This is a genomic window from Marivita cryptomonadis, assembly GCF_002115725.1.
Taxonomy (GTDB): domain Bacteria; phylum Pseudomonadota; class Alphaproteobacteria; order Rhodobacterales; family Rhodobacteraceae; genus Marivita; species Marivita cryptomonadis.
In genome coordinates, this window is sequence record NZ_JFKD01000002.1 from 57,672 (window position 1) to 113,766 (window position 56,095).

General features: G+C 59.0%; 55 protein-coding genes (1 of these 55 running past the window's edge). 30 read left to right on the forward strand and 25 right to left on the reverse strand.

Features of this window, described 5'->3' with window-relative positions; all coding sequences use genetic code 11:
* Both MCRY_RS02075 and mnmC2 read right to left on the reverse strand, forming a co-directional pair.
* On the reverse strand, nt 1-721 hold the 5' portion of the coding sequence (locus MCRY_RS02075) for a DMT family transporter (RefSeq protein ID WP_085627823.1). Its footprint begins 146 nt before the window's first position; the window shows 721 of its 867 coding nt (coding positions 1-721); it begins with the start codon at nt 719-721; the stop codon falls past the left edge of the window.
* 1 nt (nt 722) lies between these two features.
* Nucleotides 723-1,397 (reverse strand): tRNA (5-methylaminomethyl-2-thiouridine)(34)-methyltransferase MnmC2, encoded by a 675-nt coding sequence (mnmC2, locus tag MCRY_RS02080; protein ID WP_085627824.1) that lies wholly within the window; start codon nt 1,395-1,397, stop codon nt 723-725.
* Between the two features lie 47 nt (nt 1,398-1,444).
* Between mnmC2 and MCRY_RS02085 the strand changes: the two genes are divergently transcribed.
* On the forward strand, nt 1,445-2,485 hold the full coding sequence (locus MCRY_RS02085; protein WP_085627825.1) for an NAD(P)/FAD-dependent oxidoreductase: 1,041 nt from the start codon (nt 1,445-1,447) through the stop codon (nt 2,483-2,485).
* Here MCRY_RS02085 and pdxR read toward each other — a convergent pair.
* Together pdxR and MCRY_RS02095 are read right to left on the reverse strand one after the other, a co-directional pair.
* Complete coding sequence (pdxR, locus tag MCRY_RS02090; RefSeq protein ID WP_085627826.1) at nt 2,478-3,947, reverse strand: MocR-like pyridoxine biosynthesis transcription factor PdxR; 1,470 nt, start codon at nt 3,945-3,947, stop codon at nt 2,478-2,480. The genes MCRY_RS02085 and pdxR overlap by 8 nt on opposite strands.
* Before the next feature lie 162 nt (nt 3,948-4,109).
* Nucleotides 4,110-5,585 carry an ABC transporter substrate-binding protein gene (locus MCRY_RS02095; protein WP_085627827.1) on the reverse strand — a complete coding sequence of 492 codons (1,476 nt, stop codon included), beginning with the start codon at nt 5,583-5,585 and terminating at the stop codon, nt 4,110-4,112.
* Nucleotides 5,586-5,720: 135 nt separating this feature from the next.
* Here MCRY_RS02095 and panB point away from each other — a divergent pair, with 135 nt between their 5' ends.
* Together panB and panC are read left to right on the forward strand one after the other, a co-directional pair.
* Entirely contained in the window at nt 5,721-6,554 is an 834-nt protein-coding gene (gene panB, locus MCRY_RS02100; RefSeq protein WP_085627828.1) for a 3-methyl-2-oxobutanoate hydroxymethyltransferase, read from the forward strand.
* Complete coding sequence (gene panC / locus MCRY_RS02105) at nt 6,551-7,393, forward strand: pantoate--beta-alanine ligase (RefSeq protein ID WP_085627829.1); 843 nt, start codon at nt 6,551-6,553, stop codon at nt 7,391-7,393. Before panB ends, panC begins: the two co-directional genes overlap by 4 nt.
* A 99-nt stretch (nt 7,394-7,492) precedes the next feature.
* On the opposite strand, the gene MCRY_RS02110 is transcribed toward panC, so the two are convergent.
* Together MCRY_RS02110 and MCRY_RS02115 are read right to left on the reverse strand one after the other, a co-directional pair.
* A complete protein-coding gene (locus MCRY_RS02110) occupies nt 7,493-8,767 on the reverse strand; it encodes an acetylornithine deacetylase/succinyl-diaminopimelate desuccinylase family protein (RefSeq protein ID WP_085627830.1) in 1,275 nt (424 codons plus the stop codon).
* A gap of 54 nt (nt 8,768-8,821) precedes the next feature.
* Nucleotides 8,822-9,799: a DUF2125 domain-containing protein gene (locus MCRY_RS02115; protein WP_085627831.1), complete on the reverse strand. Its 978-nt coding sequence runs from the start codon at nt 9,797-9,799 to the stop codon at nt 8,822-8,824.
* 67 nt (nt 9,800-9,866) lie between these two features.
* On the opposite strand from MCRY_RS02115, the gene MCRY_RS02120 reads away from it, so the two are divergent.
* The 3 genes from MCRY_RS02120 (at nt 9,867) to MCRY_RS02130 (ending at nt 13,928) form a co-directional block, all read left to right on the forward strand.
* The gene (locus MCRY_RS02120) at nt 9,867-10,397 is read left to right on the forward strand and encodes a gamma-glutamylcyclotransferase (RefSeq protein ID WP_085627832.1); all 531 of its coding nucleotides are present in this window, start codon (nt 9,867-9,869) and stop codon (nt 10,395-10,397) included.
* Nucleotides 10,398-10,469: 72 nt separating this feature from the next.
* Complete coding sequence (locus tag MCRY_RS02125; RefSeq protein WP_085627833.1) at nt 10,470-11,660, forward strand: biopolymer transporter ExbB; 1,191 nt, start codon at nt 10,470-10,472, stop codon at nt 11,658-11,660.
* A gap of 3 nt (nt 11,661-11,663) precedes the next feature.
* Nucleotides 11,664-13,928: a peptidoglycan -binding protein gene (locus MCRY_RS02130; protein WP_085627834.1), complete on the forward strand. Its 2,265-nt coding sequence runs from the start codon at nt 11,664-11,666 to the stop codon at nt 13,926-13,928.
* A 3-nt stretch (nt 13,929-13,931) separates the two neighbouring features.
* Here MCRY_RS02130 and MCRY_RS02135 read toward each other — a convergent pair whose 3' ends face one another.
* The 3 genes from MCRY_RS02135 to gloB all read right to left on the reverse strand — a co-directional run bounded on the left by MCRY_RS02135 (nt 13,932) and on the right by gloB (nt 18,130).
* Complete coding sequence (locus MCRY_RS02135) at nt 13,932-14,813, reverse strand: M23 family metallopeptidase (protein ID WP_085627835.1); 882 nt, start codon at nt 14,811-14,813, stop codon at nt 13,932-13,934.
* Between the two features lie 68 nt (nt 14,814-14,881).
* Nucleotides 14,882-17,206, reverse strand: coding sequence for an ATP-dependent Clp protease ATP-binding subunit ClpA (gene clpA, locus MCRY_RS02140; RefSeq protein WP_085627836.1), 2,325 nt, complete (start codon nt 17,204-17,206; stop codon nt 14,882-14,884).
* Between the two features lie 156 nt (nt 17,207-17,362).
* Entirely contained in the window at nt 17,363-18,130 is a 768-nt protein-coding gene (gloB, locus tag MCRY_RS02145) for a hydroxyacylglutathione hydrolase (RefSeq protein ID WP_085627837.1), read from the reverse strand.
* Between the two features lie 63 nt (nt 18,131-18,193).
* On the opposite strand from gloB, the gene MCRY_RS02150 reads away from it, so the two are divergent.
* The 7 genes from MCRY_RS02150 (at nt 18,194) to MCRY_RS02180 (ending at nt 24,714) form a co-directional block, all read left to right on the forward strand.
* Complete coding sequence (locus tag MCRY_RS02150) at nt 18,194-18,982, forward strand: methyltransferase domain-containing protein (RefSeq protein ID WP_085627838.1); 789 nt, start codon at nt 18,194-18,196, stop codon at nt 18,980-18,982.
* Between the two features lie 335 nt (nt 18,983-19,317).
* Nucleotides 19,318-19,884, forward strand: coding sequence for a F0F1 ATP synthase subunit delta (locus MCRY_RS02155; protein WP_085627839.1), 567 nt, complete (start codon nt 19,318-19,320; stop codon nt 19,882-19,884).
* The gene (gene atpA / locus MCRY_RS02160; protein ID WP_085627840.1) at nt 19,885-21,423 is read left to right on the forward strand and encodes a F0F1 ATP synthase subunit alpha; all 1,539 of its coding nucleotides are present in this window, start codon (nt 19,885-19,887) and stop codon (nt 21,421-21,423) included.
* Nucleotides 21,424-21,435: 12 nt separating this feature from the next.
* A complete protein-coding gene (locus MCRY_RS02165; RefSeq protein WP_085627841.1) occupies nt 21,436-22,317 on the forward strand; it encodes a F0F1 ATP synthase subunit gamma in 882 nt (293 codons plus the stop codon).
* A gap of 16 nt (nt 22,318-22,333) precedes the next feature.
* Complete coding sequence (gene atpD / locus MCRY_RS02170; RefSeq protein ID WP_085627842.1) at nt 22,334-23,758, forward strand: F0F1 ATP synthase subunit beta; 1,425 nt, start codon at nt 22,334-22,336, stop codon at nt 23,756-23,758.
* 63 nt (nt 23,759-23,821) lie between these two features.
* The gene (locus MCRY_RS02175) at nt 23,822-24,256 is read left to right on the forward strand and encodes a F0F1 ATP synthase subunit epsilon (protein WP_085627843.1); all 435 of its coding nucleotides are present in this window, start codon (nt 23,822-23,824) and stop codon (nt 24,254-24,256) included.
* A 107-nt stretch (nt 24,257-24,363) separates the two neighbouring features.
* A complete protein-coding gene (locus tag MCRY_RS02180) occupies nt 24,364-24,714 on the forward strand; it encodes an H-type lectin domain-containing protein (protein ID WP_085627844.1) in 351 nt (116 codons plus the stop codon).
* A 55-nt stretch (nt 24,715-24,769) separates the two neighbouring features.
* On the opposite strand, the gene MCRY_RS02185 is transcribed toward MCRY_RS02180, so the two are convergent.
* The gene (locus MCRY_RS02185) at nt 24,770-25,780 is read right to left on the reverse strand and encodes a ribose-phosphate pyrophosphokinase (protein WP_085627845.1); all 1,011 of its coding nucleotides are present in this window, start codon (nt 25,778-25,780) and stop codon (nt 24,770-24,772) included.
* A 107-nt stretch (nt 25,781-25,887) separates the two neighbouring features.
* On the opposite strand from MCRY_RS02185, the gene MCRY_RS02190 reads away from it, so the two are divergent.
* The 11 genes from MCRY_RS02190 (at nt 25,888) to MCRY_RS02240 (ending at nt 34,612) form a co-directional block, all read left to right on the forward strand.
* Nucleotides 25,888-26,487, forward strand: coding sequence for a 2-hydroxychromene-2-carboxylate isomerase (locus MCRY_RS02190; protein WP_085627846.1), 600 nt, complete (start codon nt 25,888-25,890; stop codon nt 26,485-26,487).
* A complete protein-coding gene (locus tag MCRY_RS02195) occupies nt 26,487-27,290 on the forward strand; it encodes an alpha/beta fold hydrolase (RefSeq protein WP_085627847.1) in 804 nt (267 codons plus the stop codon). The genes MCRY_RS02190 and MCRY_RS02195 overlap by 1 nt, the downstream gene beginning before the upstream one ends.
* 70 nt (nt 27,291-27,360) lie before the next feature.
* Complete coding sequence (locus MCRY_RS02200) at nt 27,361-28,284, forward strand: thioredoxin family protein (RefSeq protein WP_085627848.1); 924 nt, start codon at nt 27,361-27,363, stop codon at nt 28,282-28,284.
* A 27-nt stretch (nt 28,285-28,311) separates the two neighbouring features.
* Nucleotides 28,312-28,956 carry an LON peptidase substrate-binding domain-containing protein gene (locus MCRY_RS02205; RefSeq protein WP_085627849.1) on the forward strand — a complete coding sequence of 215 codons (645 nt, stop codon included), beginning with the start codon at nt 28,312-28,314 and terminating at the stop codon, nt 28,954-28,956.
* Nucleotides 28,953-29,135 (forward strand): Trm112 family protein, encoded by a 183-nt coding sequence (locus MCRY_RS02210; protein WP_085627850.1) that lies wholly within the window; start codon nt 28,953-28,955, stop codon nt 29,133-29,135. The genes MCRY_RS02205 and MCRY_RS02210 overlap by 4 nt, the downstream gene beginning before the upstream one ends.
* 73 nt (nt 29,136-29,208) lie before the next feature.
* Nucleotides 29,209-30,117 (forward strand): tRNA pseudouridine(55) synthase TruB, encoded by a 909-nt coding sequence (gene truB, locus MCRY_RS02215; RefSeq protein WP_085627851.1) that lies wholly within the window; start codon nt 29,209-29,211, stop codon nt 30,115-30,117.
* Nucleotides 30,114-30,677, forward strand: coding sequence for a DUF1643 domain-containing protein (locus MCRY_RS02220; protein WP_138487767.1), 564 nt, complete (start codon nt 30,114-30,116; stop codon nt 30,675-30,677). Before truB ends, MCRY_RS02220 begins: the two co-directional genes overlap by 4 nt.
* Nucleotides 30,678-30,762: 85 nt before the next feature.
* On the forward strand, nt 30,763-31,167 hold the full coding sequence (locus tag MCRY_RS02225) for a hypothetical protein (protein ID WP_085627852.1): 405 nt from the start codon (nt 30,763-30,765) through the stop codon (nt 31,165-31,167).
* Between the two features lie 127 nt (nt 31,168-31,294).
* On the forward strand, nt 31,295-31,564 hold the full coding sequence (gene rpsO / locus MCRY_RS02230) for a 30S ribosomal protein S15 (protein ID WP_085627853.1): 270 nt from the start codon (nt 31,295-31,297) through the stop codon (nt 31,562-31,564).
* A 284-nt stretch (nt 31,565-31,848) separates the two neighbouring features.
* Complete coding sequence (gene pnp, locus MCRY_RS02235) at nt 31,849-33,990, forward strand: polyribonucleotide nucleotidyltransferase (RefSeq protein WP_085627854.1); 2,142 nt, start codon at nt 31,849-31,851, stop codon at nt 33,988-33,990.
* A 103-nt stretch (nt 33,991-34,093) separates the two neighbouring features.
* Nucleotides 34,094-34,612 (forward strand): CIA30 family protein, encoded by a 519-nt coding sequence (locus tag MCRY_RS02240; RefSeq protein ID WP_085627855.1) that lies wholly within the window; start codon nt 34,094-34,096, stop codon nt 34,610-34,612.
* Between the two features lie 145 nt (nt 34,613-34,757).
* Here MCRY_RS02240 and MCRY_RS02245 read toward each other — a convergent pair whose 3' ends face one another.
* The gene (locus MCRY_RS02245) at nt 34,758-35,444 is read right to left on the reverse strand and encodes a response regulator transcription factor (RefSeq protein WP_085627856.1); all 687 of its coding nucleotides are present in this window, start codon (nt 35,442-35,444) and stop codon (nt 34,758-34,760) included.
* Nucleotides 35,445-35,603: 159 nt separating this feature from the next.
* Between MCRY_RS02245 and ribA the strand changes: the two genes are divergently transcribed.
* Genes ribA through MCRY_RS02265 form a run of 4 tightly spaced genes read left to right on the forward strand, consistent with a single transcriptional unit; the run spans nt 35,604 to nt 38,590 of the window.
* The gene (gene ribA / locus MCRY_RS02250; protein WP_085627857.1) at nt 35,604-36,692 is read left to right on the forward strand and encodes a GTP cyclohydrolase II; all 1,089 of its coding nucleotides are present in this window, start codon (nt 35,604-35,606) and stop codon (nt 36,690-36,692) included.
* On the forward strand, nt 36,689-37,195 hold the full coding sequence (locus tag MCRY_RS02255) for a L,D-transpeptidase family protein (protein ID WP_085627858.1): 507 nt from the start codon (nt 36,689-36,691) through the stop codon (nt 37,193-37,195). The genes ribA and MCRY_RS02255 overlap by 4 nt, the downstream gene beginning before the upstream one ends.
* 25 nt (nt 37,196-37,220) lie before the next feature.
* Entirely contained in the window at nt 37,221-37,802 is a 582-nt protein-coding gene (locus tag MCRY_RS02260; RefSeq protein ID WP_085627859.1) for a uracil-DNA glycosylase family protein, read from the forward strand.
* Entirely contained in the window at nt 37,799-38,590 is a 792-nt protein-coding gene (locus tag MCRY_RS02265) for an SseB family protein (protein ID WP_085627860.1), read from the forward strand. Before MCRY_RS02260 ends, MCRY_RS02265 begins: the two co-directional genes overlap by 4 nt.
* 36 nt (nt 38,591-38,626) lie before the next feature.
* Here the strand turns inward: MCRY_RS02265 and MCRY_RS02270 are convergent, their stop codons facing one another.
* The 13 genes from MCRY_RS02270 to MCRY_RS02330 form a co-directional block, all read right to left on the reverse strand.
* The gene (locus tag MCRY_RS02270) at nt 38,627-39,634 is read right to left on the reverse strand and encodes a P1 family peptidase (RefSeq protein ID WP_085627861.1); all 1,008 of its coding nucleotides are present in this window, start codon (nt 39,632-39,634) and stop codon (nt 38,627-38,629) included.
* Between the two features lie 85 nt (nt 39,635-39,719).
* Entirely contained in the window at nt 39,720-40,460 is a 741-nt protein-coding gene (locus tag MCRY_RS02275; protein WP_085627862.1) for an SDR family oxidoreductase, read from the reverse strand.
* 13 nt (nt 40,461-40,473) lie between these two features.
* The gene (locus MCRY_RS02280; RefSeq protein ID WP_085627863.1) at nt 40,474-41,919 is read right to left on the reverse strand and encodes an aldehyde dehydrogenase family protein; all 1,446 of its coding nucleotides are present in this window, start codon (nt 41,917-41,919) and stop codon (nt 40,474-40,476) included.
* Complete coding sequence (locus MCRY_RS02285; protein WP_085627864.1) at nt 41,897-43,513, reverse strand: ABC transporter ATP-binding protein; 1,617 nt, start codon at nt 43,511-43,513, stop codon at nt 41,897-41,899. Before MCRY_RS02285 ends, MCRY_RS02280 begins: the two co-directional genes overlap by 23 nt.
* Nucleotides 43,510-44,325, reverse strand: a complete 816-nt coding sequence (locus tag MCRY_RS02290) for an ABC transporter permease (RefSeq protein WP_085627865.1) — start codon at nt 44,323-44,325, stop codon at nt 43,510-43,512. The genes MCRY_RS02285 and MCRY_RS02290 overlap by 4 nt, the downstream gene beginning before the upstream one ends.
* Nucleotides 44,322-45,269, reverse strand: a complete 948-nt coding sequence (locus MCRY_RS02295) for an ABC transporter permease (protein WP_085627866.1) — start codon at nt 45,267-45,269, stop codon at nt 44,322-44,324. Before MCRY_RS02295 ends, MCRY_RS02290 begins: the two co-directional genes overlap by 4 nt.
* A gap of 77 nt (nt 45,270-45,346) precedes the next feature.
* On the reverse strand, nt 45,347-45,946 hold the full coding sequence (locus MCRY_RS02300; protein ID WP_085627867.1) for a hypothetical protein: 600 nt from the start codon (nt 45,944-45,946) through the stop codon (nt 45,347-45,349).
* Nucleotides 45,947-46,122: 176 nt separating this feature from the next.
* Nucleotides 46,123-47,874: a bifunctional helix-turn-helix transcriptional regulator/alpha/beta hydrolase gene (locus tag MCRY_RS02305; RefSeq protein WP_139834082.1), complete on the reverse strand. Its 1,752-nt coding sequence runs from the start codon at nt 47,872-47,874 to the stop codon at nt 46,123-46,125.
* 99 nt (nt 47,875-47,973) lie between these two features.
* Nucleotides 47,974-48,264 carry a 4a-hydroxytetrahydrobiopterin dehydratase gene (locus MCRY_RS02310; RefSeq protein ID WP_085627869.1) on the reverse strand — a complete coding sequence of 97 codons (291 nt, stop codon included), beginning with the start codon at nt 48,262-48,264 and terminating at the stop codon, nt 47,974-47,976.
* Nucleotides 48,261-49,460, reverse strand: coding sequence for a GNAT family N-acetyltransferase (locus MCRY_RS02315; protein ID WP_085627870.1), 1,200 nt, complete (start codon nt 49,458-49,460; stop codon nt 48,261-48,263). Before MCRY_RS02315 ends, MCRY_RS02310 begins: the two co-directional genes overlap by 4 nt.
* 48 nt (nt 49,461-49,508) lie before the next feature.
* Complete coding sequence (locus MCRY_RS02320) at nt 49,509-50,264, reverse strand: glycerophosphodiester phosphodiesterase family protein (protein ID WP_085627871.1); 756 nt, start codon at nt 50,262-50,264, stop codon at nt 49,509-49,511.
* Nucleotides 50,261-50,722, reverse strand: a complete 462-nt coding sequence (locus tag MCRY_RS02325) for a RidA family protein (protein WP_085627872.1) — start codon at nt 50,720-50,722, stop codon at nt 50,261-50,263. The genes MCRY_RS02320 and MCRY_RS02325 overlap by 4 nt, the downstream gene beginning before the upstream one ends.
* Before the next feature lie 93 nt (nt 50,723-50,815).
* A complete protein-coding gene (locus tag MCRY_RS02330; RefSeq protein WP_085627873.1) occupies nt 50,816-52,978 on the reverse strand; it encodes a transglycosylase domain-containing protein in 2,163 nt (720 codons plus the stop codon).
* A gap of 250 nt (nt 52,979-53,228) precedes the next feature.
* Between MCRY_RS02330 and MCRY_RS02335 the strand changes: the two genes are divergently transcribed.
* Both MCRY_RS02335 and MCRY_RS02340 read left to right on the forward strand, forming a co-directional pair.
* A complete protein-coding gene (locus MCRY_RS02335; RefSeq protein WP_085628146.1) occupies nt 53,229-53,567 on the forward strand; it encodes a P-II family nitrogen regulator in 339 nt (112 codons plus the stop codon).
* A 36-nt stretch (nt 53,568-53,603) separates the two neighbouring features.
* A complete protein-coding gene (locus tag MCRY_RS02340; protein WP_085627874.1) occupies nt 53,604-54,914 on the forward strand; it encodes an ammonium transporter in 1,311 nt (436 codons plus the stop codon).
* A 132-nt stretch (nt 54,915-55,046) separates the two neighbouring features.
* Here MCRY_RS02340 and mbfA read toward each other — a convergent pair whose 3' ends face one another.
* Entirely contained in the window at nt 55,047-56,021 is a 975-nt protein-coding gene (mbfA, locus tag MCRY_RS02345) for an iron exporter MbfA (protein ID WP_085628147.1), read from the reverse strand.
* Between the last annotated feature and the right edge of the window lie 74 nt (nt 56,022-56,095).

Here is a 56,095-nt window from a genome sequence, read left to right on the forward strand (position 1 = left end):
GTTGGACGGCGCTGGCTTCGGCCACGTCGTAGCATTTGATCAGCAGGTAATGCCCGGTTGCGCCGGTCACGCAGAGCAGCGCCATCATCGCCCAGTCCGTCGAAGTCATCGGTTCCCAGAACCAGATGCCGATCAACGTCATGAACACCGCGCCCACGGTGCCCGTCCAGAAAAAGCTGGTGGCGGCGCTGTCTTTGCGAGCGGCGTAGCGGGTGAGAAGGCCGTACAGGGCAAACATCAGCGCGGAAACCGCCGGGATGATAGCGAGTGGAGAGAACACACCGAAGCCGGGTTGCAGAATGATCAGGATACCGATGAACCCGACTCCAATCGCCGCCCAACGCCGCCAGCCCACCTGTTCGCCAAGGATCGGGCCGGACAGGGCCGCGATGAGAAGCGGGTAGCAGGCGAAGATCGCATGGCTTTCCACAAGGCCCAGATAGGTGAAGCCAAGCACCATGACGCAGATCTCGGCCGCAAGCAGCAATCCGCGAAACCCTTGGAGGAGCGGTTGCGTCGTGGCTGCCGCAGCCCGAAGGCCTCCTGCCCTGCGACTGGCGACGAACATGACGAAGGCGGCGAAAAACCAGTAACGGATCATCACCACCATCAGCACGTTGTATTCGCTGGCCAGATGTTGGGATAATCCGTCCTGCATGGCGAAGACAAATGTGGTCGCCACCATGAGCCAGATGCCCAAGCGGTTGTTGGTCTCGGTCATGTCAGTAGGCTTTCCGTGCGATGGTCATGTGCCGCTTGCGGCCAAAGCCGGGAACACGGGTGGTGGTCAGGCCTGCCGCACCCAACGCGCGGCGGACATGGCCAGCAGCGGTGTAGGTTGCGGCGGTGCCATTGGCAGCAGTTTTTTGGGACACCAGAGACAGGAGTTCTGGTTCCCACAGTTCCGGGTTTTTGGCAGGGGCAAAGCCGTCGAGAAACCAGGCATCGGCTGGGGTTGGCATGTTGTTCAGGGTCTTGCGCGCGTCGCCTTCGACAAGAGTGAACTGCAGGTCAGGCAAGGTAAACCTGCGTGCGCCGTTTGCCCAATAAGGGGCAAGTTCGTTGGCGATCGGGGCAAGGTCGGGGAAAGCCTGTTGCGCGCGGATCATGTCGTCTGGTTGCATGGGGAATGCCTCGAAACTGGTGAAATGAAGCGTACCTTTCTGCTCGCTGGACCGCCAGAGATCGAGCGTGGCCAAGAGGTTCAGGCCTGTGCCGAATCCCAGTTCAGCGATGTGAAACCCGTCCCTGAACCGCGTGGGCAGGTCATTGCCCGTCAGAAACACGTAGCGCGTCTCCTCCAGTCCGTTGTCGAGCGAAAAATAGGGATCATCGAACCGGCGAGAGACAGGAACATCCCCATCGCGCCAGTCGAGCGGTTCCGTCTGGAGTTTCATGATGACATACCTTAGCGACAGCTGGAGCTTGGCGAGGAGAGACCGGAATGGCAATGCCCGAAATCACGGTGCGCGGGGCAGGGATCTTTGGCCTAAGCATCGCGTGGGTTCTGACGCAGCGCGGCGCGCGCGTTCAGGTGGTCGACCCTTGTGGCGCCGGAGCAGGATCAAGCGGGGGCTTGGTCGGGGCTTTGGCGCCGCATGTGCCGGAAAACTGGAACGACAAGAAGGCGTTTCAGTTGGAAAGCTTGCTTATGGCCGAGGCGTTCTGGGCTGACGTGCTGTCGGTCGGTGGCGTTGATCCAGGGTATGGACGCACGGGGCGATTGCAGCCCATTGCCGATGATCAAGCCTTGGCGTTGGCTCGGGCACGCTGTGATGGCGCGCGCGACTTGTGGCAGGGGCGGGCTGTCTGGGAAGTGATTTCAGTCGAAGATGCCGGGGTGTTTGCGCCGCTCTCGCCCTGGGGGTTCGTGATCCGGGACACGCTTACGGGCAGAATGCATCCAAGACAGGCGTGCGCGGCTTTGGTTGCTGCGTTGCGGGCGCGCGGTGTCGTGGTTGCGTCGGATGCGCCGGATCGGGGCGCTGTGATTTGGGCAACTGGTTGGCGGGGCTTGCTGGGGCTGTCGGAAGAGATCGGCAAATCGGTAGGGGCAGGGATCAAAGGGCAATCCGCTGCCTTAGGATACGATGCGGGGCCTGTGCCGCAGGTCTTTGTCGATGGTTTGCATATCATTCCGCACGCGAATGGGACGGTGGCCATTGGATCGACCAGCGAGCGGGAGTTCGACAGTCCGGATGGTTTGGATGCGCAATGCGACGATCTGATCGCCCGTGCTGTTGCTGCGATGCCGATACTTGCAGATGCGCCGGTGGTGGATCGCTGGGCTGGGGTGCGCCCGCGTGCCCGATCACGTGCGCCGATGCTGGGCGCATGGCCAGGGCGCGAGGGTCACTTTATCGCCAATGGCGGTTTCAAGATCGGCTTTGGTATGGCGCCAAAAGTGGCGGACGTGATGGCGGATCTGGTGCTTGATGGGCGCGACAGCATTCCAGACGGGTTCCGTGTCGAGGCCTCTATGTGACGGGCGTCGCCTCTATGGCCTTGGCAATCTCGGCGACGCCGGGGTCAATACGGGCCTGCGCGATCGAACTGTAGGCAAGGCGGTAGTAATTGCGCGGTGGGGATTCTCCGGCAAAAAAGGCGGTGCCGGGTTCGATCAGAACACCAACCTTGCTCAGACGCTTGGCAAGGTCTTCGCAATCGACATGTTCTGGTGCCTGCATCCAAAAGCTTGAACCGCCGTATGTCCCTTTGCCCGCGATTGTCAGCCCGTATTTGCCGATTGCGTGTTCCATTATCACGCGCCGGTCGTTCAACGCTTTGCCGGTGCGGCGGATCAGGCTGTCATAATGTCCGAGGCTCAGGAAATAGGCGGTGGTGCGCTGTGTCAGGCCGGGAGGATGGCGCAGGATTGCGGCGCGAAGCGCGCGCACCTCGCGGATGAACGGGGCAGAGCCGACAAGATAGCCAAGACGGAGACCGGGAAAGAGCGACTTTGAAAAGCTGCCGACATAGATCACCCGCCCGTCTTCATCGAGGCTTTTCAAAGCGGGCATCGGTGATTTGAGATAGGCCATCTCGAATTCGTAGTCATCCTCGACGATCAACGCATCCAATGCACGTGCACGGTTCAGCAGGGCCTGCCGCCGGGCAAGTGGCATCGTGTATGAAGTTGGGCATTGATGGCTTGGCGTTGTGAAGATCACATCGGTGTTTTCTGGGATCTGGTCAGGTGGCAATCCGTCCTCATCCACATCCAACGCACTCAGGTGGCAGCGCGAGTGAGTCAGCACGCCTCGCAAAGCTGGGTAACAGGGGTTTTCGATCACGGCATGTCGCCGTTGATTGAGCAAGACCTGTGACGTCATCCATAGCGCATTTTGCGCGCCCATCGTGATCAGCACCTCGTCCGGTTTCGCCGCAATCCCCCGTCTGGGAAGGGTGTGGCGCAAGATGAACTCGACCAATTGCGGGTCGTCCTGATCGTAATAATCACGCGTCAGTGCGGCAAAGTCTTTGGCCCCGAGCGCCTGTAACGCACAAAGCCGCCAGTTCGCGTGGTCGAATAATTGCGGATCGGTTTGGCCGTACAGAAACGGATAGCGGTACTGCGCCCAATCTTGTGGTTTAACCAAAGCCACTGCGCCGGTGAATTTTTGACCCAGCGCGCGGGACCAGTCGACGGTGTCTTCCCGTTTCGGCGTATTTTCGAATTGCGGCGGCTCGGGCGCATCGTCAGAGACATAATACCCGGATCGGCCACGCGAGGTCAGGTAGTCGTTGGCCAAAAGCTCTGTGTACGCCAAAGTGACGGTGATCCGACTGACACCGAGATGATGCGCGAGTTTGCGGCTGGACGGCAGCTTTTCGCCCCGGCGAAACCGGCCTGACAGAATGCCCTCGGCCACCGTCTGTTGGATGCGGGCTTGCAGCGTGCCTTTGGTGTCGGGCTTGAGGAAAAAGTTTTCGACCGGGATTGCCATCCGTCGAGCGTAGATTGGACTTATGCGCTTGGCAATCTGGTCTTACGTTGTCAGCCCGTCATGTCGCAGCTTTCGACGCGTCTTGAAATCAGGGTGGTCATTCTTGTTGAACCAGCATGGATGAGAACGTGATCTCATCCATGCTGTTGGTGGAAAGGTGATTTACTCTGACCAGCTCACGCCGGTCAGGTCAGTCGCCTGAGTTGGTGCGTTCTGCCAAAGTCCCTTGATGCGGGCATCCGCGACTGTTGGGAAGGCTAACTGGAACAGGTAGCCGTTGACAAAGTCATCCGCGATAATCGTCTGGGCCTGAGTCAGCAATTCGGACCGTGCGGCCGGATCGCTGGTTGCACCCAAGGTGGTCATGAGTTCTTGGAACGCGGGGTTGTCGTACTGGAAATAGTAATCCGGACGCGCATAAATGCCGATGTCGAAGGGTTCTGTATGGCTGACGATGGTGAGGCCGAAATCCTTTCCCCGGAACACCTCTTCCAGCCACTGCGCCCATTCCAGATTGGTGATCTCGGTCTCGATCCCCACGGCACGCAATTGAGAAGCGATGATCTCACCGCCGCGCCGGGCGTAAGAGGGCGGCGGCAGTTTCAGCGTTGTGGTGAAACCGTCGGCATACCCGGCCTCTGCCAGAAGGGCTTTGGACTTTTCGGGGTCGTAGTTCGATTGTGCTGTCAGATCGACGTAATCGGGATTGTGCGGCGCGAAATGGGTGCCGATGGGTGTGCCAAGGCCGAACATCGCGCCGTCGATGATCGCCTGACGGTCGATGGCATGGGCGATGGCCTCGCGCACACGCACGTCATCCAGCGGCGGGAGCTTGTTGTTCGTGCTCAGGATCGTTTCGCCTTCGGTCGAACCGACCAGAACCTGAAAACGGGGATCAGCTTCGAATTGAGGCAGGTTCTCAGGAGCCGGGAAACCTGCAAAAGCGTCGATGTCCTGCGCCATCATGGCGGCAAAGGCAGCGGTGGGATCAGAGATGAACTTGAATGTCGCCGCTTCGAGTGCGGGCGCGTCGCCCCAGTAGTCAGGATTGCGGCTAATTTCGATCCGATCACCTTGGACCCAATTGTCGAATTTGAACGGTCCGGTGCCAACGGGGGTCTGCTTGATGTTCTCGATGCTCTCGGGGGCCACGATCACCGCATCGCCCCATGCCATGTTGAACAGGAAGTTACCGTCCGGCGCCGAGAGTTTCACTTCAACCGTGGTCGGATCAATCACGGTGACTTCAGAAATTCCGGCAAACAGTGACTTCTGTGCATTGGCGCTGTCTTCGGCACGGGCACGATCTAGGGTGAATTTCACATCCTCGGCGTCCATCGTGGTGCCGTCATGAAAGGTCACACTGTCGCGAAGGGCGAAGGTGTAGATCGTTCCGTCTTCACTGATCTCCCAGCTTTCAGCGAGACCCGCCACAACCGATCCATCCGACATGAAGCGCGTGAGCCCTTCGAAGACGTTGGAATAAAGGACCGAGTCAATCGCCCCGGCGGCAGCGCTTGTTGGGTCAAGATGTGGCGGTTCGAGTTGCAGCGCTATCGTGAGATCGGTCTGCTGCGCCATCGCAGGCGCAGTCAGAAGCGCCGCGAGGGCAACGCCCCGAAGGAAGTGGTGTGTCATGGTGTCCCTCCTGTTGTTGTGATCACTGTCAGCGCGAATCGTCCTGCAATCAAGCACATGCTGCAATTTGCGCAGTGCGTGGATTGGGCGGCCCTGCTAGATGCGCGCTCAGATGCGACCCAGAGGAGACGCCGGATGAGCGCCACCGCCCGAAAGACCGCCCCTTTGCCAGACGACATTCGCGCGCGAAAGGGTGGTACCCCCATCGTCAGTCTGACGGCCTACACGACGCCGATGGCCGAGTTGATGGATGCACATTGTGACTTTGTGCTCGTAGGCGACAGCGTCGGGATGGTTCTGCACGGTCTGCCTTCGACCATTGGCGTCACGATGGAGATGATGATCCTGCACGGACAAGCGGTAAAGCGCGGGTTGCGGCAGGCAATGATGGTCGTCGACATGCCGTTCGGGTCCTACGAGGAAAGCCCACAGCAGGCATTTCGCAACGCGGCACGGATCATGTCCGAAACAGGCGCGGGTGCGGTGAAGCTTGAAGGGGGGCAGGGGATGGCCGAGACCATCGCGTTTCTGGTTGCCCGCGGTATTCCGGTGATGGCGCATATCGGTCTGACGCCACAGTCGATCAACACTCTTGGCGGCTACAAGGTACAGGGTCGCGGTGCGGCAGGCACACAGTTGATGGCAGATGCTCAGGCGGTGGCCGAGGCCGGGGCCTTTGCGGTGGTGCTGGAAAAGGTGCCGCAGACACTGGCTGATCGTATCACGGCTGACGTGCCGATCCCAACCATCGGCATCGGCGCGTCGGCCGGGTGCGATGGGCAGGTGTTGGTGGTCGACGACATGTTGGGGCTTTTTACCAAGTTCAAACCGAAATTCGTCAAACGCTATGCCAATTTGGGTGAACAGGCCGAAGCGGCAGTTGCAGCCTACGCTGAAGAGGTACGAACACGCGCCTTCCCGGCGGTCGATCATGTGTTCGCGGATGCCGTGCCGGAGGCAAAGTCGTGATTGCACCGATTGTCAGAGATAAGGCCCAGCTTCGTGAAATTGTCACGCCGTGGAAGCGCGCAGACGAGGTGGTTGGCGTGGTGCCGACCATGGGCGCGTTGCATGATGGGCATCTGAGCCTTGTCGCGGCGGCCAAGGCTGTCTGTGACAGGGTGATCGTGACGATCTTTGTCAATCCAAAGCAGTTCAACAACCCCGAGGATCTTGCCAATTATCCACGCACCGAAGAAGCGGATGGGCGCAAGCTGGAACGGTTTGGTGTGGATGCGATCTGGGTGCCGGATGGGGATCAGATGTATCCCGAGGGGTTTGCGACCACGGTGTCTGTGTCCGGTGTGACCGACTGCCTATGCGGCACGACGCGACCTGGACACTTCGAGGGTGTGGCGACAGTGGTGGCAAAGTTGTTTCTGCAGACGCAGGCGGACAAGGCGTTTTTCGGTGAGAAAGACTACCAGCAATTGCAGGTTGTCGCGCGCATGGCGGCTGACCTCGACATTCCTATCCAGGTGATCGGCTGTCCGACCATCCGAGAGGAGGATGGGTTGGCAATGTCGTCGCGCAACCTGCTGTTGTCCGATCGCGCGCGGGTTTATGCGTCGGTTTTATACGAAGTGATGGAAGACATAGCCGAGGCCTTGCGTGGCGGTGCGACCATGTCGGACGTGTTGCCGGACGCCTTGGCGCGGTTGAATAAAGCTGGATTTACTGAGGTCGATTACCTCGAATTGCGTACAGCGGACGGGTTGGACGGGCTGGAACGGGCGGATGTGCCGGGCCGTCTTTTTGCAGCGGCTTGGCTGGCCGGGGTGCGGTTGATCGACAATATTGCCGTGTGAGCACGCGGACCTGCGTTCTTGCAGGTGGGCGTTTCTGTCTTCAGAAAAGCTTGGGGGCTCTGCCCCCAAACCCCCGAGATATTTGGAAAAAAGAGAAGATCAGGGCAGCAGCAGGGTTTGCAGGCTGCGCCCCATGACCTTGGCGCTGTCTAGCATGTCGGTGATGCCGATCCATTCATCCGGTTTATGCGCCAGTTCCAAAACACCGGGACCATAGGCAATGCAATTCTTCAGCTTTCCGATCCGGTCGATATGTTTCTGGTCGTAGCTGCCGGGTGAGGCGACATAGGTCGGGTCTTGCCCCAGCACTGCGTGGATCGCGTCGTGTACGGTTGTGACGATGGGCGCTGTTTTGTCAGTCATTGATGGGATCACACGGTTGATTTCGCGGATCTCGTAGTCAAAGTTTGCGCGCCGTGCCTTGAGGTCTTCGAGAAGATCAATCACCTCTTGCCGGACGGCTTCTATGGGTTCTTCCATCAGGAAGCGGCGGTCGATGACGATGCGGCAGCTGTCCGGCACGCAATGGGCGGGCAGGCCGGTATAGTCGGCGGGTTGCTCTGGCTGGCCGCCATGGATGGAATTGATGTTCATCGTGGATTGCCGCGCGCCTTCGGGCACGACGGGCATTTCGGTCCACCGGGCCGCCATCGCGGGGTAGAGGGTTTCTTCGAACGCGTGCAGCACGGCGCCCATGTGGCGTACGGCGCAGTCTCCTAGGAACGGCATGGAGCCATGGGCGATTTCGCCCTTGGTTTCGATCTCTGCCCACCAGCCGCCACGGTGGCCAAGGCAGATACGGTCCTTGTTGAGTGGTTCGGGAATGATGACATGTTGGACCCGTTTGGGGTCGAACCAGCCCTTTTCGGCGAGGTAGGCCACGCCGCCATAGCCGCCGGATTCTTCATCAGCTGTGCCGCTGATTTCGATGGCTCCGGCGTAGTCCGGGTGTTGGGTGATGAACGCCTCGGCAGCGATGATCGATGCGGCAAGACCACCTTTCATGTCGCAGGCGCCACGCCCGTAGATTTTGTCACCTTCCACCGCGCCGCCGAACGGATCGCGAGTCCAGCCGTGGCCGATTTCGACCACATCGGTGTGGGAGTTGAAATGCACGCAATCACCTTGGCGAGTGCCTTCGTGCCGCGCAATAAGGTTCCAGCGGGGATATCGGTCGCTGTCGCCGGGCGCACCCTCCGCTCGGACCCAAGTGGTCTCGAACCCAGCGCGCGAAAGCCGCACGTCCAAGAGATCGCAGATCGCAGCGTAGTTTTCGCCAGGTGGGTTGAGCGTCGGGATGCGGATCAAGTCCTGCGTCAGCGTGATAAGATCACCGCGCGCGTCATCGATCCATTGGAAAAGCCCGTCTGACATGTGTCACCTCGCGTTTGCCACCAGTGTTGCGGTGCATGGCGGGCTTGGCAAGGCTCAGCGCCAGTTTAGAGGTGGTAGTTTCCCGACCGGGATGGGACCGATCAGGACTGTTCCGCGATCCAATCCGAGGGTCACGTCAAGCGCATCCCGCGCGCCACCGAAGGTGGACAGCATCGAAAGAAGCTCAACAAGGCCGTCGCCGAGGGCCGTTGGCAAGTCGCCACTCTCGCGTGCGTCCGCAATGGCATCGCGCCAGTTTTCAGCGGTGAGGGTGACTTCTCCGGTGGCCCGGCCGTCTGTGTCGAAAGTGGCATTTCCGGAGACCCTGAAAGTCACGGCGCCATACCTGATCTCGGATCGGGTAAGGGCCATTTCAGTTACATTCGGTGGCAACCCTGAGAGGACCTCCGTCGTAAGCGGTTGGTCAAAGCTGAGTTCCAGTTCGGCGCGTAGTGACCCAAGCGAGTCCGGTCCAATATTCGGGGTAGCCTGTGGCGGCGTGGCGGCAAGGCTGCCGACTGAGACGGCGACACGGTAGGCCGCCGGGGCTGCGTCGATCTTTTCCAGCGCGGCATTGACGTCTGCCATGGCCAGGGTCTGGTTTGGACCTGTCATGTTCAAGACGGTGGATTCAAGGTTGCTTCGAATGAGTGTGCCGTCGTCATGAATCACGCTGGCACGCAGCCCATCCGATACGACGGCGATGTCGCCCTCTCTGGTTGTCAGCGTTTGGGTGTCCGGCCATGCGACGATCACGTGCCCGCGCTTGTAGCTGAGCGCCAGAATCTGCAAAAACGGTGCGCGCCAGTCGAGGGTGCCATCCCTTGCTGCGATCATGGGTTGGGTGATGGTCAGATCGGTACGGTTCGGAAATCCACGTACCGTCAGGTCGGCATACTTGGCCTCCAAACCCGCGTTACGCTGTGTGTCAAACCAATCCGTCACACTGCTGCGCAGGTCTTGTGCCGCGTAAAACCACCATCCGCTGTAAGCCAGCGTGGCCATGATGATCACCGCAAGAAGACGTTTCACCCGCGCACCCCCTTTTGTCTGCCGTGTCTTTGGTGTTTACCGCGCGCTGAAAGGCAGGGCCAGCATCATGACGCTTTGGGTATTCGGATACGGATCGCTTTTGTGGAACCCCGGCTTTACGCCGGTCGAAACGGCTCATGCCCGGCTTGAGGGCTACGCACGCAGTTTCTGCATGCGGTCGATCCATCATCGCGGTACTGAGGATGATCCGGGTTTGGTGCTGGCACTGGATGCGAATCCAAATGGTGCTTGCGACGGGTTGGCGATGCAGATGCACGAGGCCGAGTACGACGCCACGATGGCTTACCTGCGGGAACGAGAATTGGTGTCCTCTGCCTATCTTGAGAAGGTTCTGCCGCTGACCTTCAAAGATGGCCGTGAGGTTTTGGCGGTCACGTATGTGATCGATCCGGACCATGTTCAGTATTGCGGATCGCTGGATTTGGAAGAACAGGCGCGGATCATCGCAACGGCGGTCGGTGGGCGTGGACCCAACAGTGAATATTTGTTCAATACGGCGTCACATCTGGCCGAATTGGGCATTCCAGATGCAGAGTTGGACTGGCTTTGCGCGCGTGTGCGAGCGCTGATCGCTTAACCGCTTGGCGATTGGCGGTGAACCGCCTAGAGTTGCCAACGAAGAACAAGAAACGCGTCAGGAACTGTCCGAATGGATCAGCCGGACATCGAGGCCGAGCCACAGTTTTCACAGCCTGTCCGTCAGGTGTTGATGATGCTCCTAGTTTTGGGGCTGACCGGGTTTGGCGGTTTTCTTGCCTTGCCCCGGGTCCTACCCGTATTCCAAGCCAATCCTTATCTGAACGGATTTATCGCCTTCGTCTTCGTTCTCGGCGTACTGGCGTGCTTTTGGCAGGTCTGGCAATTGATCCAATCGGTGCGCTGGATCGAGAAATTTGCCCAAGAGAGGGAAGGTGGGTTCCAGAGCAAGGCACCCCTGTTGCTTGCACCTTTGGCGACTTTGCTACGGTCGCGCGGCAGGCGGATGCAAATCAACACTGCCTCGACCCGGTCTATTCTGGATTCCGTGGCCACGCGCATTGATGAAGCGCGCGAGATCACGCGCTATATCGTCAATCTCCTGATCTTTCTGGGTCTCTTGGGTACGTTTTATGGTCTGGCTACGACTGTGCCGGCGCTCGTCGACACAATCCGTGGGCTCGCGCCAGAAGACGGGGAGAGTGGCGTTGAGGTGTTTGCCCGGCTGATGAACGGTTTGGACAGTCAATTGTCGGGCATGGGCGTCGCGTTTGCATCGTCCCTGCTGGGACTTGCCGGGTCTTTGGTTGTCGGATTGCTCGAGCTTTTTGCTGGGCACGGTCAGAACCGATTTTACCGCGAGTTGGAGGAATGGCTGAGTTCCATCACCAAACTGGGCTTTTCCAGCGGAGATGGAGACGGCGCCGGTGACATGGGCACCGCAGGGGTCATCCTCGACCAAATGGTCGAGCAAATGGAAGCGATGCAGCTGCTGTTCGCCCGGTCCGAAGAAGGCCGCTCCGAAGTGGAATACCGTCTGGGTCAGCTGAGCGATACGCTGGAGCGGATGACCGAACGGATGGAGGCCACCGCGCCCAGTGCGACAGCTTTCGCCCGGATCGCCGACAGTCAGGATCGGTTGATCGACGTCCTGGCGCACAAGTCCGACAATGAGGGCCTCGATGCCGAAAGCCGGATGCGGTTGCGGTCGATCGACGTGCAGATGTTGCGCATTCTCGAAGAAGTGGCGGCGGGCCGTCAGGAGACGATGGCCGAATTGCGCACTGATCTGAACGCAATTGCGCGCGCTTTGGATCGCATGGCCCGCAATTCGGGGCGTAAGGCCGACAAGGGCGAGGGCTAGGCCGTGGCACTGTCACGTCGTACCGGTGCCCGGTTCCAGGCGTCGATCTGGCCCGGCTTTGTCGACGCGATGACCGGGCTCTTGCTGGTGCTGATGTTCGTGTTGACCATCTTCATGGTGGTGCAGGCGGTTCTGCGCGACACGATTACAGGACAAGAGAACGAACTCAATTCGCTATCCTCTGAAATTGCGGAACTCGCCCGCGCACTGGGCGTGGAGCAGCAGCGGACCACGTCCTTGACCAACCAGTTGGGCGCCTTGAACGCAACGCTGGATGACACACAGGCGCGGTTGACTGAACAAGAGGCGATCATTGCGTCTTTGTCGGCAACACGCGACCGGCAGGCTGCAGCATTGGAGGCGGCCGATGCGCGGATCGCGTCATTCGAAGAACAGGTTGCCGGGTTGCTGTCAGAGCGCGACACGGCACGGGATCAGGTGGCCGAGCTTTCCGAAGCACGCGCCCAATTGCTGACCGAGCAGGAGGCTTTGAACCTCGCCTTGGCAACGGCACGCAGCGAGATTGATGAACAGGTTGAAGCGGCACGATTGGCGGCGGCACGGCGCGAAGCACTGGAAGCTTTGGTGGCGGATCTGCGCGCCGAAAACGCAGAAACGACGGAGCAGGTTGGGGTGCTGACCGCGCAAGTGGCAGATCTCGAGAATGCGCTCAGCGACGAAGAAACGGCGAAACTGGTCGAGGCAGCCGCAGCAGAGGCCCTGCGTGAGCGGTTGGAGAACGCGGATGCCGAACTGACGGCAATGACTATGGCGCTTGAGGCGCAGCGGGCGCGGGCCGAAGAAACGCTTACCCTCTTGGCGGCCGCGCGAGAGGCAGAGGAAGACCTGAACGCGCGTTTGGCAGCGGCTTTGGTCGAAGGACAGGACTCGACTGCGGCATTGCAAGCGCGTTTGGACGCAGCGATTGCCGCTAGCGAAGAAAGACTAGCCTCTCTGCAAGCGCAACTTGAGGCCGCGACCAACGAAGGGCAAGAGACCGAAGCGTCATTACAGGCGCAATTGGCAGCACAGGCCAACCGGATTGCATTGCTTGAACAGGAACTTTCGGCCTCGCAGGTTGATCGGACAACGATGTCTTCGTTGGAGGCACAACTTTCGCAGGCCTTGATCCGGGTATCAGAGGCCAATGCGCTAGAAGCGAGGCTAGAAGAATTGCGAGCGGAAAACGCCGCTCTGACCTCTGATCTGAGTGGGTCAGAGCAGACCACCGCCGAATTGCAAGGAACGGTAGAGGCTTTGCGTCAGGCGTTGGCAGACGCACAGGCAGAAGCGGCGACCCGCACTGAAAGCGAACAGACACTTGAGCAGCGCCTTGCCGCAGCCTTGGCCCAACAGACTGCCGTGGAAGCATCGTTGGCAGACACGCGCGATCAGTTGGCGGCGGCACTGGCGGCAAAGATCGCAGCAGAGACCACCCTTGAAGACCGTCTGACAGACGCCGAACAGCGGCAGCTTTTGTTGGAGCAAGCGCGCAGCGAATTGGACGAGCAAACCCAGCGCGCAATAGAAGCGCAGCGGCAGACGGAATTGCTCAATCAGCAGGTTGGTGCATTGCGTCGACAGTTGTCGTCCTTACAGGCGCTTCTCGATGAAGCGACCATGCGCGATGTCGAAGCGCAAATCCAGCTTGAGAGCCTTGGCAGCGAATTGAACACGGCCTTGGCTCGTGTGGCGGCAGAGGAGCGGCGGCGACGTCAGTTGGAAGAGGCAGAGCGCATCCGACTTGAGCAAGAGCGGCAGAGGCTCGAAGAAGAAAGACAGCGTCTGGCGGGTGAGAACCAAGATCTTGAACAGTATCGCTCCGAGTTCTTTGGGCGGCTGCGTGAGGTCTTGGGAAATCGCGAAGGTGTCCGAATCGAAGGCGACCGTTTCGTCTTTTCGTCCGAGGTCTTGTTCCCGTCCGCACAGGCGGCGCTGTCTGTCGAAGGGCGTGCACAGGTGGCCAATGTTGCCGCCATTCTTAGGGACGTATCGCAGGACATTCCCGAAGGTATCAACTGGATCATCCGTGTCGATGGGCATACCGACAACGTACCATTGTCGGGGCAGGGGCTTTACGCAGACAATTGGGAGTTGTCGCAGGCGCGCGCGCTGTCAGTCGTACGCTACATGATCGACGATTTGGGTATCCCGCCGCGCCGTTTGTCGGCCAACGGTTTTGGCGAATACCAACCGATCAATGATGACGACACAGCCGAAGCAAGGGCGCAGAACCGGCGGATCGAATTGAAACTGACCGAGCAATAGGCGTTAGTCCACGATCACATCCGCATGTCGCACGGCCAAGAGTGTGGTGCCACGGAACAGTTGGACATAGCCGCGATACGCGCCCTTGGCCCAGCCACCATCGGGTGCGCGTTTGCCATAGGCGCGCATCAGCTGCGCTTGATCATCGTCAAGCCGTGCTGTGTGAGTGAACACCTCGCCGTCTGGGCCGTTCATTGTCATTTCGATGCGATCATAAGCGTCGCCATGAAATGCATGAGTATACAGCACCATCGCGTCTGTTGGCGAAAGCGAGGTGCGGCGTGCTTCGCCGGATTGGACCTGTCCGAACTCTGGGACCGTGTCGGAGACCCCGACCGTGAAGAGGCCGGCATCCGTGTAGCGGGGAGCGTCCAGCCACAAGGTTTCGCGCGGTTCGGCGCATGCGTTGGTTTTGCCGGGGGCAAAAGGGTCGATGACGTCGGGGCCTTGGGTGATTGTCAGGTGCAGATGCGGGTAATTGGTCAATCCGCTCAGACCCACCTCGCCCAGCAGCTGTCCCCGGACCACGCGTTGACCGGGTGTGACGCGTACAGACCCCAGCTTCATATGGCAGTAAACGGATTGATATCCATTGCCGTGGTTGATGCGCACCGCGTTGCCGCATTCCTCTCCGTTGAGGTCTGTGCCCGGCACATAGGGTTGATCGGGGCGGGTGTTTCGGATTGCCTCGACCCGGCCATCTGCGGCGGCGATCACGCGGACACCGTCTTCCATTTGCTCAAAGCTAAGAAGAGCGAAATCTGTCCCGCTGTGACCGTCCCGCGTCTTGAGCCCGCAGCGGTAATCAGCGGCGGTCTCTGTCGGATCGACGTCGGGATAATCCTCGATCACGCATGTTTCGTCCAGAACGCAATCAAGCGGCATTCCCAAAAAGGAAACGTCCGCCACAAGAGGTGTGGCGGACGTAATTATTATAGCAATCAGACTACGGATCACTCCGCCGTCAGAAGCGGGGGTTTCTTGCTGGACAGGCGCGGATTGTCCGGCCCGAAAGTTTCCAGCAGGAGGTTGCCGTCTTTAAGGGACACGCGCACCACGCCACCCTTGGCAAGCTTTCCGAAGAGCAATTCTTCCGCGAGCGGTTTCTTGATCTCTTCCTGGATCACGCGGCCCAAGGGGCGCGCGCCCATCTTGTCGTCGTAGCCCTTGTCGGCCAGCCATTCGGCTGCAGGCTTGGTCAATTCGATGGTTACGTTGCGGTCCATGAGTTGCGCTTCGAGTTGCAGCACGAACTTTTCCACGACCTGAAGAATTACCGACTTCGGCAGCGGCAAGAACGAGATCACGGCATCCAGACGGTTGCGGAATTCCGGCGTGAACGTCCGCTCGATTGCAGCGGTATCCTCACCTTCGCGGCGATCACGACCAAAGCCGATGGCGGCCTTCGCCTGTTCCGCAGCGCCTGCGTTCGACGTCATGATCAGGATCACATTGCGGAAGCTGACAGTGCGACCGTTGTGGTCGGTCAGTGAGCCGTGGTCCATCACCTGCAACAGGATATTGTAGACATCCGGGTGCGCCTTTTCGATTTCGTCGAGCAGCAGCACACAATGCGGATGCTGGTCCACGCCATCGGTAAGCTGACCACCCTGATCAAACCCGACATATCCCGGAGGCGCACCGATCAGACGGCTGACCGCGTGTTTCTCCATATATTCGGACATGTCGAAGCGCAGAAGCTCTACACCCAGCGTGTCTGCCAGTTGTTTTGCCACCTCGGTTTTCCCCACACCGGTCGGACCTGCAAACAGGTAGTTGCCGATGGGCTTTTCCGGTTCCCGCAGGCCAGCGCGTGCGAGCTTGATCGCCGAGGACAGCGCGTCGATGGCGGCGTCCTGACCGAAGACCACGCGCTTGAGCGATGCTTCCAGATCCTTGAGGACCTCTGCATCGTCCTTGGACACGTTCTTTGGCGGGATGCGGGCGATCTTGGCCACCACAGCTTCGATCTCTTTCGCACCGAGCGATTTGCGCCGCTTGGATTCCGCCACCAGATGCTGAGCAGCACCAGCCTCGTCGATCACGTCGATGGCCTTGTCCGGTAGTTTACGGTCGTTGATGTAGCGTGCGGACAGTTCCACCGCAGTCTTGATCGCTTCGGCGGTGTATTTGACGCCGTGATGTTCCTCGAAATAGGGCTTGAGACCCTTAAGGATCTTGATGGTGTCTTCGACCGAAGGTTCGTTCACGTCGATCTTCTGGAACCGGCGGCTGAGTGCGCGGTCTTTTTCGAAGTGCTGACGGAATTCCTTGTAAGTGGTAGAGCCCATGCAACGCAGCTTGCCACCCTGAAGTGCAGGCTTCAGCAGGTTGGAGGCATCCATTGCGCCGCCGGAGGTGGCACCTGCACCAATGACAGTGTGGATCTCGTCGATGAAGAGCACCGCGTCATCATGGTCTTCCAATTCGGTCATCACGGCCTTCAGACGTTCCTCAAAGTCACCACGGTAACGGGTGCCCGCAAGAAGCGCGCCCATGTCGAGCGAATAGATGGTTGTCTTCGACAGAACCTCGGGAGTCTCGCCAGCCACGATCTTACGCGCCAAGCCTTCCGCAATCGCAGTTTTGCCCACGCCGGGATCCCCCACAAGAAGCGGGTTATTCTTGCGGCGACGGCAGAGCACCTGGATGCAGCGTTCGACCTCGGAATCGCGGCCGATCAGCGGGTCGATATCGCCTTCGCGCGACTTGGCGTTCAGGTCCACGCAATATTTAGCGAGTGCAGACTCTTTCTGTTCGCCTTGCGGTTCTTGCGCTTGGGTTTCTTCCTCGTTGTCGGACGCACCTGTGACCGGGCGGCTTTCACCGTATGCGGGGTTCTTGGCGACGCCATGTGCGATGAAGTTGACCGCGTCATATCGGGTCATGTCTTGATCTTGCAGGAAGTAGGCGGCGTTGCTTTCGCGTTCGGCAAAGATCGCGACCAGCACGTTGGCGCCAGTCACTTCGCTGCGGCCAGAACTTTGGACATGGATTGCGGCGCGCTGGATCACGCGCTGGAACGCTGCTGTCGGAACCGCCTCGGACCCTTCGATGTCGGTGACCAAGTTGGACAGATCATCGTCGATATAATCGACCAGCGTCGTGCGCAACTCTTCCGTGTCGACCGAGCACGCTTTCATCACGCGAACCGCGTCAGGTTCGTCGATCAGCGCCAGCAGCAGATGCTCCAGCGTTGCGAACTCATGCGACCTCGAATTGGCCAACGCCAAAGCCGAGTGAATTGCCTGCTCAAGGGTATTCGAAAATGAAGGCACGGTTGAGTGCTCCTTCTTTTGGTGTTGCGTCGCAGGGTACGACACAACTGTCATCTTATTGTTAAACTGTGGTCGTTACCTACAAACCTTCAAGTTTTTTCTTTGTCTTGACAGGGTACATCAGTGCAATTGCTTGCACGTTCTTGTGAAATTGCCTCAGAAGCGGTCCTTGCGGGCGCGAATTTCGGCAAATACGTCGACCGGTTCGGCACCGATCATGTCCAAGTGGGCTTGGATTGCGGGGTCAGCGGCGCGCAGGAAGGGGTTTGTCGCCGCTTCTTCGGAGAGTGTGCTGGGAACCGTTGGTTCGTTTCTGTCTCTTAATGAATTTATGCGGTCTATCCGCGCTTTCAAGTCAGTATTGTCAGGGTCGACCGTGATCGCGAAACGGGCGTTGGCCTGAGTGTACTCGTGACCGGAACAAATCAATGTGCCGGGTTCCAGGGATGCGAGTTTCTGCAGACTGTCCCACATCTGTGCTGCAGTTCCCTCAAACAGCCGGCCACATCCAAGCGCCATAAGACTGTCTGCAGTAAACGCATATCCAGACGCTTGGGCCACAAAGGCGATGTGCCCAACCGTGTGTCCGGACACATCAAGGACGTCGATCACCTCACCGCCGAACTCGAAACGGTCGCCATCGCTGACTTCTCGGTTAAGTGAAGGCAGCCGATGGCGGTCTGCCTTTGCTCCGGTGACCTTGGCGTCATGGCTCTTCAAAAGGTCGTCCACGCCGCCGATATGGTCATGGTGATGATGCGTGAGCCAGATTTCGGTAAGGCTCCAGCCCCGCTTGTTCAATTCGTCCAGAAGCGGCTGCGCCTCTGGCACATCGACACATGCCGTCGCACCGCTTGCGCTGTCATGCAGCAGATATGTGTAATTGTCTGACAGTGCCGGCAGAGTGACGAGTTCAAGGGGCATGGCGTTTCTTTCCGTGGTAAGTACACTTAACGGCAAACTAGGCCAAAATGTTCGGAGGCCCAAATGCATCTCGACGTGCAGCGGTTGCACAGCTTCTACTATCGCAGTGCGATAGGTCGCGTGGCGCAACGCGTAGTCCGGGATCAGGTGACCACGTTTTGGCCCGAAGCCAAACAACAATCGGTTGGAGGGTTCGGGTTCGCCGTCCCGTTGTTGCGTCCTTATCTCCCGCATGCGCGTCGTGTCGTTGCGCTGATGCCGTCGCAGCAAGGTGTCATGCCGTGGCCCGCAGGGATGCCCAATGTCTCCGTGCTTTGCGAAGAAACGCTTTGGCCGATCGAAAATGGGCGCTTCGACAAGCTCGTTTTGATGCACGGTCTGGAAACGTCCGAGCGGCCCTCGGCTTTGCTTGATGAATGTTGGCGGGTTCTTGGGCCGGGCGGCAAAGCCTTGTTCATCGTACCAAACCGGTCGGGGCTGTGGGCGCGGTCCGACGCTACGCCGTTCGGGTTCGGGCGGCCTTATTCGATGGGCCAACTAGAAGCACAGCTCAAAGCGCACAATTTCGAACCACTTCGACATACTGCAGTGCTGTATCAGCCTCCGTCGACACGCCGATTTTGGATGAAGACCGGGCGTTTCTGGGAACAGATGGGGCGGAGCGTATCTGCTCTTATCGCCGGAGGGGTGCTGATGGTTGAGGTATCGAAAACCAATCCAACGCCGCGCGGTACAAAGGCAGAAAGCCGTGTGCTCAATCCGCTGGGCAACCTTGTGCCGAAGCCGTCCAGCAAACCTGCGCGGGCGCGCGTGCAGGGCAAAAGCGCCGCATTCGAGCACGGGAATCCCTGATCTCGTCCTCACTTTGCCCGCTTTTTGTGCAGTTGCGGCGAGGATCGGCAATGTTGCACGGCACTCGAAATAGCGCTTTAGGCCGACAGGAATCGGCAAACATGACCAATCCGCTCGGAAAAGATGCACCTTTATTGCGCGCAATAGGTCGCACTTATGGCTAACTTGTTGTAAACAAAAGGGATGTGAGTGATTTCAAAATCACCATACCGTGTTGCGGGCTGAGGAAGCCTCTGCTACATCCGCGCTGATTTCTATGCCATGCGGCATTTGCCAAACTGAAAACGTCTCTGACCACCGGTAATTCGGGGGATCGGAGACAGAATAGCGGAAGGGTGGACGTGTCTGAATCAGCATCCATTTCCTCTGGCATCGCGGATCGCTATGCCACGGCGGTCTTTGATCTCGCCAAAGAGGGTAAAGAGCTGGATAAGCTCGAAGCGAATCTCGACGATCTGTCGGCCGCACTTGCGAGCAGCCCAGAACTTACCGACCTGATCCATTCGCCGGTCTACAGCCGTGATGCGCAGTCGAATGCGATCACCGCGGTTGCAGCGAAGATGGGTTTGACAAAGACGATGCAGAACGTGCTGGCGCTGATGGCGTCCAAGCGTCGCCTGTTCGTGCTGCCGCAGATGATCAACCGTCTGCGCGACCAGATTGCGGAAGAAAAGGGCGAGGTCACGGCTGATGTCGTCTCCGCCGTCAAACTGACCGCCGCCCAGTCGAAAGAGCTTGCCAATACGCTCAAGACGAAAGTTGGCAAAGATGTTAAGATCAATGCGACCGTTGATGAATCCCTCATCGGCGGTCTTGTCGTTAAAGTGGGCTCGAAGATGATCGACACGTCGATCCGCTCCAAGCTCAACTCCCTGCAAAATGCTATGAAAGAGGTCGGATAAATGGGTATCCAAGCAGCCGAGATTTCTGCGATCCTAAAGGAGCAGATCAAGAACTTCGGGCAGGACGCCGAAGTCACCGAGGTGGGCCGCGTCCTTTCCGTTGGTGACGGTATCGCGCGCGTTTACGGCCTCGACAATGTGCAGGCCGGCGAAATGGTCGAATTCCCGGGCGGAATTCGCGGCATGGCGCTCAACCTTGAAGCCGACAACGTCGGTATCGTGATCTTCGGCTCTGACCGGGACATCAAGGAAGGCGACACAGTCAAGCGTACCAAGGCCATCGTGGACGTGCCTGTGGGCGACGAACTGCTGGGCCGGGTTGTTGATGGTCTGGGCAACCCGATCGACGGCAAAGGTCCGATCAAGACCGCCAACCGTTCCATCGCGGATGTGAAAGCGCCGGGCATCATCCCGCGTAAGTCGGTTCACGAACCGATGGCGACTGGCCTCAAGGCCGTCGACTCGATGATCCCGATTGGCCGTGGCCAGCGCGAACTCATCATCGGTGACCGTCAGACCGGTAAAACTGCCGTTGCTCTGGATGCGATCCTGAACCAGAAATCCTACAATGACGCGGCAGGCGATGACGAGAGCAAGAAGCTCTATTGCATCTATGTTGCGGTTGGCCAAAAGCGTTCCACAGTGGCGCAGTTGGTGAAGAAGCTCGAAGAGAGCGGCGCGATCGAATACACGATCGTGGTTGCGGCCACCGCGTCCGACCCTGCGCCGATGCAGTTCCTTGCACCTTACGCAGCGACTTCGATGGCCGAGCACTTCCGTGACAATGGCCGTCACGCTCTGATCATCTATGATGACTTGTCCAAGCAGGCCGTTGCGTATCGTCAGATGTCCCTGCTGCTGCGCCGCCCGCCGGGCCGCGAAGCCTATCCGGGTGACGTTTTCTATCTCCACTCGCGCCTGCTCGAGCGTTCGGCCAAGCTGAACGAAGACAACGGCTCCGGTTCGCTGACGGCTCTGCCGATCATCGAAACTCAGGGTGGTGACGTTTCGGCGTTTATTCCGACCAACGTGATCTCGATCACCGACGGTCAGATCTTCCTTGAAACCGAACTCTTCTACCAAGGTGTCCGTCCTGCCGTGAACACCGGTCTGTCGGTCTCTCGTGTGGGTTCGTCCGCTCAGACAAGCGCGATGTCCTCGGTTGCCGGTCCGGTTAAGCTGTCCCTCGCTCAGTACCGCGAGATGGCAGCGTTCGCGCAGTTCGGTTCCGACCTCGATGCCTCGACACAGCAGCTGCTGAACCGTGGTGCACGTCTGACCGAGCTGATGAAGCAGCCGCAGTATTCGCCGTTGACCAACGCCGAAATCGTCTGCGTCATCTTTGCAGGCACCAATGGTTATCTGGACAAGATTCCAATGGATCGCGTGAAGGATTTCGAAGCGGGTCTGCTAGGCCACATGCGCGGTAAGCGTAGTGACATTCTTGAATGGATCACGAACGACGATCCGAAGATCAAGGGTGACGCTGCCGACAAGCTCAAGGCCGCGATTGACGAATACGCCGCCGACTTCTCGTAAGGAGACGAGGCAATGCCAAATCTCAAGGATTTAAAAAACCGGATCGCGTCGGTCAAATCGACCCGCAAGATCACCAAGGCCATGCAAATGGTGGCCGCCGCAAAATTGCGGCGGGCACAGGATGCTGCCGAAATGGCACGTCCTTACACAGAGCGGTTCAACGCCGTGATGGGTGCGCTTGCGTCCAGCGTCGGCGACAGCGACAGCGCGCCGAAACTGCTGAGCGGGACCGGCAAGGACGACGTGCATCTGCTTGTCGTTCTGACGGCGGAGCGTGGTCTGTGTGGTGGCTTCAACGCGAATATCGCGAAGCTGGCCAAGCAGAAGGCGACAGAGCTCAAGGCCAAAGGCAAGACGGTCAAGATTTTGACTGTCGGCAAAAAAGGCCGTGACGCGATGAAGCGTGACTTCGGCAACCTGTCCGTCGGTCATATCGACATGAGCGATGTGAAACGGATCGGGTACGCGGATGCTCAGGGCATTGCCAAGGACATCCTTGGTCGCTTTGATGCAGGTGAATTCGATGTAGCGACGATCTTCTACGCAAAGTTCGTTAACGTCGTGAGCCAGACCCCGACGGCACAGCAGGTTATCCCTGCTGCCTTCGATGCGCCCGAGCAAGGCACTGCTGAAGCAAGCACGCTTTACGATTACGAGCCGGACGAAGAGGCGATCCTTGCCGATCTTCTGCCGCGCGGTGTGGCGACGCAGATCTTTGCGGCGTTGCTGGAAAACGGAGCCTCCGAACAGGGTGCCCGGATGAGCGCGATGGACAATGCAACCCGCAACGCGGGCGAAATGATCGACAAGCTCACCATCGAATACAACCGTTCGCGTCAGGCCGTGATTACCAACGAACTGATCGAAATTATCTCGGGCGCCGAGGCGCTCTAAGAACCGGAGACGAAACATGGCAAACGCAAAAGGCAAAATCACGCAGGTGATCGGCGCCGTCGTGGACGTTCAGTTCGACGACCACCTGCCGGCTATTTTGAACTCGCTGACCACGAGCAACAACGGCAAGAAGCTCGTGCTCGAAGTGGCACAGCACCTTGGCGAGAACACCGTGCGCACCATCGCGATGGACGCAACCGAAGGCCTCGTTCGGGGTCAGGAAGTTGTTGACACCGATGGGCCGATCTCGGTGCCGGTGGGTGCAGCGACACTCGGTCGTATCCTGAACGTCGTCGGTGAGCCGGTGGACGAAGGCGGCCCGGTTGAAGCGGAAGAGTTCCGTCCGATCCACGCCCCTGCGCCCGAATTCGCAGAACAGTCGACCGAGTCCGAAATCCTCGTTACCGGCATCAAGGTGATCGATCTTCTCGCGCCCTATTCCAAGGGTGGTAAGATCGGTCTCTTCGGCGGTGCCGGCGTGGGCAAGACAGTTCTCATCATGGAACTGATCAACAACATCGCCAAAGTGCACTCTGGCTACTCGGTGTTCGCGGGTGTGGGTGAACGTACCCGTGAGGGCAACGACCTTTACCACGAGATGATCGAATCCAACGTTATCAAGCCGGACAACCTCAAGGAAAGCCAGGTGGCCTTGGTCTACGGTCAGATGAACGAGCCTCCGGGAGCGCGTGCGCGTGTGGCCCTGACAGGTCTGACACTGGCGGAACAGTTCCGTGACGCATCCGGTACAGACGTTCTGTTCTTCGTGGACAATATTTTCCGCTTTACACAGGCTGGCTCCGAAGTGTCCGCTCTGCTGGGTCGTATCCCGTCTGCTGTGGGCTACCAGCCGACACTGGCGACGGACATGGGCCAGATGCAGGAACGCATCACGTCGACCAAAGCAGGCTCGATTACGTCGATCCAGGCCGTGTACGTGCCTGCGGACGACCTTACCGACCCGGCGCCTGCGACGACATTCGCCCACTTGGACGCAACAACCGTTCTGTCCCGTGCGATCTCCGAGCTTGGTATCTATCCGGCGGTTGACCCGCTCGACTCCAACTCGCGTCTGATGGACCCGCAGATCGTGGGCGAAGAGCACTATCAGGTGGCACGTGACGTTCAGGGTATCCTGCAGCGCTACAAGTCGCTTCAGGACATCATCGCGATCCTCGGCATGGACGAACTGTCCGAAGAGGACAAGATGACCGTGGCCCGTGCCCGTAAGATCCAGCGCTTCCTGTCGCAGCCGTTCGACGTGGCGAAGGTGTTTACCGGCTCTGACGGTGTTCAGGTTCCGCTTGAAGACACAATCTCGTCCTTCAAGGCCGTGGTTGCGGGTGAATACGACCACCTGCCCGAAGGTGCCTTCTACATGGTGGGCGGCATCGACGAAGTGAAAGCCAAAGCTGAAAAGATGGCGGCAGACGCAGCCTAATCCGGGCGCTTATCCGTCCTCGCGGGGTTCTTCGCGAGGACGCCACCCAAAAGGAGATCACACATGGCAGAGACCATGCAATTCGATCTGGTCAGCCCCGAGCGCAGCCTGATGTCGGCGCAGGTCAAATCTGTGCAGATCCCGGGTGCGGATGGCGATATGACAGCCATGCCGAACCATGCGCCGCTTATCACAACACTGCGCCCCGGTGTGCTGAAGGTCGAAACCGACAAAGGCATCGAAGAGTTCGTTGTGACAGGCGGTTTCGCAGAGCTAGGAGAGAGCCTTTCGGTTCTTGCCGAGCGTGCCGTTCCGAAAGCGGATGTCGATCAAGCCGCCTATGAGGCGATGGTCGATGAGGCGCATGCGGCCTACAAGCAGACCAAGGAAACATTCAAAAACGAACCAGGCCCGGTAGACGATGCAGCCAAGCTGTTGGCTGACATGGTTGCGGTTGGCACACATATCGGCCTGTCGCCGAAACAGCCATCGCTCTGAACCAGCTTTTGGTTATACAATCATAGCCCCGCAGCAATGCGGGGCTTTTTTGTTTGGGACATAGACTTGTCCTGCGATAGACCCCAATGACTTTGAGAAAAGGTGTCATGCAGATCATCAACAGCGCGCGTGTCGGAATAGCTCAAGGCTCGGTCGATCTTTTCTCGGACTATGAAACTGGCGGAGAGATGTGGACCGGAGAGGGTTTCCGTGCACGCAACCAGTGGATCGGCTTTGATCGTCCGTTTTCGGGTCCGCCCACTGTGCATGTTTCCCTGACACTGTGGGATATGGACAGTGCCCACAACGTGCGCGCCGACCTTACGGCAGAAGATATCTCCCAAGCCGGCTTCACTGCTGTATTTCGAACGTGGCTCGACACCAAGGTTGCGCGGGTCCGCATCTCTTGGATTGCCATTGGCGCTGTCGCATCAGACGACGATTGGGATGTCCTCTAACCGGCGTCGCGCGCCGGCTTTTGGTGGAACATCAACACATCGGCACCTTGGGGATTTAAAGGATGCCCTCATAGATCGGCCCCAGCGTTTCCGTCTCGAACAGGGACGACACAGATGTCCCGTTCCAGATGTTCAGGATCGCTTGCGCGAACATTGGAGCCGTCGGAACGATACGAATGTTTTTCGCCTTCGCAACAGCGTCCGTCGCCTGAATGGAATCCGTGATCACCAGCGACTTCATCACTGAATTCGTGATCCGTTCCACTGCGGGGCCAGACAACACCCCGTGGGTGATATACGAGTGCACTTCTGTGGCACCATGTTGCATCAGCACTTCAGCCGCCTTGCACAGCGTTCCGGCAGTGTCGCAGATGTCGTCTACGATGATACATTTCTTCCCGGTTACATCGCCGATCACGGTCATCTCGGCAATTTCACCCGGCTTCTCGCGGCGTTTGTCTACGATCGACAGCGGTGCGTTGATCCGTTTGGCCAGTTCGCGGGCACGGGCCACCCCGCCCACGTCTGGAGATACGATCATTACGTCGGACGTATCGCCTTTGAACTGCTCTAGAATATCAAGAGCGAAAATCGGCGATGCATAAAGGTTGTCCACCGGAATATCGAAAAAGCCCTGAATCTGTGCTGCATGCAGGTCCATCGTCAAAACACGCTCAATGCCTGCTTCTGCGATCATGTTCGACACCAGTTTGGCGGTGATCGGGGTACGTGCCTTGGACCGACGATCCTGACGGGCATAGCCAAAATAAGGGATCACGGCAGTGATGCGGGCCGCAGAGGAACGACGCAGCGCGTCTGACATGATGAGCAGTTCCATCAAGTTGTCGTTCGCCGGATTCGAGGTCGGCTGGATGATGAACATGTCTTCACCACGAACGTTCTCGTACACCTCGACAAAGATTTCCTGATCATTGAAGCGCTCGACCCGCGCATCGACGAGGCCAACGTTCATCCCGCGGTACATCGTCATCCGGCGTGCGATGCCTTTGGCCAATGGCATGTTCGCATTGCCGGAAATGAGTTTGGGTTCAACAATGCTGGGCATGGCGGCAGGCTCCATTGGGGCGGTCAATGATGACAGATTCGTGACGTTGCGCTCGCCTTAGCATGCGCCTACCGTCGCGCAAAGCAACTGACGCCCGGAGGGACCAAATGGCCCACATTGATTACTTTTTCTCAACACTGTCACCCTATGCCTACCTCGCGGGCACGCGGTTGGAAGATGTCGCGGCAAAACACGGTGCGACCATCACCTACAAACCTCTGGATGTGGTCGCTCTTTTTGGTCGGACGGGCGGCACCCCACCCAAAGAGCGGCATCCCAGCCGCCAGCAGCTACGGGCGCAGGAACTGACCCGGCAATCGAAAAAGCTGGGGCTTCCGCTGAATTTGCAACCGGCGTTCTGGCCGACCAACGGGGCGCCCTCATCCTACGCGATCATCGCAGCACAGAATGCGGGTGGCGGGGACCTTGGCAAGCTCGCACATGGTTTCCTGCGGGCTGTCTGGGCCGAAGACAAAGATATTGCGCAGGATGACGTGGTCCGAGCAATGCTGGCCGATGCAGGCTTTGACCCGGCCCTGGCCGACAGTGGGTTGCTCAGCGGTGCCGAAGCCTATGCCGCTAATCTCGAAGAGGCGGCGTTGCGCGGTGTATTCGGGGCGCCGTTCTATATCACGGACAATGATCAGCGTTTCTGGGGACAGGACCGGATTGGGGATCTTGACCTGCACCTTGCCGGAAAGCTCTGATGCTCGATGAGTTGAAAGGAGGTTTTCCAGTCTTCGTTCGGTCTCTTGGCAGCGGGCCGCAACCGGCCCTGCTGCTCCATTGCGCCCTTGCGCATTCCAAAGTCTGGACGCCTCTCGCTTCACGGCTGTCGACCGCCTTGTCGATGGTCGCACCGGATATGCCGGGCCACGGGCGCAGTGCGCCGTGGGATCGCCGTTCCGATCTGCACGATCAGGTCACGGCCATTGCCAAGGACTGCCTTGCTGAAGGCGCCCATGTGATTGGGCACAGCTTTGGAGCAACTGTCGCCTTGCGGCTGGCGATGGAAGAACCAGACAAGGTGCACAGTCTGACGCTTATTGAACCGGTGCTGTTCGCAGCAGCACGTGAAAGCGACCCGCATGTGTTCGACACCTATATCGAGACATCCCAAAGCTTCGGCGCAGCGCTGGCAAACGACAACTGGTCCGATGCTGCGGCTGATTTCATCCGCATCTGGGGGGATGGCCGCCCTTGGGACTCTCTGAGCGACACAGAAAGAACGTCATTTGCCGCACAGATGCCCTTTATCCGCGAAACAGAGCCCTGTCTGGTCGAGGATGCGAATGGTCTGCTGGCACCGGGACGCCTCGAAGGTATCAGGTGCCCGACACGTCTGATCCGTGGTGCCAACACGGAGCCAGTGATCGCGGCGATCCATACCACGCTGCAACGACGGATACCGGGTGCCATGGATACGGTCATCGAAGGGGCGGGTCACATGGTGCCGATCACGCATCCTGATGCGGTTGCCAGCTGTATCGGCGATTTGATCAATGGCTAGCCCCTTGCAAGACGGGGTTCGGTGCGCCATCTACGCTCAGACTTCCCGGTAAACTCGACAGGAGACGCAAATGATCGAACTTGGACAAAGCCCCGCACCGGCTGACCTGATCAAGGACGTTTCTCAGGATGCGTTCATGGCTGAAGTGGTCGATGGCAGCATGGAAACGCCAGTCATCGTGGATTTCTGGGCGCCCTGGTGCGGCCCCTGCAAGACCCTTGGGCCACAGCTCGAGGCGGAAGTGACAAGCGCACGCGGCGCGGTCAAGATGGCCAAAGTCAATGTCGATGAGGCGCAGGGACTTGTTCAGGCGTTGGCGCAGCAAGGCTTGCCGATCCAGTCCATCCCGACGGTCGTGGCCTTCGTCAAGGGACGCCCGATCGACATGTTCCAAGGCGCGCAACCGGCCTCTGAAATCAAGGCTTTCGTGGAACGTGTGGTCAAGGCGGCTGGAGGCGATGCCAGCGGTGGACTGGATGACGCTGTCGAGGCCGCGGAAGAGATGCTTGAAGCTGGTGCTGCGGTGGATGCCATGCAGACCTTCGCAGCCGTTCTCGAAGAAGATCCTCTGCACGTGCGCGCTTATGCCGGGCTGGTACGTTGCGCACTTGCTGCGGATGACCTTGAACAGGCCGAAGCCATTCTGAACGGTGCCCCTGCCGAGATTTCCGGCAAGCCGGAACTGGAAGCTGCTCACGCGCAATTGGAGCTTGCCAAACAAGCAAGTAATTCCGGCCCTGTGGCAGAATTGCAAGCGGCGGTTGAGGCGGATCCGGACAACCACCAAGCACGTTTTGACCTCGCGCAGGCTCTATATGCCAAGGGCGATGGACAGGCTGCGGTGGACCACCTGCTCGAGTTGTTCCGACGGGATCGTGAATGGAACGATGCCGCTGCCAAGACGCAGTTGATGACCATCTTCGAAGCGCTCAAGCCGAATGACCCAGTGGCTTTGAACGGACGTCGTAAATTGAGCTCGATGATATTTGCCTGAACGGTTCGTCAGACTACGTCCGTTGTTATGACAAGAGTCACTGAATTGCCGGGGTCTATCCCTGTGTTTCCGTTGCCCGGGGCGCTGTTGCTGCCCCGCGCACGGCTTCCGTTGCATCTGTTCGAGCCGCGCTATCTGCAAATGCTTGAAGATGCTATGAAAACGCCTGACCGACTGATCGGCATGGTACAACCAAATGCACGGCCCAATGGTGACAAGGACGCGCTGCAGCGCATCGGCTGCGCCGGACGCGTGACCCAGTTTTCCGAAACCGAAGATGGCCGCTATATGATCACCCTTTCGGGGATATCGCGGTTCAGGGTGGGTGACGAGATCGAGGGCTTCACGCCATACCGACGGTTCGAGGTGAACTGGGATGGCTTCGACCGGGATCAGGGTGGGCCCGAACATGATCGGAGCTTTGATCGTGATGGTTTTCTTAACCTTCTAGACCGGTATTTCGCAGCTCGTGATCTGTCGGCGGATTGGGCCACGCTCAAGGATGCGGACGACGAGCTTTTGATCAACTCGCTGTCCATGCTTCTGGATTTCGAGCCGGAGGAAAAGCAGGCTTTGCTGGAAGCCCCTTCGCTGTCCACACGGCGGGAAACGTTGGTTACCCTGATCGAATATGCCCTGCGCGGTGGCCAGTCCGAGGATATCTTGCAATGAGCGAAACTCCGGGGTTCGATCGGAAAATGCTTGAGGCTCTGGTATGCCCGCAAACCCAAGGGCGACTGGAATATGATGCCAGTCGTCAGGAGCTGATCAGTCACTCCGCGCATTTGGCCTATCCCATCCGGGATGGCATCCCGATCATGCTGATCGACGAAGCGCGCGAGATCGACTGAAGGTCTCAAGTTGAATTGACAGGCTTCTTGCCCTGCGATACCTCGCCGGTCTTTCAGGGACGCGAGAGGCAGGATGGCACGCAAACGCAAGGGTCGCGACATATCAGGATGGTTGGTGGTGGACAAACCCGCCGGCCTGACCTCGACAGCGGTGGTCAATAAGGTCCGTTGGGCGTTCGATGCCAAAAAAGCCGGGCACGCCGGGACGCTTGATCCTGAAGCCACTGGCGTGCTTGCCGTTGCCTTGGGTGAGGCCACCAAGACAGTGCTCTACATCACCGACGCTCTCAAAGCGTACGAGTTTACCGTACGGTTTGGACAGGCGACCCGTACGGATGATGCCGAAGGTGATGTGATCGCCACCTCCGACCTGCGGCCCAGTGATGACGACATCAAAGAAGCGCTGCACGCGTTCGTAGGCGACATTCTGCAAGTCCCGCCGCAATTCTCGGCGGTGATGATCGACGGCGAGCGCGCCTACAAACGCGCCCGTGACGGCGAAGAAATGGACATCGCCGCCCGCCCGCTTTTTGTGGATGAACTTACCCTTCTCGACCGACCGGATGCCGATCATGCGGTTTTGATGCTGGTCTGTGGCAAGGGGGGCTATGTCCGGTCCATCGCAAGAGACTTGGGCGCGGCTCTGGGCTGTTTGGGTCATGTCTTGCGCCTGAGGCGTATCTGGTCCGGCCCGTTCGATGCCGAAGATGGGATCAGCCTCGAGCAGATCGACGAATTGGCCAAAACGGCAGAGTTGGATGCTTATCTAAGGCCGCTGGAAGAGGGTTTGGCCGATCTGCCGGAATTGACCTGCACCCCGGAAGCAGCTGTAAAGCTGCGCAACGGCAATCCGGCGATGGTGATCGCATCCGGTGTCGAATATGGCGATGAATGCTGGGTCTCATGCGATGGCGCGCCGGTTGCGGTCGGACGCTACAAATCTGGTGAAGTGCATCCTTCCCGGGTGTTCGTTACGGCATGACGGGGCTGCCGGTAGCCGTCGCAGCAGGGTTGGTGCACAGGTCCCACATTGCCGACGGCTGCGTGTCCCGTGTCTGGTATTCACCCTGTGACCGATATCGGTATGCACTGTCCCGAACGTGGGACACAGATCAACCAGTGTTGTTGTTCATTATGCTCAATCCGTCCACTGCGGATGAACAGCGAAATGATCCGACCGTTGCACGCTGTGAAACCCGCGCCCGCAGCATGGGGTTTGGTGGTGTTATGATAGCCAACCTCTTTGCCTTTCGGGCAACCCGGCCTGACGACTTGAAGCGCGCGGACCATCCCATTGGATCAGCGAATGATGATATTCTGGATCACTGGTCGGCAAGCGCCGGGATGACGATTGCGGCATGGGGCGTACATGGTGGACACGAAGGTCGGGCCTACGATGTGGCGTCACGGCTTCGGGGACAGGTCCATCATCTGGGATTGACGAAAGACGGACATCCCCGACATCCGCTTTACGTGTCGTTCAAAACACAGCCAGTGTGTTGGCCGCACTCCGAGCGATATGTCATCGGTCAGTCTCTTTGAGTAAAGGGGGCAATCCGCCAGATCGAAACGTTTGGTTTACCGGGGTAGGCTATGTTGTGGACCTCATTGGTTAAGGTGTGGGTCCATGGGTTTGGCGTTTCAGATTGGTGCTCTGGCCCCTATTGTGGCTGTGGGTCTGGCGCTGATTGGCCGCCTTCCACGCCAAAAGTTGCAAGATTTGCCTGTTCCGCAAGACAAGCCAGTCGGCGCGTTGATGGTGTTTCAGCGCACGGGGCGCATTCACGAAAGGCCTTCCGAACTGTCGATCCCGGATCGGGTTTATTCGTTTGAAGATGCACAAGATCGGGTTCTTTCGATGATCACAGGCAAGAATATGTCACCTTCAACGCTCTCTTTGCGTCTGTGCGCAATGACTCCTTTTTGGACCGATGTGTTAGTAGAGGGCGACGTGATCGTACAGGTGCCCACAGCAGTGTTGACTGGCCGCAGCGCAGGGCGATACCGGCAGGACCATTGGTCCGGCGCTTAAGGCTTCCCATCACCATTTTTTTCGCCTATACGCCCGCATCCGCATGACGTGCGGAGATTCTCCATGGGCCTTGCTGGACGACATCCCGGCTTGTGCCATTCACACAAACCTTCGAAAGGAGACCCCGATGTCGATTACTGTCGAAGAAAAGAACCGCTTGATGAAAGAATTCGCCACCAAAGAAGGCGATACAGGTTCCCCGGAAGTGCAGGTTGCCATTCTGACCAGCCGCATCTCCACCCTGACCGAGCATTTTAAGACCCACAAAAAAGACAACCACTCGCGTCGTGGTTTGCTCAAGCTGGTTGCACAGCGTCGTAAGCTTTTGGACTACACCAAAGGCAAAGACGAAGCGCGCTATCAGGACCTGATCAAGCGTCTTGGCATTCGCCGCTAAGGCTTGTCGATATACGGTTTCGGAGGGGCTCGCTTTGCGGGCCCTTTTCTTTTTGCGCGCTTCGCCTTCGACCATGTATTGCGAAGATTTTGCGCCGGGTCACCCTTAAGCGTAGCGACAAAACGAAGTGTTTTCTTTGATCCCGATTTCCTGTAAGGCCCACCTATCTGAGACGTGACGCTTCGACCCTGGCGCATGACATGATGAAAGGGTCGGCGGCAATGGGGCCGCCATGAAAACGGGAGACCCGGAGGGCCGGGAGTGCTCCCATACAGGAAACGATGATGTTCAACATTTCGACGAAAAGCATGCAGTGGGGCGAGGAAACGCTCACACTGGAAACGGGCAAGGTTGCCCGTCAGGCCGATGGCAGCGTGATTGCCACCCTCGGTGAGACCTCGGTCATGGCCAACGTGACGTTCGCCAAGCAGCCGAAACCCGGTCAGGATTTCTTTCCGCTGACCGTCCACTACCAGGAAAAATACTATGCTGCCGGTAAAGTGCCGGGTGGCTTTTTCAAGCGCGAAGCGCGTCCGACGGAAAAAGAAACGCTGACCGCGCGTTTGATCGACCGTCCGATCCGTCCGCTGTTTGTGCCGGGCTTCAAGAACGAAGTTCTGGTGATGTGTACCGTTCTGTCCCACGATCTGGTCAATGACCCTGACATCGTTGCGATGATTGCAGCTTCTGCTGCGCTGACCATTTCCGGCGCGCCGTTCATGGGCCCGATCGCGGGCTGCCGCGTGGGTTATGTCGATGGCGAATACATCCTCAACCCCGAAGTCGAGGATATGGATCAGCTGCGCAACAACCCCGAGCAGCGGCTTGATCTGGTTGTCGCAGGCACCAAAGACGCCGTGATGATGGTGGAATCGGAAGCCTACGAGCTGACCGAGGAAGAAATGCTGGGTGCTGTGACCTTTGCGCATGAGCAAATTCAGCCTGTCATCGACCTGATCATTGACTTGGCCGAATCCGCAGCGAAAGAGCCGTTTGATTTCCAGCCGCCGGATTATGCCGATCTTTATGCCGCTGTGAAAGCTGCTGGAGAAGACAAGATCCGCGCAGCTTATGCGATCACCGACAAGCAAGAGCGGACAACTGCTTTGTCCGATGCCAAAACGGCGATCAAAGACGCGTTGACCGAAGAGCAGCTTGAAGATGCGAACCTTGGGTCCGCAATGAAAAAGCTCGAAGCGTCGATCCTGCGTGGTGACGTTGTGAAAACCGGCAAGCGGATCGACGGCCGTGCGCTGGACACAGTGCGTCCGATCGTTTGCGAAACCGGGCTTCTGCCGCGGACGCACGGCTCTGCCTTGTTCACCCGTGGTGAAACACAGGGCTTGGTGGTGACCACGCTGGGCACGGGCGACGATGAACAGATCATCGACGCGCTGCACGGCAACTACCGCTCCAACTTCTTGCTGCACTATAACTTCCCGCCGTACTCGGTTGGCGAAGCGGGTCGCGTTGGCCCTCCGGGACGTCGCGAAATCGGCCACGGTAAACTGGCATGGCGTGCGCTTCAGGCGGTTCTGCCTGCGGCGACCGACTTCCCGTACACCGTGCGCGTTGTGTCCGAGATCACGGAATCCAACGGCTCGTCCTCGATGGCGTCGGTCTGTGGAGGCTCTTTGTCCATGATGGATGCAGGCGTGCCGCTGAAATCCGCTGTGGCGGGTGTTGCAATGGGTCTGATCCTTGAAGAGGACGGCTCCTACGCGGTTCTGACCGACATCCTCGGTGACGAAGATCACCTTGGCGACATGGACTTCAAAGTGGCAGGGACCGAGAATGGTATCACCTCGCTGCAGATGGACATCAAGGTTGCGGGCATCACGCCGGAAATCATGAAAAAGGCCCTTGCCCAAGCCAAGGAAGGCCGTCTTCATATCCTCGGCGAGATGGCCAAGGCGCTCACAGGTGCTGCGGAATTCAGCGTTCACGCGCCGCGCATCGAGACCATGCAGATCCCGACCGACAAGATCCGTGAAGTGATCGGTTCGGGCGGTAAGGTCATCCGCGAGATCGTGGAAGTGTCCGGTGCCAAGGTCGACATCAACGATGACGGTATCATCAAGATTGCCAGCCCGAACGGCGAAGCCATCCAAAAGGCCTATGACATGATCTATTCGATCGTGGCAGAGCCGGAAGAGGGCCATGTCTACAAAGGCAAGGTCGTGAAGATCGTCGATTTCGGTGCCTTCGTGAACTTCTTTGGCAAGCGGGACGGCCTGGTCCACGTATCTCAGATCGAAAACCGTCGCCTGAACCATCCGTCGGATGTGCTCAAGGAAGGTCAGGAAGTTTTTGTAAAGCTTCTGGGCTTTGACGACCGTGGCAAGGTCCGCCTTGCGATGAAGATGGTCGATCAGGAAACCGGCGAAGAGCTGGCCCCCGAGAAAAAGACAGAGGACGCGGAGTAATCTGCAGCCAGCCAAGTCTTTGAAAGGAAAGCGCCTCTTTAAGAGGCGCTTTTTTTATTTTTTGCGCGACCTACATTTGGGTCGGGAAAATGGGGGATGTGTAATGTCTGTCTTGTTTGCCGAACAATCGCTGATGGAGACCGTGTTTGACGACTTTTCCGGAGATGCTGCCGCGCGGTGGGATTTTGTGGCCGACACCGTCATGGGTGGCGTTTCGTCTGGGCACATAGAGGTTGTCACCTCTGGTCCGTCGAAAGCCCTGCGTCTTTGCGGCGATGTCAGTACCAGAAACAACGGTGGTTTCGTCCAAGCCCGGCGTCGCTTCTCTGCGCGTTGGTCCGCTGAGGCAACCGGTGTGCGCCTGTCGGTCATTGGCAACGGTGCGCGCTATTTCGTCTTCCTCAAGACGCCGCATTTGTCGCGTGTCTGGCATTCATACCGCGCTCAGTTTGTTGCGGGTGACGGCTGGCAGGCCGTCGACATTCCGTTCAGCATGTTTGCACCGTCGCATATGGGCATGCCGGCCATGGTCGCCCCTTCGGATGTCAACAGCATGGCAATCGTGGCGTATGGGGATGACTATGACGCGGATGTCACGGTTCGCGAAATCAGGGTCTACTGAAAAAAAAGACCCCGGATAAAATCCGGGGCCAGGTCCAACAGGGAGGTGCATATGATAACCCGCATATGCGACGGGAACTGTTACCATTCAGATAAAAGATGTGCATGCCATGCTTCTTTGATCTGAATCAAAATAGACTAAGGTCTTATGACACGAGGCGATAACCGCCAGACTCTGTCACGAGCAACCGGGCGTTTGAGGGATCGGGTTCGATCTTCTGGCGCAGACGATAGATATGTGTTTCGAGTGTGTGCGTGGTCACGCCAGCATTGTAGCCCCACACCTCGTGCAGCAGTGTATCGCGCGCCACGACGCCGTCGGTGGAACGATAGAGAAACTTGAGGATATTTGTCTCTTTTTCTGTCAGGCGGATTTTCTTGTCGTCCTCTGTCATCAAGAGCTTCATTGAGGGCTTGAAGGTGTATGGCCCAAGCGTGAACACGGCGTCCTCGGATTGCTCATGCTGACGCAGCTGCGCACGGATACGGGCCAGCAGCACAGGGAACTTGAACGGCTTGGTGACATAGTCATTTGCCCCGGCATCAAGGCCAAGGATCGTATCAGCATCCGAATCATGCCCCGTCAGCATCAGCACCGGCGCCTTGACACCCTGCTTGCGCATCAGCCGGCACAGTTCGCGGCCATCGGTATCGGGAAGACCGACATCGAGAATGATAAGATCGTAAAGCTGTTCCTTGACCCGGCCCATTGCGGCAGTCCCGCAATCCGCCTCGAACACTTCAAAGTCTTCCGTCATCACGAGCTGTTCGGCCAAAGCCTCGCGCAGGTCGTCGTCATCGTCGACCAGAAGAATATTCTTGAGCTGTGCCATTGTGTTGTCTCTCCGTCGGTTTCAAGACAGATGGGCAAGACGTTGCGCGCGGGCAAGAATTGCTGCAAGTGTTTCACGGCCTCGTGTATGCAGGGGCCAAATGTTTCATAAATCGGGCCCATTTGTTGCAGATGACCCTAGTGAAAGACCCAAGGTTAGATGGCGCTGGCACCTGACATCACCGATCTTCTCGCCCGTGCGAGGGCAGATTTACGCATGGGGGTGCCGATTGTTCTGGGCAATACGCATGGCATTCTGGTGCTGGCGGTCGAGTCGCTTGAAGCCGACAGGCTGCAAGACGTGATCGCATTGGGGGCTGATGTTGATTTGGTGCTGACTGGGCGTCGCGCCGCAACGCTCAAGGCGCGGGCCTATGATGGTGATGTCGCGCGTGTGGCGCTCCCCAAGGACGCGACACTGCGTTGGGTTCAGGCGGTCGCTGATCCCGCTGATGATTTGTCCCATCCAATGAAAGGGCCGTTGGTAACCCGCCGCGAAGGCGATCCAACACTGCATCGTCTGGCAGTGACGCTCGCCAAATCCGCGCGACTTTTGCCGGCGGTGCTCGTTGCGCCCCTGCCTGACCCCAAGACGTTTGCGGCTGAACATGCGCTAACTGTGCTTGATCCGGCTGCGGCAGCGCCACGATTGGGCGCTTCGGTTGTTTTTGACAGCGTGGTGTCGGCGCGGGTGCCGCTGCGTGCGGCGCAAAATGCGCGTTTGCATGTCTTCCGACCCGAGGACGGATCGGAAGAACACTACGTGATAGAAATCGGACGCCCGAACCGGGCCAATCCCGTGCTCTCACGGTTACACTCGGCGTGCTTTACCGGAGATCTCTTGGGCAGCCTCAAATGTGACTGCGGTCCGCAATTGAACGGCGCGTTGGCGGCGATGGGGGCCGAGGGCGAGGGCATACTGCTTTACCTGAACCAAGAAGGGCGTGGGATCGGGCTTGCCAACAAGATGCGCGCCTATGCGCTGCAGGATCAGGGCTTTGATACGGTCGAGGCAAATCACCGCCTTGGCTTTGAAGATGATGAACGGGATTTCCGCATCGGGGCCGAATTGCTGCGCAAGTTGGGCTTCAACGCGGTTCGGCTGATGACAAACAACCCGGCCAAGATTGCGATGATGGAGAAGCAGGGTATCACTGTTGCTGAACGCGTACCCTTGAAGGTTGGGGAAAACCCGCACAATACCGACTATCTGGCCACTAAGGCGCGTAAGTCGGGGCATCTTCTGTGACGCGGCACGACATGGTTCTGACCCGTCAGGGGCTGCGATTCATGGGGCGGCTGTGGCCCTGTACCATCGGCAAGGGTGGCGTCCTTGCGAACAAGCGTGAAGGCGACGGCGGAACCCCTGTTGGGATGCACCGGATCGTCGGGCTGCTCTATCGTCCTGACCGCATGGCCCGGCCGACCGACTGGGCGGTGCCGATCAGGCCCGGTGATCTCTGGTCTGATGATCCGACCCATGAAGACTATAACCTCATGGTTCGGGCACCGTATCCTCATAGCCACGAAACCCTACGCCGGGCAGATCCGCTTTATGATCTGGTTCTGCTGACTGACTGGAATTGGCCGCGCGCCGAAAAGGGGCGTGGCTCTGCGATCTTTCTGCACCGCTGGAGGCGTCCGGGCTATCCCACTGAAGGCTGCGTGGCGTTTCGTCCCGATCACCTACGCCGCATCGCGCGTCTGATCCGCTATGACACACGTTTGGTCGTGCCTGCATCATTGACCTGAGCCGCGAGGCATTACATCCGGTGACATGATTGTTCAGAACCGTCTTTCCAACTGCACCCTCTGTGCCGACCGCTTTGCCGCGACTGCGACCCGCCATCGTCCCAAGCCCGTAGTCTGGTTTCGCGCTGGAGCGCGACTGCTGATCTGTAGCCAAGCGCCGGGGATGCGTGCGCACACCAGCCGCATTCCGTTTGATGATCCCTCTGGGGACCGCCTGCGCGATTGGCTCGGGCTGGACAGCAATGCGTTCTACGACCAAACCCGTGTTGCGATTGTACCGATGGGGTTTTGCTTCCCCGGCTATGATGCCGCGGGCTCGGACCTGCCGCCGCCCGTGATCTGCCGTCGGACGTGGCATGACGAGGTGTTGGACCATGTTGGCACAGTGCCTTTCAAACTGGTCGTCGGGGGGTATGCGCACAAGTATCACCTGCGCACAAAGGTTGGGGTCACGGATACCGTGCGTGCGTGGCGCGACCATTGGCCTTCGGTTCTGCCCTTGCCGCACCCAAGCTGGCGCAATACGGCTTGGATCAAGAAAAATCCGTGGTTCGAGGCCGAGGTACTTCCTGCCCTGCGGGCCCGGGTTCAAGAGGTGATGGCATGACGTTGCAAACCCCATTGGACCACGCCCATGCGGCGATGGAAGCCGACGCTGATGCAGATGCGCCGCGCCTGCGGTTTTATGACAGGCTGGCCGAAGCAGAGCTGTTTCTCATGCTTGCGCGCGAAGCCGAAGGCGATCAGGCAGAACCGGAACTCTTCGATCTGGGCGATGCACGGTTTGTGCTGGTGTTCGACACCGAAGAGAGACTGGGCGCATTTTCTGGCCGCGCCGTACCCTATGCTGCTTTGTCAGGCCGCTCGATTGTCGGCATGCTGGCCGGGCAGGGGATCGGCATCGCGCTGAACCCCGAAGTTGCTCCGTCGTCGATTCTGTTGCCGTCCGAGGCGGTGGATTGGCTGGCGGAGACCGTGGCCCAAGGCCCATCCGAAGCCGAGGCACGTCCGGAAGAGCTGCGCGCGCCCGGTGCACTTCCTGCTGGATTGCTGGAAGCGATCGACGCCAAGCTGCGCACAGCGACCGGATTGGCGCGGAGAGGATATCTGGCCGAAGTGGTCTATGACAGTGGTGTGCGTGGGCATCTTATCGGCTTTACGGGCGCAGTGCCGGGGGCAGAGGGCGCCTTGGCGCGCGCCATACAGGAAGCGCTGGTGTTTTCCGGTTTGGAAGCCGCCGCGCTTGATGTGGTGTTCTTGCGAGACAGTGATCCGGTCACAGCGCAATTGGCGCGCGTCGGGTTGCGGTTCGATCTGCCGGAGCCTGAAGTGCCAGCACCGGTGGAGCGTGTGGCGCCAGGGGGCAATCCGGACAAACCGCCGATCCTGAGATAAACAACCTCCGTCAACGAAGGTTGCAAAACCGATGGATCAATTCTGCCCCCGCTCTTGCCGGAATGTTGGTAGGCCGTCATCTGCGCGCGGTGTCGCTTCCCAGATCGCGCGCGCGATGGCGCGTGCCATGCAGACAGACGCGAAATGTCCGAGCAGGGGCATGATGTCCTCTGCAGGAGGGCCGCGTCGGGCGGTGCTGGACGCGAAGATCAGATCGCCATCATAGGGTGTGTGCGCAGGCACAAGTGCCCGTGCGAACCCATCATGCGCCGCCGTGGCCAGACGTTTGCATCCGGCTTTGTCCAATGCGGCATCGGTGGCAACGATGCCGATGGTGGTGTTGCCATGCTGTGCCATTGCGGCTGTCTTGCGACTAGGGGGCAGAGGTTGGAGGTTTGCTGCCGGATCCGGCCCCAGCCCACCGAACTCCGAGCCGATCTCGAACGGCGCGGCCCAGAAGTGTTTGCCGCTTGGAGTTGTTGCGCTGCCCAACGCGTTGACCACCACAAGCGCGCCGATTGTTGTGCCGTCCGGCAGGACCAGAGAGGCCGACCCCAGCCCCCCTTTATGTTGCGCATCCGTTGCCCCGGTGCCTACGCCTGCGGTGCCGAGGGTGAAATCCCGTGTTACAGCTGACAGAGCTATGCGCCCCAGACCCGGATAGGGGTTTTCCGTCCAGCCCTTCTGACCATTGTTCAGCAGATCGAAGATGATCGCTGCCGGCACAATCGGGACGCGGGCGGAATGCACCTGAAACCCACGCCCTTGCATGGCCAGCGCGTCCATCACGCCTTGTGCCGCGGCAAGGCCAAATGCCGACCCGCCCGAGAGGACAATGGCGTCGACGCCGGGGACGGTTTTGTCCGGTTCCAGCAGGTCTGTGTCGCGCGTGCCCGGAGCGCCGCCCATCACGGCGTAGCTTGTTGTCATTGGACCGTCCTCTGACAGCAGAACCGTGGTGCCGGACTTGAGGTCATCGTCCTGAGCGTTGCCAACTGCCAGACCGGCGACATCGGTGATCAAATTGCGGGGACCGGGCGTCATTTTGATGTACCGCCTTTGGCTGCGTCGGAGTGAGGGGCCAGCCCCTCACACTCCCCGAGGTATTTGGGGCCCAAAGAAGCCGGGCTCATATGCAGCGGCCTCCGTCGACTTCCATGCAGACGCCGGTGATCATGCTCGCCTCGTCCGAGCAGAGAAAGGCTGCAGCGTTGCCAAGGTCTTCGGGTTGCGAAAAGCGACCCAGCGGGATGGTGGAAAGGAACTTGGCACGGATTTCCGGCGTGTCTTCCCCCATGAAGCTTTTGAGGAGCGGCGTTTCTCCCGCCACCGGGTTGAGCGCGTTCACGCGGATGCCGTCGGGTGCGAGTTCAACCGCCATGGTGCGGGTGGCGGTGATCATCCAGCCCTTGGAGGCGTTGTACCAGTTGAGGCGCGGGCGCGGTGACACTCCTGCAGTGGAGGCGATGTTGAGGATGTTGCCTGAGCCGCGATGTTTGAAATGGGGCACGAGGCTGCGGGCGCTGAGATAGACGGATTTGCAGTTCACGGCGAAGACGCGGTCGAAGTCGTCTTCGGTGATGTCTTCCATTGGTCCGGGCAGATGGGTCACACCGGCGTTGTTCACCATGATGTCGACATGGCCCATTGTCTTGATCGCCGTTTCGATCATGTCGGCAACCTGATCGCCGTTTGATATGTCGGCGGTGTGGGTGACGCCACCGATCTCGGCTGCGACGGTTTTGGCGCTGTCAGTGTTCAGGTCAACGACCATCACGGTCGCTCCCTCTGCCGCGAATTTGCGTGCGATGCCCGCGCCGAAGCCGGAGGCGGCCCCGGTCACGATTGCGGTTTTGCCTTTGAGCCTCATGCCTGCTCTCCCCTTATCCATGTTTGGCGGCGACGGTTTTCAGGGATGAGAAACCGTAAAGCGCTTCGAACCCCTTTTCTCGACCATGTCCTGATTTTCCAACACCGCCGAAGGGCAGTTCGACCCCGCCGCCTGCGCCGTAATTGTTGATGAAAACCTGACCGGTTTTCACCGCTTTGGCCAGTCGCATTTGGCGCGCGCCATTGGCCGTCCACACACCGGCGACAAGGCCGTAGATCGTGCCGTTGGCGATTCGGATGGCCTCGTCTTCGGTGTCGAAGGGGATCAGCACCTGCACGGGGCCGAAAAGCTCTTCCTGCGACAAGGGGTGATCCGGGGGCACAGGGCCGTAGAGGCGTGGCTGCACATAGGCGCCATCCGATGGCAGGTCATCCGGCATCGGGGTTTGTGCAATGCAGGGCAGATCATGGGCGGCTTTGAGCAGAGTCTCGAAGCGGGCTTTCTGTTTGGTCGAGATTAACGGGCCAATATCGGGATCGCTGCTGGCGGGACCGACGGTCTTGGCGCGATACGCGTCGGCCATGTGGGCTGCAACCGTATCGTAGATGTTGCGATGGATCAGGATGCGCGAGGCAGCGGAACAGGTCTGTCCGGCGTTCTGAAGCCCGGCGTTGACGAGGAACGGCAAAGCCGCGTCAAGATCGGCGTCGTCAAATACGATCTGTGGGGACTTGCCGCCGAGTTCCAAAGTCACGGGCACCACGTTTTCTGCAGCCAGCGTTTGGATCATGCGCCCGGTCTGGACCGAGCCTGTGAAGCTCAAATGCTGGACACCGGGATGGCGCGCAAGCGCGGCACCCGCCTCGGCTCCAAGGCCGGGGACCACGTTCAGCGCACCATCGGGAAATCCCGCCGCCTTGGCCAGATGGGCAAACATCAGCGCGGTCAGGCAGGCATCTTCGGCGGGTTTCAAAACGCAGGCATTGCCCATGGCAAGCGCGGCCCCGACAGAGCGGCCAATGATCTGCATCGGGTAGTTCCACGGCACGATATGGCCTGTCACGCCATGCGGTTCGCGCAAGGTGTAGACGGTGTAGCCGTCGAGATAGGGGATGGTCTCGCCGTGTACCTTGTCCGCGGCACCACCGTAGAATTCGCAATACCGTGCCAGTGCGAGGGCATCTGCATGGGCTTGGGTGATGGGTTTGCCCACGTCCAGTGTTTCCAGCGTTGTCAGAAGGTCAGTGTGCTCAAGCACAAGCTGGCCGAGGCGAGTGAGGCAGCGACCGCGCTCCAGCGCGCTCATCTTGCCCCATTCACCGTCCAGCGCGATCTGGGCAGCAGTGACAGCGCCATCCACATCCGCATCCGCGCTGCGGCCAATCCGGCACAGCGTGCTGCCATCGGAGGGGTTGATGAGCGGCAGCGTATCCGGTGTCGCGCGCCATGTGCCGCCGATCAGGACATGGCTGGGATCAAAGGGCAGGGTGGGGAGCATCTTGGGCCTCTGGAAAGTCGGGAAGTTGTGGCGCGGCGTCCATCAGCTCGCGGGTATAGGGATGGTTGGGTGCATGGAAGATATCTGCTGTTGGACGATCTTCGACAATCTCACCTGCGCGCATGACCATCACGCGGTCGGTGATGGAGCGCACGACGCTAAGATCGTGGCTGATGAACAGATATGTCAGGCCATAGGCGCGGCTGAGATCGGCCATCAGGTCGAGGATCTGCGCCCGCACGCGCACGTCGAGAGCAGAGACCGCTTCGTCGAAGACGATCAGATCGGGCTTGATGATGAGCGCGCGGGCGATGGCGATGCGCTGGCGTTGGCCGCCGGAAAAGGCGTGGATGTGGCGGTTGGCATCTTCTGGCTTGAGGCCCACGGCAATCAGGGCTTCGGCAATCGCGGTGTCGCGGTCTGTGCCTTTGGGCGGGTCGGGCAAGAGGTGGAAAGGTTCGGTGATCAGACGTGCAACGCGGTGGCGGGGGTTGAAGCTGCCATAGGGGTCCTGGAACACCACCTGCATCTTGCGACGGACTTTCAGGTTCGGATGGCCGTCCCGCCAGACAGGATCCCCGGCGAGGGTGATCTGGCCACCTTGCGTCGGTTCAAGGCCAAGGATGGCGCGGGTGAGGGTGGATTTGCCACACCCGGATTCGCCGACAAGCCCCACGCGTTCGCCGCGTTTGATCTCAAAGCTGACAGTGTTGACAGCGCGGAACATAGGGCGGGGCCCAAAGGGTGTTTTGCGGGGGAGCGGGTAGTCACGGCTGACGTTCTGGACCGAGAGCAGCGGCGCCTCGGCTTTGGCCTTACCCAGATCAGCCTGGTGGCGCGACGCTTCGAAGAGCTGCCTTGTGTAAGGATGGCGCATTTCGCGCAAGACCTGCGCGGTTGGCCCGGACTCCACGATTTCTCCGTGGCGCATGACGTTGAGCGTGTCGGCCATGTCGCTGACCACGGCAAGGTCATGGGTGATCATCATCAGCGCCATGCCGTCCTCTTTGACCAGCCGTTTGAGCAGGTCGAGGATCTGCGCCTGTGTCGTCACATCGAGCGCCGTTGTCGGCTCGTCCGCGATCAGAAGCCGGGGACGCAGGGCGATTGCCATGGCGATGACGACGCGCTGGCGCTGACCACCGCTGAGTTCGTGCGGGTAGCGTGTCAGGGGGAACCGTTCAGGGGGCAGGCCGACGCGGACGAGGACTTCGCGGGCACGCTCTTCCGCCTGATCCGGAGGCATGGCCTTGTGAATAAGGATGGTCTCCATCACTTGTGCGCCGATTGTTTGCACCGGGTTCAGCGCTGTCATGGGTTCCTGAAAGACCATGCCGATCTCGCGGCCACGCAGGTCGCACATCTTTGGTTCGGGGACGGTCAGCAGTTCGGTTCCATCGAAAGTGATGGTGCCGCTGGTGCTCGTTCCTTTCGGCAACAGGCCCATTGTTGTGAAGGCGGTCATGGACTTTCCAGATCCGCTTTCCCCCGTCAGCGCCGTGATCTCGCCCTCTGCGATCTTCAGTGAAATACCATGCAAGATCGGCGTGCCGTGGATCGCAAGCGACAGGTTCTCGATGCGTAACAGAGTCATGCGCGCACCACTTTGAGGCGCGGATCAAGCGCGTCCCGCAGGCCGTCCCCCAAGAGGTTCAGGCCCAGCACCATCGCTATGATGGTCAGGCCGGGGATCAGGGCCACATGCGGGGCGAGCGAAACCATGGTTTGCGCATCGGCCAACATGCGTCCCCAGCTTGGAATCGGGGGCTGCGCGCCAAGGCCGACATAGCTCAGACCCGCTTCGGCCAGAATGCCAAGGCTGAACTGGATGGTGCCCTGCACGATCAGCAGGTTGGCAACATTCGGCAATATGTGTTCGACGCTGATGCGGGTGCGGGTCTTGCCTGCCACCTGCGCTGCCATGATGAACTCGCGCTTCCACAGGCTAAGTGCGGCGCCACGTGTGATGCGGGCGAAGACGGGGATGTTGAATATCCCGATGGCGATAATCGCGTTGGTGGCGCTTGGGCCGAAGACGGCGGTGATCAGGATCGCAATGACCAGCGATGGGAAAGCGAAGATCAGGTCGTTCATCCGCATGATGACCTCGTCCAGCATCCCGCCCCGCCGCGCGGCGGCGGCCAGACCCAAAGGCACGCCAAGCCCCATGCCGATTCCAACCGCCACCAAAGCGACGGCAATGGATGTGCGCGCGCCGACCATCAGCATCGACAGGATGTCCCGCCCGAAGTGATCGGTGCCCAACCAGTTGTCCGAGCTGGGCGGTTGGAGGCGGCCCGCGATGTTCATCGCTTCGACACTGTCCGGCGTCCAGACAAAGGACAGAAGCGCCGCGATGACGAAGACGCTGGTGAGAAGTCCACCAAGGATCAGGTTGCGGCTCATGTCCGTGTCCTCAGCCGGGGATCGACGGCGGCATAGGCCAGATCGACAAGGAAATTCACCACAATGACGGCAAAGACCAAGAGCATCACCACGGATTCAACCACGATCAAGTCGCGCTGGGTGATGGCCTGAAAGATCAGCCGCCCAAGGCCCGGTAAGAAGAAGACCTGTTCGATGATGATCGCACCCGCCAGCAAGAAGGCGAATTGCAGACCGATGATCGTCAGCACGGGGATCAGCGCATTGCGCAGCCCGTGCCGCCAGAGCGCCTGGCGTTCCGTAAGCCCCTTGGCGCGCGCGGTGCGCATGAAATCCTCGCCCAGAATGTCGAGCAGTGAGGATCGCATCACGCGTGTCAGGATTGCCGCTTGCGGCAGGGCCAGCGCGATGGCAGGCAGCGTCAGTGCTTTCATCCCGCCCCAGAAACCCTTGTCCCAACCGGGAAAACCTCCTGCGCTGAACCAGCGCAAGTTGATGGCAAAGATCAGCACCAGCATCATTGCAAACCAGAAGTTTGGAATCGCGACGCCCAGCTGCGTCGCTCCGGTGACAGCCAGATCGCCGGGGCCACCGCGACGCGCAGCGGCGAAAATGCCCGCCGGAAAAGCGATCAATGTCGACAGCGTCAGCGCATAAAGCGCAAGTGGCAGCGACACCCACATTCGGTCCGCGATCATCTGCACCACGGGGGTGCGGTACGTGTAGGACGTGCCGAAATCACCGGTAAGCATGCCGCCGACCCAACTTAGGTAACGGTCGAGTTTCGACTGGTCTAACCCAAGTTCGGTGCGCAAAGCGGCCACGGTGTCGGGTTGCGCGTTGATGCCCAGCATAAAGCTGGCCGGATCACCGGGTGCAATCTCGACCACGACGAAAATCACCACCGAAGCCACGAACAGGCTTATGGCAAGTGAGATCAGTCGTTTGACGATATAGCCCAGCATTGTGGGCAGGTTAGGCGAAGCCTTCGGGCAAGGGAACGCAGAAAGCGGTGCTGCGCCCTTGCCCGGAGTGCCGTTGTTCAGCCGACCGGTGCGACCTGTTTCCGGCGCGATGTCGTCGCCATGGCGCGGGGCAGGGCCATCGGGGCTGCGTCGCCCGCGTTCAGAAGGCCTTGGCGCAGTGCGGCTTGGTGGATCACGAAACCAAGTTGTGGTTCCAGTAGCATCAGCCACGCCAGTTTGAACCCGGACAGCCGCGTTATGCCGGACAGGCCCACTGATCGCAGAAAATGCCGGGTTCCCATCGGGCAGAGGGGTGAGCTGTGCGCGTCTTCGATCAGGATATCAAAGCGCGCCTGCCGGCGTCGAAGGGCGCGCGCAATCCGCTGCAGCTCGGTCCAGCGCGCCTTGATCTGGCGGCGTTGGGCAAGCGCGGCACGTGCTTCTTCAAATGCTTCGAAGGGACAATTCGCTTCGGAATGATATCCGCGCGCTTTGCCGTTGGAGAAGACGAACCAAAGCAGTTCGCCTCGTGTGGTGATGGCACGGTAGGCATATTGACTGCCATCATCCGATGTCACCTTGTGAGCGCTGTCATAGAACAGCGAGATCCAGTCGGATCGTTGGGGGATGAAGTCGCCGCCTAAAGCTATGATATCCTGATCAATAAGGGACATCATCTGACGCTCCTGCGCCAAGCGCTCGTAGGCAGCGACCTTCGTTAAAATATTTGGCATTACAAAGGGTTCTCTAAAAAGTTTTGGTACTGAAAAAGGCTCAGTAAGATGACCTTAGGGAAGCACGATCGGACGCAATATCCCCATATGGGGACAAAGTGTCGGCAGGGCATTTTTTCTCAGACCGTCGGGATCGTATAGGTCCGATCATAGGGCCGTACGTCTAGCCCCGCTGCCCGCGCTACCATCCATGGCCAGCTTGAAATATGCTGGTAGTGGCCCCTGTCGTCGAAAAGCGTGAAACTGGCATTCGGCAAGTGCCGGGACAACAACTCGCCACCTTGTGCCGGAGCGACATTGTCGTCGGCACCATGGTAAATTTCGGTCTCGGCCAGCACGTGCCGCACGTCGAAATCCCAACCACGTGCGTTTAGCAGGTTTTCCTCGACCATGCCGTTGACCCCACCAGCGGTGCGTTCTTCCAGCATCTTCGAAGACCGGATGCTGATGGTCGGATGCGACAACAACTCGACATCATGTGCGCTGGGCGTCCGTTTGCAGTAGCGCTCCATGTAACGGGGCGCGTTCTGGATGATCGAGCGCACGAGGAACGGGATCAATTGCCGAAACATCGCTGGCCAACGCTGTGCCAGAACGGCTGACAAGTGATAGAACTGATCCAACTCGCGCCAGTTGTCGTGTTTGTAACTGGGATAACTGGGCGACGAGAGCACGACTTTCCGGATTCGCCCCTGCAATTCATGTGCTGTTCCAAGCGCCACGCCAGAACCGAAGGAAAAGCTCATCAAGGAAACCTGATCATACCCCAACGCATCAAACAGGCATTCCAGGTCCGGTGCAAATTCGCGAAGGCTGGTCATCTTCTTGAAATCCGACCGGTAGATCCCCGGCCGACAGGGCATGATCAACCGCACGCCGTAGTGATCGAGGTGTTCGAGGTATTGGCGTGGAAATCCGGTTAGATCAATCGACGATCCAGACAGCGCATCAAAGAGCACAACAGGTCTGCCGTCCTCAGGCCCGAGAATGAAATATTCCAGCATCCGCCCGTCCGGAAGCCGCAGCAACCGCCGTACCTGAAACCGTTCCGCATCGGTGGTTTCGCGCTGCCGGAACATCGACAGCGGGCTTTTCGCGATGGTGTTGATCAGGTCCACTTGGCTGTTGAGGCCTGTCTTCTCGAACACCCGCTTAAGATAGGTCCGCCCGGATTCGTAGCTGATCCCCATTGCGGTACTCGCTTTGCGCAAGTCGCTGGTCTCCATCAACCCGCGCACCAAAGCCTGTTCCCGCAGGGTCAGGTCATGGGCGCTAGCCAATGCGCGAAGCCCGTCGGCGGTGTTCTGATTTGTGGCTACCAAAACGGCGGCTGCCTTTGCGGGGAATCCCATGCGGATCGCCTCTTGGCGGGGCAGAAGCAGATAGGTGGTTTCGCTCTCGCGGGTCATCAAGGATTGCGGGGTTTCAAGCCGGTTCGACTCGGACACCCAGCGAGACAGTGTTTTCGCCTTTGCTTCCTCTTCGTTACCACCTGTCGCCGGAAGAAGTTTGATCGGCGCATCAAGCGCCAACCCAGTTTCCAGCATCGCTTGATTGATGACCAAGGGCGCTCCGTTGTCGTCAACCAGTGCGATCCCTACCGCAAAAGTCCCCAACACGGCTTCAAGATCGGATTCCCGTTCCTGCAGGCGCACCATCTTTTCCGAGATCTCGATGGCGCGTCGGAAATGAATCATCAGATCGCTCAGATCGTGGCGCTGGTCGGCCTCGATCATCCGGCCATCCGCGGCCATCTGTACCTGTTCGGTCAACTCGAGGATCAACTCGGGCAAAAGCGAATTGTCGAGCGACGCTTCGTAGACGAGATGGGTTAAACGTTCATTCGACGGAGAGGACATTTCACCACGCACATACTGTTCACCAATCTGAGGCTAGCAGAAGCCCAAACGTGAGAGCACTGAAAAAACTGTGAATTCCTTACCGTCTGGCGCGATACGCTCGATACAGGCTTAAAGCGTGTCCAATTTTCTGGCCAATTTGGCGTCCAGGGACGACAGGCCGCCAACGTCATGCGTCGTCAAAGTGACCTCGACTCGATTGTAGACGTTAAACCATTCGGGATGGTGATTCCATTTTTCAGCCCAAAGCGCCGCCCTAACCATCCAGCTGAAGGCCTCCGTGAAGTCGCTGAACTTGAACGTTTTGCTGATTGCGTCTTTCTCTTCGTCTAGGCTCCAGCCTGCATCCAGAAGTGGGCCAAGGACTGTCTTGCGCGCTGTGTCGGATAGTTTCTCGGTCATTCGTGATCCTCTGTATTCACTTTGCGGAAGGGGCCGTAATTCGTCAGAACCTCAATATCCTGTCCGACAGCTTCCGCTTCGGCCTCAAGGTAACGCGCGATGGCGTCCGAGAAACCCGGGTCTCCGACCCAATGCAGGGAATGGGTGTAAACCGGCAGATATCCGCGTGCCAGTTTGTGTTCGCCCTGTGCCCCGGCTTCGACGCGGGATTGGCCGTGCGCAATCGCGTAATCCATGGCCTGATAGTAGCACAGTTCGAAATGCAGGCAGGGGTGGTCCTCGACGCAGCCCCAGTAGCGCCCGAAAAGCGTGTCGCGCCCGATGACGTTCATGGCCCCTGCGACCCAACGCCCGTCACGTTCCGCCAAGACCAGCAGGATGTCATCCCGCAGCCGCTCTTGTGCGATGTCAAAGAATTTGCGGGTGAGGTAGGGCGTCCCCCATTTGCGTGCGCCGGTGTCCTGATAGAACGTCCAGAACGCATCCCAGTGTTCGGGCTGGATCTGGTCGCCAGTGAACTGGTGGATCGTCCCGCCGAACCCCTGTGCACGTTCGCGTTCCTTGCGGATGGTTTTGCGCTTGCGCGAACTCAGGTCGGCAAGGAAGGCATCGAAATCGGCATAGCCTCGGTTCTCCCAATGGTATTGCTGCGTGCGGCGACGCAACAGGCCGATCTGTTCTCCGGCAATCGCTTCGGCTTCGGTGCAGAAGGTGATGTGGAGCGATGACAATTCGTTGTCTGACGCCACCTGAACCGCACCTTGGACCAAAGCGCTGATCCCCTCGGCCTCGAAACCCGGACGGGTCAGGAACCGACGGCCTGTGGCCGGCGTGAACGGGACTGCCATCTGAAGTTTGGGGTAGTACCGCCCGCCCGCGCGTTCCCATGCATGCGCCCAGTTGTGGTCGAAGATGTATTCACCCTGACTGTGGCTTTTCGCATATAGTGGCGCGCAGGCAATGGTCTGCCCGTCCATCTCGGCTGTCATGTAGCGCGGATCCCAGCCTGTGCCTGTGCCCACAGACCGACTATCCTCAAATGCCTTGAGGAACCGGTAGGTCGTGAACGGATCATAGGCTCTCCCGCCATCTGTCACTTCCGGGCAAGCGCATGCATCCCAATCCTCCGGCGCGATCTGCGACAGGGACCCGTGCATTGATATGGCGATTGTGGGTGCGTCGGTTGGGTCGGACATGTCCGTTCCTTGGTTACGCGATGCTACGTGGGTCTGATCAGACGCGGATCAAGCCACATAACCTTCAAAGGTGATGTTGTCTGCGATTTTGCGGGCCTGACGTTCTTGCTCAGGGCTGCGGATCGTCCAACACAGGATTGGAACACCCTGCGCCTTGAGCTGTTCCACGCGGGGAGAGTCCAAATCGGTGTGATCATGGCTCAGGAAATCGGCGTCGATCTCTTTGAAACCGGGGATTGCGGCCAATTCGGCGCGCCGATCCACCGGCACATGTGGTTCGTCGATCTTGCGCCACGCGCAACCAATAATGCCGCGCGGTGTCTCAGGTGACAAAGCAGCGACCTTGGCAATCATGCTCGGATTGAAGGACATGAGCGCAAACGGCCCCGCATATTCCTTGAGAACATCCAAAGCCGCCCGTTCCAGAACGCCATCGGTTTCACCCATCGCGCCGTGCTGGTCCTTCAGTTCGATCAGCAGGGGCACGGCCCCATCGACCTGCTCCAACACACGCGCCAGCGTCGGAATCCGGTCGGTGCCGCCTTTGAGCGTGAACGTCTCAAGCTCGGCGGCATCCCGGTCTCGCACCGCCCCTGTTTCCGCAGTCAGCCGCTCCAACGTGTCGTCATGAAATACCATCGGCACACCATCGCGCGACAGTTGCAGGTCAAGTTCGATCGGATACCCGGCTGCGATGGCGGCGGCAAAAGCCGAGGGGCTGTTTTCGATCACCCCTTCGGCCTTGTTGTGATAGCCGCGATGCGCAATCGGGCGCGTCAGAAACGCGGGCGGCAGCCGGGTCATAGCAGTTCGAAAATCCCTTCGATTTCGACAGCCACACCAAATGGCAAGGATGCCGCCGACACTGCAGAACGAGCATGTCGGCCATTGTCGCCCAGAACGCTTACCATCAGATCCGACGCGCCATTCACGACTTTGGGCTGGTCACCGAAATCGGCGGTAGAGTTCACAAAACCTACCAGCTTGACCACGCGAACCTTGCTCAGATCGCCACCCGCTGCTTTGCGGGCCTGCGACAACAGTGCCAGAGCACAGTACTTGGCTGCTTCTGCGCCGGCCTCGGCATCGAGATCATCACCAAGCTTGCCCTTGACCAGACCATCTGGCCCGGTCGGCAATTGGCCCGACACATAAACCTGATTTCCGGTCTGCACGAACGGCACGTAATTCGCGGCGGGCGCAGGTGCGTCAGGCAAAGTCAGGCCCAGTTCCGCAAGGCGGGCGTCGATGGCATTGGTCATGGTGTCTCCCCTTTTTCGTTTGTGCGGACGCTATTGCCCACCGCCGGAAATGGGAAGGGGAAAGACGACGATCTGGCCTGTGATGAAGCGAGGTCAGTTTTGACCCAGAATATCGCGCAAGAGTTGGTTCAGCGCGTTTTCAAGCGCATTGCCACCTTGATCCTGCTGCTGTGCGGGTTGTTGCGGTTGTGGTTGCGCAACCTGTCGCGGCGGGGTCGGTTCGATCATAGGCAAGGGGCGCACGGGCAGGCCTTCGTGGACACGCACCATCGCCTCGTGCCAGATCTCGGCAGGCAGGCCGCTGCCTGTCACCCCAGCAAGAGGTGTGTTGTCGTCGTAACCCATCCAGACGCCCGTCACGTAATCCGCTGTGAACCCAATGAACCAAGCATCGCGCGCTTCCTGAGATGTGCCCGTCTTACCCGCGACCTGACGATCCGACAGTTTCGCACGTCCGCCTGTGCCTTGGCTGACCACCTTTTCCATCATCCAAATGAGTTGGCGTGCTGCCTCTTCATTGATGACGCGCTCCCCGATCCCGCCGCCGGTGCCCATCAAGGGTTGATCTTCGCCAACCAGACGCAATTCCCTGAGGCCATAGGGCGTTACGGAAGATCCACCATTCAGGATACCGGCATAAGCGCCTGTCATTTCCAGCAATGATGCTTCGGACGCGCCAAGCGCCAATGCTGGCGTGTCGGTCAAAGAGCTTTGAATGCCGAAATCCTCAGATACCTTGCGCACCAGATCGCGGCCCACGGATTCCGATATTTTCACTGCCGGAATGTTCAGGCTTTTCGCCAAAGCTTCGGTCAGCGTGACCGCTCCGTAATATTGTCCCGAATAGTTCTCTGGGCACCAGCGACCAGAGCCTGGAATGTTCATGCAGAACGGCTCGTCCGTCACCGGGTCATAGGGGCTGTAGCCCAACTCGAGCGCCGTCGCATAGACAAAGGGTTTGAAAGCTGATCCGGTCTGTCGCTTGGCTTGCGTCGCGCGGTTGAAGACGCCTGACACGTTGGTCTGTCGCCCACCCACCATGCCACGCACTGCGCCATCGGCTGACATCACGACAATCGCCGCCTGCGCTTTGGACCCTTCACGCACCTTGGTTGCAAAGACGGTCTTGATCGCGTCTTCGGCGGCCTTTTGAATACGCTGATCCAGCGTTGTCGAGATAACTACGTCCTCGGTTGTGTCACGTGTAAAGAAATCCGGGCCGGACTGCATGACCCAATCCGCGAAGTAACCCCCTGTCTGTGTCTTGGCCTTATCCGACAGCACGGCTGGGTTTGCCTGTGCGGCGCGCGTCTGTTCGTCCGTCAAGAAACCCTGTTCATTCATCAACCGGAGCACAGTGGCAGCCCGCGCCTGTGACCGTTCAATGTTCGATGTCGGTGCAAGGCTGGACGGCGCAGTCAGCAGACCGGCGATCATAGCACCTTCTTGCGGGCTCAGCGCTGAGGCCGGTTTTGAGAAATACCGCTCTGCCGCCGCAGCCGCCCCATAAGCGCCGCCGCCCATATATGCGCGGTTCAGATAGATCGAGAGGATCTCATCCTTGGAATACTTAAGCTCCATCGCCAGCGCGTAGACGGCTTCTTTACCCTTGCGGTAAAGCGATCCGCGTCGGCAGTCGGCGACATACTCCGCTTCGTTCTTCCATGCGTTGGGGTCGAAGGTCACACCAAGGCAAAGCAGTTTCGCGGTTTGTTGTGTGATCGTGGACCCGCCATGCCCCGAAAGCGGCCCGCGCCCTTCGGATAGGTTGATCCGAACCGCCGAGGCCACGCCACGAGGCGAAATGCCGAAGTGGCTGTAGAAGCGACGGTCTTCGGTCGCGATCACGGCGTTCTTGAGGTGCGGGGATACAGTGTCGGCCGTCACGACCCCGCCAAACTGGTCGCCGCGCCATGCAAAGGCGACGCTGTCACGGTCCAAAAGTTGCACGGACCCTCGAGCGCGGCCATCCAGCGCTTCGGAAACCGGAGGCAGGGTCGTGTATTCGTAGCCGACAAATCCGGCGATTATAATCGCAGCGACAAGGCCCGCGCGCAGAAACAGCCGAAAGAAAAATCGGAACACCCAGCTGATGATGCCGGTGAAGAACCCGACGATTCGGCCGCGCTTGGCCTTGGCACGCGTCGTCTTGCGCTTGGCTGGGGGCGCCTTGCGGGGCTTGGACGCTTTGGGTGGCGTCTTGGGATATCGCCGGTCCGCGACCAGACGGTTTTTCCCGCGTCGTGAATCAGTCATGGCGTTCGCCTGTGATGCTGCTCTTTTTTATCAATCTAGTGGCTTTCGCCGTCGATGTGGACTGGTCAAGAACAGGTTACTTGGTTTTTTGAGTGCACAAAAAGTAATCAAAGTAGCAAATTTGTGCAAAATTTGTGCAACTTGATGTGCTGTAGCCCCCGGTCTCTTGGCTGGAATCTTCCATTCCCCTCCTGTGTGCCTCTTTTCTGCGCTTGCAAACAAGATCGACCTGCAAGGGAAAGGGACCAAGGTGAAGTTCATCATAGCGACAATCAAGCCATTCAAGCTTGAAGAAGTCCGCGAGGCGCTCACAGACATTGGCGTCCGCGGCATGATGGTAACCGAGATCAAGGGGTTTGGCTCTCAGTCCGGCCATACCGAGATTTACCGTGGCGCGGAATACGCGGTGAACTTCGTGCCGAAAATCAAACTCGAAATCGTGGTTGGTGCCGACATGGCAGACCAAGTGATCGAGACCATCACCAAGACTGCCCGCACCGGCAAGATCGGCGACGGCAAGATCTTCGTGCTCGATGCGCAGCAGGCCATCCGCGTGCGCACAGGCGAAACCAATGGGGATGCGCTCTGAACAGGCGCTGTGACAGAGATTAGGGGACACATACAGATGAAACTACTCAAGACACTCCTGCCCGCTGCCGCGCTTGCTGCGCTGCCAGTCATGGGCATGGCTCAAGAGGCCGCCGCGCCGACCATGGACGAGGTCGGCCCGTATATCTTCACCACACTCCTGTTCCTCATGGCAGGCTTCCTCGTGTTCTTCATGGCAGCTGGTTTTGCCATGCTCGAAGCGGGCCTCGTGCGTTCCAAGAACGTGGCGATGCAGCTGACCAAGAACATCGCGCTCTTCTCCATCGCCGCCATCATGTACTGGCTCGTTGGTTTCAACACGATGTATCCGGGCGACTTCAACGGCTTCTTCGCCATTGGCGGTCAGACCGTGCTTGACCCGGTCGGCGTTGCCGCTGCCGATGCCGCGCTTGATTATGCGTCGGTTGGCTCTGACTTCTTCTTCCAGCTGGTCTTCGTTGCCGCAACCGCGTCCATCGTGTCCGGTGCTGTGGCCGAACGCATCAAGCTGTGGCCCTTCCTTGCCTTCGTTGTCGTTCTGACCGGTCTCATGTACCCGATCTCCGGCTCCTGGCAGTGGGGCGGTGGCTGGTTGTCCGAAATGGGCTTCTCCGACTTCGCCGGTTCGACCGTTGTGCACTCTGTTGGTGGCTGGGCTGCTCTGGCTGGTGTGATCGTGCTTGGTCCGCGTCTGGGCAAGTACAAAGATGGCCGCGTCAACCCGATCCCGGGCTCCAACCTGGCACTCGCAACTCTCGGCACGTTCATCCTGTGGCTCGGCTGGTTCGGCTTCAACGGTGGCTCGCAGCTCGCAATGGGCACTGTGGGTGATGTCTCCGACGTGTCGCGCATCTTTGCCAACACCAACATGGCGGCGGCAGCCGGTGCTGTAACCGCGCTGATCCTGACACAGCTGCTCTACAAAAAGGTCGACCTAACCATGGTGCTCAACGGTGCTCTGGCTGGCCTCGTTTCGATCACGGCCGAGCCGCTCGCTCCGACGCTCTTCGGCGCTCTGTGGATTGGTGCAGTCGGTGGTGTGATCGTGGTCTTCGCGGTTCCGTTCCTCGACAAGCTCAAGATCGACGACGTTGTCGGCGCTATCCCGGTCCACCTCTTTGCAGGTATCTGGGGCACCATCGCCGTGATCTTCTACGGTGAAGCACAGCTGATGACCCAGCTGACAGGTATCGTGGCTTACGGTGTGTTCACCTTCGTCGCCTCGCTGATCATCTGGTTCATCCTGAAAGCAACCGTGGGCATCCGCGTCAGCGAAGAAGAAGAGATCAACGGTCTCGACATGGCTGAGCTGGGCATGGAAGCCTACCCTGAATTCTCCAAAGGCTGATCTCCTCCTTCCTATCAGTCTTTAGTGACCAACTGCCCGGGCGTTCGCGCCCGGGTTTTTTATTGGTCGACGTGACAGGTCGCCGTGTCTGAGTATTGTGCCGTCGCAATGGTGTGTTGGCTGATCGGAATCCTATCCGCTGCCGATCAGAACACCCGCTGCAAAGACCAGTGCGCCACCAAGAACCACTTGCAGCGCCGCACGGAAAAACGGCGTGTCCATGTACTTGTTCTGAATCCACGCAATGGCCCAAAGCTCAATGAACACCACCACAAAGGCGGTGATGGTCGCGGTCCAGAAATCCGGGATCAGGTAGGGCAGGGCGTGCCCTAGCCCGCCAACCGTTGTCATGATGCCAGATGCAAACCCCCGCTTGATGGGCGACCCACGACCGGACAACTGCCCATCATCGGACGCGGCCTCGGTAAAGCCCATCGAAATCCCTGCCCCCACCGACGCCGCCAGACCCACCAGAAACGTGGTCCATGTGTCCTGAGTCGCAAAGGCGGTGGCAAAGATCGGGGCCAGTGTCGAAACTGATCCGTCCATCAAACCGGCCAGACCCGGTTGGACCCATGTCAAAATGAACTTTCGATGGGCGTCCTCTTCTTCGCTGCTACGGGCATCCTCGGTCAGGTGGTGCTGCTCCAGCTTCTCCGCCTTGTTTTGATGACCGGCCTCTGCTGCGGCCAGATCGCCCAACAACTTGCGTGTCGCTGCGTCGCTCGTCCGTTTCGCTGCCTCCAGATAAAAGCGCTCCGCATCCCGTTCCATCGCCTCGGCTTCGGCGCGGATGCGATCCAGCCCGAGGTTTTCGATGAGCCAGACGGGACGCCGCGCGTAATACCCAGCGACGTGTTCACGACGGATCAACGGGATCACGTCACCGAATCTATCCCGGTGAAGGTCGACCAGCCTTTGCCGGTGACTGTCTTCTTCTGCCGCCATCCCGTCAAAAACCGTGGCGGTTGCCGGAAAGTCGGCCCGCAGACGTTCGGCGTAAGACCGATAGATACGGGCGTCATCCTCTTCAGAGGAAATGGCCAACGCTACAATCTCTTGTTCGGACAGATCCGAAAATCGACGTCGGTTCAATGAAAATCGCATAAGTGCAAACCTTTTGATCATGCCGGGAGTGTCGCACTTGCATCGGGTTCGGGTTGCTTTCGCCCGTGCGCACC

Bases quoted from the DNA above. Each gene is read 5' to 3' on its own strand.
- mnmC2 (WP_085627824.1), bottom strand. From the start codon at position 1,397: ATGAAACTCCAGACGGAACCGCTCGACTGGCGCGATGGGGATGTTCCT.
- MCRY_RS02085 (WP_085627825.1), top strand. From the start codon at position 1,445: ATGGCAATGCCCGAAATCACGGTGCGCGGGGCAGGGATCTTTGGCCTA.
- pdxR (WP_085627826.1), bottom strand. From the start codon at position 3,947: ATGGCAATCCCGGTCGAAAACTTTTTCCTCAAGCCCGACACCAAAGGC.
- MCRY_RS02095 (WP_085627827.1), bottom strand. From the start codon at position 5,585: ATGACACACCACTTCCTTCGGGGCGTTGCCCTCGCGGCGCTTCTGACT.
- panB (WP_085627828.1), top strand. From the start codon at position 5,721: ATGAGCGCCACCGCCCGAAAGACCGCCCCTTTGCCAGACGACATTCGC.
- MCRY_RS02110 (WP_085627830.1), bottom strand. From the start codon at position 8,767: ATGTCAGACGGGCTTTTCCAATGGATCGATGACGCGCGCGGTGATCTT.
- MCRY_RS02120 (WP_085627832.1), top strand. From the start codon at position 9,867: ATGACGCTTTGGGTATTCGGATACGGATCGCTTTTGTGGAACCCCGGC.
- MCRY_RS02125 (WP_085627833.1), top strand. From the start codon at position 10,470: ATGGATCAGCCGGACATCGAGGCCGAGCCACAGTTTTCACAGCCTGTC.
- MCRY_RS02135 (WP_085627835.1), bottom strand. From the start codon at position 14,813: ATGCCGCTTGATTGCGTTCTGGACGAAACATGCGTGATCGAGGATTAT.
- gloB (WP_085627837.1), bottom strand. From the start codon at position 18,130: ATGCCCCTTGAACTCGTCACTCTGCCGGCACTGTCAGACAATTACACA.
- MCRY_RS02150 (WP_085627838.1), top strand. From the start codon at position 18,194: ATGCATCTCGACGTGCAGCGGTTGCACAGCTTCTACTATCGCAGTGCG.
- atpA (WP_085627840.1), top strand. From the start codon at position 19,885: ATGGGTATCCAAGCAGCCGAGATTTCTGCGATCCTAAAGGAGCAGATC.
- MCRY_RS02165 (WP_085627841.1), top strand. From the start codon at position 21,436: ATGCCAAATCTCAAGGATTTAAAAAACCGGATCGCGTCGGTCAAATCG.
- atpD (WP_085627842.1), top strand. From the start codon at position 22,334: ATGGCAAACGCAAAAGGCAAAATCACGCAGGTGATCGGCGCCGTCGTG.
- MCRY_RS02175 (WP_085627843.1), top strand. From the start codon at position 23,822: ATGGCAGAGACCATGCAATTCGATCTGGTCAGCCCCGAGCGCAGCCTG.
- MCRY_RS02180 (WP_085627844.1), top strand. From the start codon at position 24,364: ATGCAGATCATCAACAGCGCGCGTGTCGGAATAGCTCAAGGCTCGGTC.
- MCRY_RS02185 (WP_085627845.1), bottom strand. From the start codon at position 25,780: ATGCCCAGCATTGTTGAACCCAAACTCATTTCCGGCAATGCGAACATG.
- MCRY_RS02190 (WP_085627846.1), top strand. From the start codon at position 25,888: ATGGCCCACATTGATTACTTTTTCTCAACACTGTCACCCTATGCCTAC.
- MCRY_RS02195 (WP_085627847.1), top strand. From the start codon at position 26,487: ATGCTCGATGAGTTGAAAGGAGGTTTTCCAGTCTTCGTTCGGTCTCTT.
- MCRY_RS02200 (WP_085627848.1), top strand. From the start codon at position 27,361: ATGATCGAACTTGGACAAAGCCCCGCACCGGCTGACCTGATCAAGGAC.
- MCRY_RS02205 (WP_085627849.1), top strand. From the start codon at position 28,312: ATGACAAGAGTCACTGAATTGCCGGGGTCTATCCCTGTGTTTCCGTTG.
- MCRY_RS02210 (WP_085627850.1), top strand. From the start codon at position 28,953: ATGAGCGAAACTCCGGGGTTCGATCGGAAAATGCTTGAGGCTCTGGTA.
- truB (WP_085627851.1), top strand. From the start codon at position 29,209: ATGGCACGCAAACGCAAGGGTCGCGACATATCAGGATGGTTGGTGGTG.
- MCRY_RS02220 (WP_138487767.1), top strand. From the start codon at position 30,114: ATGACGGGGCTGCCGGTAGCCGTCGCAGCAGGGTTGGTGCACAGGTCC.
- MCRY_RS02225 (WP_085627852.1), top strand. From the start codon at position 30,763: ATGGGTTTGGCGTTTCAGATTGGTGCTCTGGCCCCTATTGTGGCTGTG.
- rpsO (WP_085627853.1), top strand. From the start codon at position 31,295: ATGTCGATTACTGTCGAAGAAAAGAACCGCTTGATGAAAGAATTCGCC.
- pnp (WP_085627854.1), top strand. From the start codon at position 31,849: ATGTTCAACATTTCGACGAAAAGCATGCAGTGGGGCGAGGAAACGCTC.
- MCRY_RS02240 (WP_085627855.1), top strand. From the start codon at position 34,094: ATGTCTGTCTTGTTTGCCGAACAATCGCTGATGGAGACCGTGTTTGAC.
- MCRY_RS02245 (WP_085627856.1), bottom strand. From the start codon at position 35,444: ATGGCACAGCTCAAGAATATTCTTCTGGTCGACGATGACGACGACCTG.
- ribA (WP_085627857.1), top strand. From the start codon at position 35,604: ATGGCGCTGGCACCTGACATCACCGATCTTCTCGCCCGTGCGAGGGCA.
- MCRY_RS02260 (WP_085627859.1), top strand. From the start codon at position 37,221: ATGATTGTTCAGAACCGTCTTTCCAACTGCACCCTCTGTGCCGACCGC.
- MCRY_RS02265 (WP_085627860.1), top strand. From the start codon at position 37,799: ATGACGTTGCAAACCCCATTGGACCACGCCCATGCGGCGATGGAAGCC.
- MCRY_RS02270 (WP_085627861.1), bottom strand. From the start codon at position 39,634: ATGACGCCCGGTCCCCGCAATTTGATCACCGATGTCGCCGGTCTGGCA.
- MCRY_RS02275 (WP_085627862.1), bottom strand. From the start codon at position 40,460: ATGAGGCTCAAAGGCAAAACCGCAATCGTGACCGGGGCCGCCTCCGGC.
- MCRY_RS02280 (WP_085627863.1), bottom strand. From the start codon at position 41,919: ATGCTCCCCACCCTGCCCTTTGATCCCAGCCATGTCCTGATCGGCGGC.
- MCRY_RS02285 (WP_085627864.1), bottom strand. From the start codon at position 43,513: ATGACTCTGTTACGCATCGAGAACCTGTCGCTTGCGATCCACGGCACG.
- MCRY_RS02290 (WP_085627865.1), bottom strand. From the start codon at position 44,325: ATGAGCCGCAACCTGATCCTTGGTGGACTTCTCACCAGCGTCTTCGTC.
- MCRY_RS02295 (WP_085627866.1), bottom strand. From the start codon at position 45,269: ATGCTGGGCTATATCGTCAAACGACTGATCTCACTTGCCATAAGCCTG.
- MCRY_RS02300 (WP_085627867.1), bottom strand. From the start codon at position 45,946: ATGATGTCCCTTATTGATCAGGATATCATAGCTTTAGGCGGCGACTTC.
- MCRY_RS02310 (WP_085627869.1), bottom strand. From the start codon at position 48,264: ATGACCGAGAAACTATCCGACACAGCGCGCAAGACAGTCCTTGGCCCA.
- MCRY_RS02315 (WP_085627870.1), bottom strand. From the start codon at position 49,460: ATGTCCGACCCAACCGACGCACCCACAATCGCCATATCAATGCACGGG.
- MCRY_RS02320 (WP_085627871.1), bottom strand. From the start codon at position 50,264: ATGACCCGGCTGCCGCCCGCGTTTCTGACGCGCCCGATTGCGCATCGC.
- MCRY_RS02325 (WP_085627872.1), bottom strand. From the start codon at position 50,722: ATGACCAATGCCATCGACGCCCGCCTTGCGGAACTGGGCCTGACTTTG.
- MCRY_RS02330 (WP_085627873.1), bottom strand. From the start codon at position 52,978: ATGACTGATTCACGACGCGGGAAAAACCGTCTGGTCGCGGACCGGCGA.
- MCRY_RS02340 (WP_085627874.1), top strand. From the start codon at position 53,604: ATGAAACTACTCAAGACACTCCTGCCCGCTGCCGCGCTTGCTGCGCTG.
- mbfA (WP_085628147.1), bottom strand. From the start codon at position 56,021: ATGCGATTTTCATTGAACCGACGTCGATTTTCGGATCTGTCCGAACAA.